Consider the following 57221-nt stretch of genomic DNA (forward strand, 5'->3'; position numbering starts at 1 on the left):
CCAGGTCAAGGCCCTGCCCGCCGCCAAGTGTCCTTCCTGGCCGGATGTACGTTACAACCCGGTGACCCAGGCCGACGGCACCACGCTGGTGGTCACCGGCAAGCTGGCCGAAGGCTGCAGCGCGCAAAGCTACCTGGCTCTGCTCGACCACCCGGGCTACGCGGCAGGCGCCGTGCGCGCCATCTGGCAGGAGCTGGGTGGCAGCATCCTGGGCAAGGACCGCCTCGGCGATGTGCCAAAAAGCGCGAAACTGCTGGCCCGCACCTTCTCGCCGGACCTCTCCGAGGTGATCCGCGACATCAACAAGTACAGCAACAACACCATGGCCCGGCAGCTGTTCCTCAGCCTAGGGGAGAACTTCCGCAGCAGCGCCGACGCCGATGACGCCAAGGCCGCGCAACGGGTTATCCGCGCCTGGCTGGCGAAGAAAGGCATCACCGCGCCACGTCTGGTGATCGAAAACGGCTCCGGGCTGTCCCGCGCCGAACGAGTCAGCGCCCGAGAAATGGCCGGCATGCTGCAGGCGGCCTGGCACAGCCCCTATGCGGCAGAGTTCATTTCCTCGATGCCGCTGGTGGGCATGGACGGCACCATGCGCAAACGTCTGAAGAACACGGGAATGCAAGGTGAGGGGCATATCAAGACCGGCACCCTCAACAATGTACGGGCCATCGCCGGCTTCACCCGCACGGCCAAGGGCAAGAACTGGGTCGTCGTGGCGATTCTCAACGATCCCCGGCCCTGGGGCGCCTCGGCCATCCTCGATCAGGTGTTGCTGGATATCTATCGGCGCTGAGATTGCCACGTCGCATAGGCGACAAGAACGCACCTACCCCGTATAGAAAAACGCCGCGACTCTGTAGAGAACTCGCGGCGTTTTCTTGAGGTGGGAACGCTTTACGCCAACGGGCAGGCGCGTCCTGAAGCCGGCCTCAGCCCTTGGCGGTCAGGCGCCAGACTCGATGGATCTTCGGGTTGCGGGCGAAGTCCTGATCCAGCGTCGTGGCACTGATCTCTTCCACCGCATAACGCTCGGCCAGGTCGGCATCGAACTGGAACTTGCGGAAGTTGTTGGAGAAGTACAGCACGCCGCCGTGCGCCAGGCGGGCCATGGCCAGGTCGAGCAGGCGGCCGTGGTCGCGCTGCACGTCGAACACGCCTTCCATGCGCTTGGAGTTGGAGAAGGTCGGCGGGTCGATGAAGATCAGGTCGTACTCGCCGCGATCGGCCTCCAGCCAGGCCATCACATCGCCCTGCTCCAGGCGCTGCTTGTCGGAATAGCCGTTGAGCGCCAGGTTGCGCCGCGCCCAGTCCAGGTAGGTTTTCGACAAATCGACGCTGGTGGTGCTGCGCGCGCCGCCCTTGGCCGCGTGCACGGTGGCGGTGGCGGTGTAGCAGAACAGGTTGAGGAAGCGCTTGCCGGCCGCCTCCTGCTGGATGCGCAGGCGCAGCGGGCGGTGGTCAAGGAACAGCCCGGTGTCCAGGTAGTCGGTAAGGTTGACCAGCAGGCGCACGCCGCCCTCGGTAACTTCCATGAATTGCCCCTGGGTCGCCTGGCGCTCGTACTGTTTGGTGCCGCTCTGGCGCTCACGACGCTTGATCACCACCTTGTCGGGCGAGATACCCAGCGCCACCGGGATGGCCGCCAGGGCGTCGAGCAGGCGCGCCAGGGCCTTCTCCGGGTCGATGGAGCGCGGCGGCGCGTATTCCTGCACATGCACCCAGTCGCGGTACAGGTCGATGGCCAGGGCGTACTCCGGCATATCGGCGTCGTACAGGCGATAGCATTCGATGCCGGCCTTCTTCGCCCACTTGCCCAGGCTCTTGAGGTTCTTCTGTAGGCGATTGGCGAACATCTGCCCGCCTTCGGACAGGCGCGCCGGCTCGGCGGCCACGGACGGCGACTGTGCCGCTCGTTCCTCACCCGCCGCCTGGCGTCGTTCGCCAGTCACGAACTGCTCGGGCAGCACCTTGAACAGCAGCAGCTTGCACGGCAGTGCGCCGTTCCAGAAGGCGTACTGCTTGTGGCTACGCAGGCCCATGCGTTTGCCCAGTTCCGGCGCCCCGGTGAACACCGCAGCCTCCCAGTTCAGGCAACTCTGGCGCAGGCGCTCGCCAAGGTTCTGGTAGAGATAGAGCAGGCTAGCCTCATCACCCAGGCGCTCGCCATAGGGTGGGTTGCTGATGATCAGGCCGGTCTGGTTCTTGTCCGGACGCGGCTCGAAGGTGGCCAGTTCGCCCTGGTACAGCTTGACCCACTCGCCCAGGCCGGCCCGCTCGATGTTGTTGCGCGCCGGCTGGATCAGGCGCGGATCGGCCTCGTAGCCGCGAATCCACAGCGGTGGCTTGGCCAGGCCCTCGGCGGCGCGTTGCTCGGCCTCGGCATGCAGCTTCTTCCACAACGCCGGCACATGACCCAGCCAGTTGCTGAAGCCCCAGCGTTCGCGACGCAGGTTCGGCGCCTGGTCGGCGGCCATCATCGCCGCCTCCACCAGGAAAGTACCGACACCGCACATGGGGTCGGCCAGGGCCCCGCCCTCGGCGGCGATGCGCGCCCAGCCGGCGCGGATCAGGATGGCCGCAGCCAGGTTCTCCTTCAGCGGCGCCGCGCCCTGCTGCAGGCGGTAGCCACGCTGGTGCAGGCTGTGCCCGGAGAGGTCCAGCGACAGCACCGCTTCGCCACGGTCCAGGCGCAGGTGGATGCGCAGATCAGGGTCGACCTTGTCGATCGACGGGCGGGTACCGGCCGGCGTACGCAACTTGTCGACGACGGCGTCCTTGACCTTGAGCGCACCGAAGTGGGTGTTGTCGATCCCGCTGCCGTGGCCGCTGAACTCAACCGCCAGGGTACCGGCCGGGTCCAGATGCTCGGCCCAGTCGACCGCCAGCACACCCTGGTAGAGGTCTTCGGCATTGGCCACCGGGAAGCGCCGCAGCACCAGCAGCACACGGTTGGCCAGGCGCGACCAGAGGCACAGACGGTAGCCCACCTCGATAGGCGCGAAGCCACGCACGGCGGCGGTCTGTTCGCGCACCTCCTCCAGGCCGAGGTTGGCGGCCTCCTCGGCCAGCAGGCTTTCAAGGCTCTTGGGGCAGGTCAGGATCAGTTCGTAGCGATCGGACATGGGGCTTCCATCTGTAACGGTGGCTTATCGGCCACCCGGTGCGACGCAGTGCCGCAAGGCGACCCTTCGTCGGAATAAACGGGGCTCGCAGACGCGAGCCATTCGCAATGAGATAGGGACGAGGCCCTGCACCAGCGCTGGGCCGCAGCCCGTTAGGGCCTACCCATCAACACTAGCTTATGGCTCCTGCCCTATTCGCGTTACGCCCTTATGACAAAACGATCATTCACAGGGTGTAACGCATTCGTTAGAAATCAACTCAGGCCGGCACCGCAATGGTGCTGGCAGGTGGCCCGCCACGCCGGCAGCGGGCCCCACTGGCAGAGGCTTTTCTGCCCGGCCCCGGCAAGGGGCCAACGGGACATAACAGTCAACAGTGAGGGCAACACCCGATGAGAAGACTTAAGCGTGATCCGTTGGAACGAGCTTTTCTACGCGGTTATCAGCACGGCATTCATGGCAAATCCCGCGACATGTGTCCTTTCACCCACCCGTCCGTACGGCAAGCCTGGATCAATGGCTGGCGCGAAGGGCGCGGCGACAACTGGGACGGACTGACCGGCACCGCTGGCATCCACAGACTCAACGAACTTCACGCTGTCGGCTGAGCCGACCACAGACTTCACCAGACCGTCCCATCCGGGCGGTGGGCGAGAGCCCGAGGGCCCCTCAGGGGCCCTTTTTATTGCCTAGGCCTTGGGCAGCGCGGCGATGGCGTCCACCGCCTCGCGAATCAGCGCCGGCCCCTTGTAGATAAAACCCGAATAGATCTGCACCAGGCTGGCTCCTGCGGCGATCTTCTCAGCCGCATGCGCACCTTCGGTGATGCCGCCCACCGCGATGATCGGCAGACGACCCTGCAGCTCGCTGGCCAATACGCGCACGGTGTGGGTGCTCTTGTCGCGTACCGGCGCACCGGACAGGCCACCCGCCTCATTGCCGAACGGCAGGTTCTCCACGCCCTCGCGGCCCAGAGTGGTGTTGGTGGCGATGACCGCATCCATGCCCGTCTCGACCAGCGCCTGAGCCACCTGCACGGTTTCCTCATCGCTCATGTCCGGGGCGATCTTGATCGCCAGCGGCACGCGCTTGCCATGTTGCTCGGTCAGGTCTTCCTGGCGCTGGCGCAGCGCTTCCAGCAACTGCTTGAGCTGGTCGCCGAACTGCAGGCTGCGTAGCCCCGGAGTGTTGGGCGAGCTGACGTTGACGGTGACATAGCTGGCGTGGGCATAGACCTTGTCCAGGCCGATGAGGTAGTCGTCCACCGCCCGCTCGACCGGGGTGTCGAAGTTCTTGCCGATATTGATGCCCAGCACACCCTTGTATTTAGCTGCGGCAACCCGCGCCAACAGATGGTCGACGCCATGGTTGTTGAAACCCATGCGGTTGATGATGGCGCTGGCTTCCGGCAGACGGAACAGGCGTGGCTTGGGGTTGCCCGGCTGCGGGCGCGGGGTGACGGTGCCAATCTCAACGAAGCCGAAGCCGAGCTGGGCAAAGCCGTCGATGGCGTCGCCATTCTTGTCCAGGCCGGCGGCCAGGCCTACGGGGTTGTCGAACTGCAGCCCCATCACCTGTACCGGCAGACTGACCGGAGCCTTGCACAGCAGGCCGTTGAGGCCCAGACGACCGCCAGCGCCGATTAGGTCGATGGACAGTTCGTGGGACGTTTCAGGAGCGAGGCGGAACAGCAGCGCGCGGGCCAGGTCGTACATGGGCGGGTCGGCTCGGATAGGGTGACAGTGGTAAACAGGGCGCGATTATAGCCGCCAGCACTAGCCGACGGCGAGGCAAGGGAGTAATAAGGGAGCCGTTTGCGCAATCATTGCAGCTGACGCAGGTCGAGCAGTTCTCCGGCCGTGCTGAATTCGAGCTCGAACACGCCATGTATGCCGTCGTGGCGCAGGAAAGGACGCAGATGATGAGCCGGCAAGCTGACCTTGCGGCCATCGCGGCTATATAACAGAACCCGATTGGCGCGCCCTTGGTAAACCGCCAGGAAACGTTCCGCAGACAGCGCGATATCCAGCACCAGGCTGAGCATGGAGGCACCCTCGACAATGAATGGCAACATTTTGCCACAGACTACGACACGGACGCCCAGGCGCGTGCCGGCAACCTGCCCGCTGAGCAGTGCGAGGTGGCGACAGCTCTGCCACACTGACGCGGTAGTACCGGGAGTATCCTGCGGGTCATGAGTCTTTCCGAATCCCCTTCCAGTCTGGCATCACGCCTCTCGGCCCTGGCCCAGCGCCTGGGGCTGAGCGGTCGCGTCGCACGGCTGGTGTTCGAGCGCGCGCGCAATCTGCGCCTGCCGTTCAGGGTGTTGCCGGAACCAGTAGCAAGCGTCTGGTGGCAGGCGGGCCCGCCCCTGCAGCGCCTGGTCGATCTGCCGCGCGATGCCCTCTCCGGCCCGGTACAGGAAGACAAGGCCGCGGCCCGTGCGGTGCTGATGGGCGTGGTCGAACGCGAATGCCTGCATGTGGACGATTTCGACCTGCGCCGGATCGACGGCTTGTGCAGCCCGCCGCCGAGCCTGGACAGCACCCTGGCCAGCTTCGAGGAAGTAGCCGCCTGCCCTCTCGGGCGCAGCGTGCGCATCATCAGTTACAAGGACTTTCTCAAGACCATCAGCCAGGCCATGCCGCGCTTTCTCGCCGCCGAAGCGGTCGAGTTGCGTCAGGCCAGCTGGTATGGCGAGCGCCTGTTCTGGGCCGGCGAGCAACAGGGCGAAGCCTTTGCCTGCGCCATTGCCTACGCACGCCTGCGCGGCCTGGAAGTCACCCTGCCCGCCGAGCTGATACGTTACCGTCTGAGTGCCAGCGGCCTGGCCGAATTGCGCCAGCGCTACCATATGCTGGCCATGCCCGTGCAGGCCTGGAGCGAACCAGCGTTCATGGGCCTGCTGCTCGATCACGGTCTGCCCTATGCCCGCCTGTCACTGCTGCGCTACCCAGATGCCCCGGAGTTCCTCCTGCTACCCAAAGATTCCCCGGAAGCCAATGCACTGGGCGAAGGCTTGCGCCTGGCCGGTGCGCCGGACGTGACCGCCTACCTCGAAGCGCTGCAGCAGCGCACCGAAACCTGATCCGAAGGGAATTTGGCCGACCAATCCGAAGATTGGCCGGCGTCTGCAACGCTCAGGGAGCGCTCGCCAACTGCGCCCCCAGGCGTACTTCCTGAGTCACCCCCCAGCCGTCCAGCACACCGCCGAGCGGCCCTACCAGGGCTTCCAGATCCTGCTCGAAACTGCCGATACCCACATAGGTGGCATACATCACCTTGCTCACCTGCAGGTGCCAGGCACCATCGTCACGCACACTTACCTGAGCATTCAGCGATTCACCTCGGAACTGCCCAGCTGCCGCTCTGGCCCGGGCCTCATCCGGGAAGATGGCGTAGAACTCGATAGGATGGACACGGGCGAAATCGAAACCGCCCTCTTTCATGCGGCGCAGAACATTACTGCTGACATCATCTTGGAAGGCTGTGCTCATGTTGCGACCTCCTCTCAGGCGATGGATCGACCGCGGTCGCCGATACGTGACGACCTCGCGACACCTTGCGGTGCCGCCCGAGAACCAGGCAGGTGCTGCCTGGTCTGTCATGAACGGGCTTGGCCCGTCGGCAGCCGGCCCGCGAATGCCGAGCCGAAACTGCCGCCTCTTCAGGGTAGCGGTTGATTCGCCAGCCTGCTGGCACTCTGACCACCGGCGGCGGCTGTGGCGACGGGCGGCCAGGCTTGCCTGGGCAACGGGCAGCTGTGAACCGCACCTAGTCGCGGCTGATCCAGCCCATCAGCAGCCGGCTCAGCGCCGGTGGCGAAACCTGGCCGGACCAGTACATCAGCTTGAACAGCCAATGGATCGGCCGATGCACCTTGGCGTGCTGCGCCTGTTGCCAGACGGCGGCGGCAATATCCTCGGCAGCCAGTTTGACGCCCATACGACGCAACGCCGGAGGCTCGAAACTCTGCTGGGCGACCATGGGCGTGCGCACGAATGGCGGCATCAGGTCGCCAACGCGGATGCCATGGCGCTGCCACTCCAACTCCAGGGCCTCGGTCAGGCCACGCACGGCGAACTTCGAGGCCGAGTAGCTGGCCATGTGCGGCGTGCCGTACAACCCGGAAGCCGAACCCATGTTGATCACCTGGGCGCCCGGCGTGCCCTTGAGGTAAGGAAATGCCGCGTGGGTCATCTGCAGCAGGCCGAGCACGTTGATCTGCAGGATGCGCGCGTGCTCATCCAGCGCGATGTCCTCGAAGTGGCCGAAACGCAGAATCCCGGCGCAGTTGAACAGCAGGCGCAGGCGCCCGCCGTGCAGGCTGCAGAAGTCCTGCAGCGCCTCGCGCACCGCGCCGGCATCGCCCACATCCAGCTCCGCGTGCCAGACCCCGCCCAGCTCGGCAGCCAGCTCGGCCAGCGCCAGGTGATTGATATCCAGCAGACCGACTTGCCAGCCGCGCGCATGGAACAGCCGCGCCGTGGCCGCGCCGATACCGGAAGCCGCCCCCGTGATCAGAATGGTGTTCATGGACAACCTCGTTGGCGAATAAACTCGACGACCCGCTGCAACGCCAGATCGGCGCTGGCCAACAGACCGCAATTGATCTGGAACACATGCCACTGCCGGCGATACAGCTCCAGGCGGCAATCCACGCCCGCAGCCCGCGCCCGCTCGGCCAGCAACTGGCTCTGGCGCAGCAGGACTTCGTCCTCGCCGACCTGCACCAGCAAGGGCGGCAAGCCGTGCAGCTCGGCATACTGCGGCGAAACCTCAGGAGCCCGCCAATCCTGGCCTGGCGGACAGTAGGCCCGCGCACCCTGGCGCAGCCATGCGGGTTGAATCAGCGGATCGCCGCCAGGCGGCTGATGCAGGTTGTCACCACTGAGATCGGTGAACGGCGAGAAGCACACCAGCGCAACCGGCAGCGGCAGGCCCAGTTCACGCAAGCGCAATGCACAGGCCAGAGTCAGGTTGCCGCCGGCCGAATCGCCGGCGATAACGATGCGATCGGCCGCCAGGCCTTGCGCCAGCAAGGCACGGTAGGCCGCCAGGGCATCGTCGCGAGCGGCCGGGAATGGCTGCTCCGGGGCCAGGCGGTAATCCAGCGCACACAGGCTCACACCCGCCGCGCGGGCCAGGTGACTGGTCAGGCTGCGGTGGGTCTGCGGCGAGCCGGCGATGAACGCCCCGCCGTGCAGGTACAGCAGCACCCAGCCGTTGTCCGCGGCCGGCCGCAGCCATTCACACGGCACCCCGCCCAGTACGCCGGGCTCGACCCGCACTCCGCCGGCCACCTTGCCCAGCCGCGTGCCCAGCCACAGCAGGCGACGCTGGGCCCTGACGTTGACGCCAGGGCGCAGCCCGCCCCGCGCCAGCAGCCACACTGCCCCGCGCAGCACTCCGCTGAGCAGGCGCTGCCCAAGCCCAGAAGGCGCAGAGAGTTCAACGGACCAGGTCATAGGCGCTCCAGTCCGGCTGCCGGGTATGCCGACGGTAGCTGAAGGTGAAGCCAGACCAGTTGTTGGTGTGCTTGCCGGCGGCGTTCTTGTACCAGCTGCTGCAGCCCTGCTCCCACACCGAGTGCTCGATGGCGTGCTGCACCCGCTGGTTCCAGGCGTCCTGCACCGGCTTGCGCACATCCAGGTAGCGCACCCCCTGGTCGAGCTTGTCCAGGCAGGCCAGCACGTAGGGGAACTGGCTTTCCAGCATGTAGATGATCGAGTTGTGCCCCAGGTTGGTGTTCGGCCCATAGAGGATGAACAAGTTGGGGAAGCCGTTGACGCTGATGCCCTTGTAGGCCTCGGCGCCGTCCTTCCAGGCCTGGTTCAGGTCCAGCCCGCCGAGCCCGCGAATCTGCATCGGCGCCAGGAAGTCGCTGGCGGCGAAGCCGGTGCCGTAGATCAGCACGTCGGCAGCGTGTTCGCGACCGTCGGCAGTGATCACCCCGTGCTCGCTGACTTCGCGAATGGCCTCGTTGACCACCGCCACCTGCGGCTGCGCCAGCGCCGGGTAGTAGTCGTTGCTGATCAGGATGCGCTTGCAGCCCATCGGATAGTCCGGGGTCAGTTTGGCGCGCAAACCAGCATCGTCGACCTGGCGTGCGAGATGGCGCAGAAAACTGCCGCGCATCAGCTTCATCAATCCTGGTAGCACGAAGAAGGCCACGCCACGGGCCTCGTGATAGAGGTATTGCAGGCCACGGTCGAGCTTCTGCGTCCACGGCCAGCGCTGCATCAACGCCAGTTCGAAACGGCTGTAGGCGCGATCCGGCTTGGCCAGCACATAGGCCGGCGTGCGCTGGAACAGGGTCAGCTGTTTGACCTTCGGCACGATTTGCGGCACGAACTGAATGGCGCTGGCGCCAGTGCCGATTACCGCCACGCGCTTGCCGCTCAGGTCGAGGTCATGGTGCCAACGCGCCGAGTGGAAGCTTTCCCCGGCGAAGCGTTCCACGCCAGGAATCTGCGGATACAGCGGCCGGTTGAGTTGGCCGCAGGCACTGACCAGGGCCCGCGCACTGAAGCTGGCACCATCGGTGGTAGTCACCCGCCACAGCGCGGCCAGCTCATCGAACCTGGCCTGGGCCACTTCACTGTTAACGCGAATCTTCGGCTGCAACCCGTAGTTGTCGATGCACTGCCGCACATAGGCGAAGATTTCCGCCTGCGGGGCGTAGCGCCGGGTCCAATCGGTCTTAGGCTCGAAGGAGAAGGAATACAGGTGCGACGGCACATCGCAGGCAGCGCCGGGATAGCTGTTGTCGCGCCAGGTGCCACCGGGTTCGCTGCCCTTCTCGAGGATCAGGAAGTCATCCACGCCCTGCTGGCGTAGACGCATGGCCAGGCCCAGCCCGGCAAAGCCGGCGCCGATGATCAGCACGCGCAGGGGTGCCGTTTCAGGAGTCTTGTTAGGCATTGTTATCTCCGTGTACCGCGAGTATCGCGAATGCACGGATGCTAAGCACTCTTGCGGCAGAGGTTTATGGCATAGTCGGTCAATAAATTGTGACTTTCGGACAAACCCTCATGCCAGGCACGACCCGCAATCCGGTACGACGCAGCGCCATCAGCGTGCAGCTACTGACCCAGTTCGGCCTTGACCAGGGGCTTGCTCTGGATGCCTGCCTGGACGCCACCGGGCTGGACTGGCAGGTGCTCGGCGAACCCGGCGCCGAAGTGAGCGCTGAGCAGGAGCTGCAACTGTTGCGCAACCTGGTTCGGCACCTGGGCCAGCGGGCGGGCATCGGCCTCCTGGCTGGGCGCCGCTACCAACTCAACGTCTATGGCATCTGGGGCTTCGCCCTGCTCAGTAGTCCGAACGGGCGCGAGGCCGCGCGCCTGGGTCTGCGCTATCTGGACCTGACCTACGCCTTCCACGGCATGCACCTGGAGGAACACGGAGACGAAACCCACCTGCTGTTCGACGACAGCGCCGTGCCCGACGACTTGCGTGCTTTCCTGCTGGAACGCGACCTGGCCGGCATGCTCTGCGTGCAACGCGCCCTCACCGACCAACAGCACATACTCAAACGCATCGACCTGCGCCTGGCAGAGCCGACCGACACCAGCCTGTACCTGCAGGAACTGGGCGTGGTCCCGCGCTTCGGCCAGGTGGAAAACCGCCTGGTGGTCGACAACCAGTGGCTAGACCGGCCCTTGCCCGGAGCCAATGCGCAGGTGGTCAGCCTGTGCGAGACACAATGCCAGCAACTACTGGACAAGCGCCGCCAGCGCGATGGGCTGGCCGGCCAGATACGCAACCAGCTGCTGAGCCGCCCCGGATATCTGCCGGACATGGAACAGATGGCTACCAGCCTGCACATGAGCTCGCGCACCCTGCGCCGACGCCTGGAAGCGGAAGGCAGCAACTTCCGCCTGCTGCTCGAGGAAGTGCGCCAGACCCTGGCCGAGGAGCTGCTGGGCACCGGCGGCCTGAGCCTGGAGGAAATTGCCGAGCGCCTGGGTTATGGCGAAGTGTCCAACTTCATCCATGCCTTCAAGCGCTGGAAAGGCGTGGCGCCGCGGCAGTACCAGCGGCGCTGACACTAGCAGGCTGCTACTGCTCGGCCTGCACTAGGTTACGGGCACTGGAGGCATGGTCGGCCACCCCCGCGGTGTTCTGCAGCAGGCTCTGGGTGGCGACCTGCAGGAAGGCTTCCAGGCGCTGCTGCAACGCCGGCTGGGCCGGATCGTTGCCCAGCACCTCGACCTTGGCGCCGGCGCCCAGCTGGTAGCGATAGAGCTTGGCCTTCTGGTCCTTGGGCTGCACCAGGATCTTGTCGCCGTTGACCACGGCCACGGTCTGGTCGCTGCCCGAGGGCTTAATCACGCCGATGCCCTGATCGCCTTGCGGCAGACTCAGCAGGTCGCGGCCCCAGCACTGATGGCAGACCTCGCCCCCGAGGCGGCCCATGATGGTCGGCACCACGTCGATCTGCGTGCCCACGGTGTCGCGCCGCGCGCCGAACTTCTCCTGAATCCCCGGCGCGATCAGCAGCAGCGGCACGTTGAAGCGGAACAGGTCCATCTCGGTCAGTTGCTCAGGACTGCCGAAGCCATGGTCCCCCAGCACCACGAACAGCGTGTCCTTGTAATAAGGCTCCTTCTTGGCCTTCTCGAAGAACTGTCCCAGTGCCCAGTCGGCATAACGCATGGCCGTCAGGTGTTCGTTGTAGGAGCCCTGGTCGGTGACCGGGGCCACCGGCAGATTCTCCGGCAGGGCGTAGGGCGTATGGTTGGACAGGGTCTGCAGCAGCGCATAGAAGGGTTTGTGCGGGTCCAGCTTGGCCAGCTCGGCCGCGCCCCGGTCGAACATGTCCTGATCGGAAACACCCCAGGTCGGGTCCATGAACACCGGGTCGACGAAATCCTCACGACCAATGAAGCGACGCATACCCTGGTTGCTGAAGAACCCGGACTGGTTGTCCCACTGGAAGTTGCCGTTGTAGACGTACAGGTCATCGTAGCCGCGGGCGCTGAGCAGCTGCGGCAAGCCGGAGAACTGGTGACTGCCTTCCGGGGTACGCATCAGGTACTCGAAACCCGGCAGGTTGGGAAAGCAGGCCATGGTGGCGAACATGCCCTGGTGGGTATGGGTGCCGTTGGAGAAGAAACGGGTGAACAGCAGGCCTTCCTGGCTCAGGCGGTCGAAGTTCGGGGTGATCCCGGCATCGCTACCCAAGGCCCCCACCCAGCGCCCAGCGAAGCTTTCCATCAGGATCACCACCACGTTGCGCACCGGCAGGGTTTCCGCCGCCGGCGGGGTGAAGTCGCGACGCACTGCGGCGCTATTCGCGTCGACCAGCTGATCGTGCTCGCCCAGCAGCATCTGCCGTACCGTCTGCACCGCTTCGGCTTGCGGCAAGGTCGCTTTCCAGGCGTTGTCGCGATGCTCGGAGAAGCTGTTCTTCGCCGCATCGGCCAGGGTCAGGATGCCGTTCAGGCCCAGGTGGTTGGCGAACATCGACTCGGTGGTGAAGGCATCACCCCAGCGCAGCGGCGGGCCCTGCTTGAGCGTGCCGCGCGCGGCGACCACCGCCAGCAGCAGGCAGACGAAGAACACGCTGAAGCGGCCGTACCAGGCCAGAGGCGTCACCGCCTGGCTTGGCCGGGTCAGCTTGTCGATCCAGTGGAACAGGCCGACCAGCGCCAAGGTCGCCAGGCCCCAGGCCAGCAGATAGCGCCCAACCGGGAAGCCGTTCCAGAGCATGCTCGATACGGTGCCCAGGTCCTCCTGCAGGTACTGGAACACCAGGCTGTTGAGGCGCTGATGAAACTCGCGATAGAAATCCAGTTCAGCCACGCCAAGCAGCAAGGTCAGGCTGGCCGCGAGAACCAGCCAGCCCAGCAGCACCCGCCGCGCGACCATCGCCCGCGTGCTGAGCAGCGCCAACAACATGGGCGCGCAGATATAGACCACCACCCGCAGATCGAAACGCAGACCGTTGCCGAACGCTTCGAGCAGATCGCCCGTGCTGGCATCGCCAATCTGCTCGCTGTTGTGGTACAGCAAGGCCAGGCGCAGCAGCGAATACATCAGCATCAGTGCCAGGGCGCTGAGCAGGGTAAACGCCAGATGACTGGCCACACCCGGTTGCAGGCGGGTGACAGGGGCTGTCGAGGACGAGCGGGGAACCATGGAGGGCATGACGGATGAAGTCCAACGCGGTTACAAGGTATGAAGCCGCGAATTGTTCTGCGCACCAGGTGAAAATTTTGTCGAAGTGCAAGCGCCTGCAAGGCCAGGAACGGAACAACAACCCAGAAGGAGTCAGCACATGCACCAGCACCACGGCATCAACTATCTGGAAATCCCCTGTCGCGAGCTCGACGCGAGCAAGGCCTTCTTCAGCCAGGTATTCGGCTGGACCTTCACCGACTACGGCCCGGACTACAGCTGCTTTCTCGGCACCGGCATCGACGGCGGCTTCTATCGCTCGCCACTGGATTTCGAGTGCGACCGCGGCAGCCCGCTGATCGTGCTGTACAGCGCCGACCTCAACGCCAGCCTGAATGCCGTGCGCGATGCCGGCGGGCGCATCGTTAAACCGGTGTTCGCCTTTCCAGGTGGCCGCCGCTTCCATTTCGCCGACCCCAGCGGCAACGAGTACGCGGCCTGGTCCGAATGACGGCCAGGCTTTCTCGCCATTGTCGCCGCCAGATCGGCCACTTGTTGCTACAAGCCCCGTTCTAGAGGAGCTGACCTTGAGCGTTTCGTCGTCAACGGATCGCCGCCGAGCTTTTGACTGGGTAAGCTCGGCGCAGGCCACTGGCCATCATTCGTGTCGACTACTCCAGTGCCAATAGCCAGGGCGCTGCACAAGAAACGGAACCCACCGTCATGCAACAAGGCCTTCTTGCCACTTTCATGCCCCAGACCGAGCAGCACCACAGCGACCAGTTGCTCAGTCGCATGCTCGCCTTCTTCAGCCTGTGCGGCCTGGCCATCGGCCTGTACAGCGGTATCAAGTGGGGGCGCCTGGGCAACACTGCGCTGGTGCAGGGCTCGTTCCTGCTGATCATCGGCATGCCCCTGGTCTTGCTGATCCTGCGCAATGCCTGGTTACCAGCGCGCGGCGTGGCCAACCTGTCGATGGCCCTGATCAGCAGCTACGCGATGATCCTCATCTACCACCTGGGCGGTCTGCATTCTGCGCATATCTTCTGGCCGCTGGTGGTGATCGGCTTCGCCTACCTGCTGGTGGGCGGACGCAGCGCGGCCTTCTGGGCGCTGCTGCAGCTGTGCTTCGTATTCTGGCTGATCCGCCTGGACCGCTCCGGTGCTGCCCTGCCCGCCTTCGAGCTGAGCCCACGCGACGCCATGCTCAACCAGTACTCGGGCTACCTGCTGCCGGTGCTCACCGTGTGGCTGGCGCAGTGGTACAGCTCGCGGGTACGCCAGCAGGCGCTGGACGATGCCCAGCAACACCTGCAGGAAGCCGAGCGGGTCAACCAGGCCGCTACTGCCAGCAGCCGACAGCTGGCCGACCTGCTCGACGAAGTGCGCCATAGCGCCAGCGACCTGCGTCAGCTCTCGCAGCAGCTGTACCGCACGCTGGACAACATGCGCCAGCGCTGCCAGGGCATCGACAGCGATCTGCAGCAGCAGGCCGATGCCATGCACCAGCTCGACCTGGCGGTACATGAGGTGCTCGACAGCCTGGCGCAGAGCACCGCACACATGCAGCAGCTGAGCCAGGACACCCAGCACAGCAGCGGCCAGGTCAACGCCTGCGCCACCCGCATGCAACAGGCCCAGAGCAGCATGCAGGCGATCCAGGCGAGCAACCTGCGCATAGCCGAATCCATGCAGATGATCAGCGCCATCGCCCAGCAGACCAACCTGCTGGCGCTCAACGCGGCTATCGAGGCGGCCCGCGCCGGCCAGCACGGACGCGGTTTCGCCGTGGTCGCCGATGAAGTACGCAACCTGTCGCAGCGCAGCAACCAGACCGCCGACACGGTGCAGAACGTACTCGGCCAATCCGAACAGATCGTCAATACCGGTGCCGAGCAGGTCAGCGACGTGGGCGAAGCCCTGGCCGAGAACGCCGCCCTGACGGCCAACCTGTCCGGCGCCATCCTCGAACACAGCCAGGCCCTCGATCAGGCCCATCGCCAACTGGCCCAGGTACGTGAACACAGCGGCGCGCAACGCGAGGCCAGCCAACGTCAGCGCGTGGCCAGCGCCGAACTGCTCAGTGCACAGGAGTCGCTGGTGGATCTGGGCGAGCGCCTGGAGCAACTGTCGCAGCAGTTGCACCAGCGGGTGGCCTCACAGCAGTAAGGCAAACAGCGGTGGCGGGCCGCTTCGTTCAGGGCGGAGGCTGGCGCAGATAGCGACGAGCCAGATCCGCGCCGAGCTGCTCGCGTTGCTCGGCCACGGCGCGCCAGAGCCCCTCGGCCAACTCGGGGTGGGCGATGTAGAAGCGGTGCGAAAGTGGCAGATACCAGTCGGCATTCAGCAGTGGCTGGGGCAGAAACATCAGCTGCCCCTGCAGTTGCAGGCGCTCGATCAACCCCAGGGCAATTTCGCGCTCCAGCACATAACCATCCAGACGCCCCGCCGCTACCAGCTTGAGCGCCGCAGCCTGCCCCAAGGATTCGCTGGCCAGCACGCCGAGCTCACGCAGACGCTGACTAGTGGCATAGCCCAGCGGCGCGCCAACCCCATAACGGATACCGGTGAAACGCTCACCGTCCCACTGCAGTGCGCCGCCTGGACGCACGATAATCGGATACTCGACGCGCCACAGACGCTGGTTCGCATCGACCGGCCTCTGCTGCTGCGGATCACGGCCCGGATAGCGCCCCCAGCTATCGCGATCGAGCTGCCAGACGGCAATGAACAGGCCATCGCTGACACCGTTCTGCACTTCGTGCACGCAGCGTTTCCAAGGCTGCTGATGCAGATCCAGGCGCAGTTTGGTGCGGTACGCGGCCTGTTGGATCAGTTCGATGATCAACCCCGGTTGCTCCGTCGGCGCCTGCTCCGGCGGACCGGTATAGGGCGGCAAGCCACCCAGCTCATAGCAGAGCCTGAGTCGCGGCCAATTCTCCTCCGCGGCAGCGGCTGCGAAGGACAGGCTGCCCAGCACCAGCAGAAACAACACGCGCAGGCTCGACATGGCGATCCCTTCTTGAGCACCTTGCTCAAGCATGGTGGGCCAAACAGCCCTCGTCCAGAAATGCCGCGCGCTTCCTTCAGTCCACGTTGATGGTGCTCAGTCGTTGTTCACGGCGACTGGGCAGAACTCCGGGTTGCGCTGCGACAAACTTCAGAGTCGGACATTGCCACGCGGCCCGGCCAGGGCCCAGATGATCAGTCCCAACACCGGCAGGAACAGGATCAGCAGCACCCAGAGGATCTTGATCCCCATGTCCGCGCCACTTTTGATCACATTGATGATTGCCCAGATATCCAAGGCGAGGATGACCAGGCCGACAAGGCCGCTGAGGGTAGAGCCCATGGGGAACACTCCTGTGTGATGGGACCGCACTTGTAGGATAGGAGCATTGGCCGTTCGTTCAATCACGAGGAGAAACCCTGAAAAAACGGTGGCATGCGACATATTCCTATGTTTTTACGACAACGTGTGACTCCAAGGTCAGGTTTTGACATCCATTGTTCACAGGCCACGGCAATAGGTGCTTTCGCTGGCCAGATCGCACATTGGGCACTCTTGGAGAAACAGACCCATGAACACCTCGCTCCGCGTCAACGAAGCTCTGCTTATCGCCGGCCGCGCCTTTCAACCTTTCCAGTGCGTCGCCTGGCAGCCTCAGGATGGCACCGGTTCGCTCACCCTGACCGTGATCGACCGCACCAACAAGCGCCTGGGCCAGACCCAGCTGGATATCCGCACCTACGCCGACCCGGCGCAGCTGGCCGATGTACTGGCTCAGTCGCGCGAGCAGATCAGCCGCCAGGGCTACGCCCTCGAGCCGTGGAGCATGCCCTGATCCTTTTTCCCCGGCCTGCCGCCTACCGAACCCCCTCTGCCGCAAGGCGAGGGGGTTTTGCTTTTATGGGCCGGCATTGTCCATATCTGTGGGGTTATTGTCCTTGTTGCCAAACGGGCATGGGCGCAGACTTTCTCCAGTTCTTGGAGACTGCCCATGCGAACCATTGCCTGTCTGATCTACCCCGATGTGATGAGCCTGGACGTCACCGGCCCGCTGCAGGTGTTCGCCTCGGCCAATGTCGAGTGCCAGCGCCAGGGCCGGGCAGCGGCCTATCGCCTGCAGATACTGGCGGAGCAGACCGGGCCGGTGGCCACTTCCGCCGGCTTTCAGCTGGTCGCCGAGCAGGCCTGGCGTGAGTGCGCTCCCGCAACACTGGACACCCTGCTGGTGCCCGGCGGCCTGGGCGAAACCGCCCAGTGCGCCAACCAGCCGCTACTGGACTGGCTGCGCGCTGCCGAGCCGCAGGTGCGCCGCCTCGGCTCGGTCTGCTCCGGCGCGCTGATCCTGGCCGCCGCCGGCCTGCTCGACGGCCGACGCGCCACCACCCATTGGGCCGACGTACCGGCCCTGCGCCGACATGAAGGCATCGAGGTAGAGGGCGACCGCCTGCACACCTACGACCCGGAAGGCCGCGACGGTGACGCCCATGTATTCACTTCGGCGGGAGTCACCGCCGGCATCGACCTGGCCCTGGCCCTGGTCGAGGCCGATCTCGGACGGCCGCTGGCCCTGGCCGTGGCCCGGCGCCTGGTGATGTTCCTGCGCCGCCCCGGCGGCCAGGCGCAGTTCAGCGCCCTGCTCGCCCCGGATGTCAGTCGCACGCCGCGCCTGCTCGGCCTGCTGGAGTGGATGGCGCAGAACCTGGCCGCCGATCTGTCGCTGGAAACGCTGGCCCAGCGCGCCAACCTGTCCAGCCGCAGCCTGTCACGGTTGTTCGTCCAGGAGCTGGGCATGGGCCCGGGTCGTTATGTCGAACAGCTGCGCCTGGAGGCCGCCCGCGGCCTGCTGCAGGACAGCGGCGCCTCGATCGGCACGGTGGCGCGCCTGACCGGCTTCCGCCACCCGGAAAACCTGCGCCGCACCTTTCACAAGCATCTGTCGGTAAGTCCTCAGGACTACGCCGAGCGCTTCGCCTGACTCGCCAAGGAGAATCACCATGCTGCAACTGCGCCCCGGCTGCGAATGCTGCGACCGCGACCTGCCGCCCGACTCGACGGAGGCGCTGATCTGCTCCTTCGAATGCACCTTCTGTCGCGATTGTGCGGAGCAGAAACTGCACGGCCTGTGCCCAAACTGCGGCGGTGAGCTGGTACGTCGCCCCAGCCGCCCGGACACGGCGCTGACTCGCTATCCCGCCTCCTGCGAGCGCATCTACAAACCGGCCGGCTGCGCCTGAGGAGATCATCATGCTATTGCTGAACAACCCCACGCTGCTGCGCCTGTTCCTGGCCCAGGCCCTGTACTGGAGCTGCACCCTGATCGGCGTGACCCTGACTTCTCTGGTCGGCCTGCAGCTGGCGCCGCTCAATATCCTCGCCACCTTGCCCCTCGCCCTGCTGGTACTCGGCTATCTGCTGTCCACCCAGCCGCTGTCGGCCTTCATGCAACGCCGTGGGCGCCGTGCGGGGCTGTTGCTCGGCGCCATCGCCGGCATGCTCGGCGGCCTGCTCAGCGCGCTTGGCGTGTGGCTGGCGGACTTCTGGCTGTTCTGCTTGGGTGCCCTGCCCATCGGCGTCTATCAGGCCTCTGCCATGTACTATCGCTTCGCCGCGCTGGAAGCGGTGGACGAGGCGCACAAAGGCCGCGCCACGGCCTGGGTCATCGGTGGCGGCCTGCTGGCCGCGCTGCTGGCGCCGGAACTTACCCTGTGGGCGCGCGATGCCCTGGCCACGCCCTTCGTCGGCGCCTACCTGGCCCTGGCCGCGCTCGCCGCCCTGGCCTTGCCGCTGCTCGCTGGTCTGCGCCAGGGCGCCCTGCCCGCGGCCAACGGTGGCGCACTGGCCGCCATGCGTAGCCTGCTGTCCCGTCCTGTGGTGCGAGCGGCCATCGCCACCACCGCGATTGGCCACGGCCTGATGATCCTGGTGATGAATGCCACGCCGCTAGCCATGAGCTTCTGCGGGCTGCCCCTGGAGGCCGGTGCCGAAGTGATCCGCTGGCACATGGTCGGCATGTTCCTGCCGGCCTTCGTCGCCGGGCCGCTGGTGGACCGCCTGGGCGCTCGCCGTGTGGCACTGCTCGGTATCGCCCTGCTGGTAGCCAGCGCCGCCATCGCGCTGGGAGGCCAGGCACAGGCGTACTTCCTGGTGTCGTCGCTGTTGCTCGGCATGGGCTGGAACCTGATGCTGGTCGCCGGCACCACGCTACTCGGCGAGGGCCATGCTCCGGAAGAGCGCGGACAGGCTCAGGGCCTGATGGAGCTGGGCAACGGCGCCGTGGCGACTGGCGCCTCGTTCGCCTCCGGCGCGCTGATCAGCGGCCTGGGCTGGAACCCGGTGAACCTGGCCATGCTGCCACTACTTGCAGTGGCCCTACTCGCCCTGAGCCAGAGCAGAAGGCAATTACTGCCGGCCGCAACAGGGCGCTAGCGCTTGCATAAAGCGAGTGGGAGCGGCTGGGCGGCACTCTGCTTTAGCCGCGATGCAGGCAACAACTGCAGTTGCCCCTATCGCGGCTAAAGCCGCTCCCAGAAAGCACCTGTGCCATACAAAAAAGGCGCCCGAAGGCGCCTTTTTCATGGACCGCACGCAACTCAGTAGTACGCGTTCTCGCGATTGCTGTGGTCGGTCACATCGCGCACGCCCTTCAGTTCGGGGATGCGCTCCAGCAGGGTCTTCTCGATGCCTTCCTTGAGCGTCAGGTCGGCCTGACCGCAACCCTGGCAGCCACCACCGAAACGCAGCACGGCGATGCCTTCGTCGACCACATCGACCAGGGACACCTGGCCGCCATGGCTGGCCAGACCCGGATTGATCTCGGTCTGCAGGTAATAGTTGATGCGCTCGGTGACCGGGCTGTCCTCGTTGACCATCGGCACCTTGGCATTCGGTGCCTTGATGGTCAGCTGGCCGCCCATACGGTCGGTGGCGTAGTCGACCACGGCGTCTTCCAGGAACGGCTCGCTGACGGCGTCGATCCAGGCCGTGAAGCTGGCCAGGCCCAGGGCGGTGTCTTCCGGCTTCTGCTCACCCGGCTTGCAGTAGGCGATGCAGGTTTCCGCATAGGGCGTGCCGGGCTGGGTGATGAAGACGCGAATACCAATGCCCGGCGTGCTCTGCTTGCTCAGCAGATCGGCCAGGTAATCGTGGGCGGCTTCGGTGATGGTGATGGCGCTCATGGCAACTCCTCGCAAACGTGACGCCAGTGTACGCCAATCGACGGGGCGGGATAAAGTCCTAGCATTTTAGTAGGAATAATTCCCGTCAACCTGACAAGCACCTCCGTTGCAGCCGTAGATCGCAGTCTCCGAGGCTGGCAGCAAAACCGGTCTCAGAGATTCTGGTAGCGATTCATATCCAGCACCCCGGCCTCGTTCGGCTCGGTTTCGCGGATATAGGCCGACAGATCGTGGAAATAGCGCCAGAACTCCGGGTGGCTGCGGCGAATGCCCCAGCGCAACACCAGCTGCTCGAACGCCGCCTGATCGCGCACCGCCTCCAGCGCACCGACAAACTCGGGAACCTCGCTGGCCGGCAGGCTGAACATGAAGTTCGGGTAGCTGCTCAGCACGCCCGGATAAACGGTGAGGGTATCCAGCTCCGGCTGGTAGCGCAGGGATTCGCCGCTCATGAAGGCCACGTTGCTGTGGGCACGGTTGCGCAGCAGGCTGTAGACCTCGCGCCTGCCGTCGACGAGTTCCACACGCAGCAGGGTCGCCTCGGGCAACTGGTCGATCACCTTGAGCCCACCGGCAGGTCGGCTGGTCAGTCGGCTCAGCGCTTGCTCGGCATCCTCCAGCTCCGCCGACAGCCCAGGGCGATGACAGACCGCCGTGCGACAGCGATTGATCGGGTCGGGACGGGCATTGAGCGTGCCGTAACGCTGCAGCAGCACCTTGGCAAAAGCCCCCTTCGCCCCCTCCTCCGGCAAGCCAAGCGCGCTCGGGGTGTCGTGATCGACCGCCGTGTAGTCCAGCCACATCTTCAGCTTGCCGCTGTTCTGGTACCAGTCGTCCAGGTAGGCCTGGCGCGATTCGGGCGGCAGCAGGCGGAGGAAGTTCAGCTCGGCGCCATTGCGGATCAGGTCGAAGTACAGGCGCGTCTGCGCCTGGTGAGAGACATTGCCGAACACGTCGAAATTGACCACCAGCTGGTAGTAGGTGCGCTCCAGCAACGGGTAGTCCATCAGCCACAGCGTCTGCGGCACCTCGCCGATCAGGCCCTTGCGCACCATGGCGCTGTCGTGGTGGCGGAAGATGCTCAGCAGCGCATTGTCATTACCGGCCCAGAGTTGCGACCAGCCCGGCGCAGGAGCGTCGGCGTAGGTTTCGCGGCGTAGGTCCTCGTACTCGTTGCGCTTGTCCCGATAGCTGCGCCAGAGGCCGAGCAGATCGCCGATCTCATCGAACTGGCCAGGCATCGCCAGCAGCGGCGTGGCGCGCTCGCGGTATTCGGCATCGGTAATGTAGAGGTCATGCTCGGGGGCCTGGAACAGCGCCCAGAAATTGTCGCGGATCACGTCGGTGGCGATCTGCCCGCGGCAGACCGGACCACGAATGAAGGTACGCACGAAATACTCGGCGTTATCCAGCATGAACTGGTAGCGCGCCTGCGCGGGAATCGCGGCGAAGGTCTCGAACGGGTTGGCCCGGCGCTGGGCGCCGTAACCGGGAACTGCATCGAGGCTCCAGTCAGAGGCAAAGAACAACGCCTGCACCCGATCCAGTTTCTTCGCACTGAGCGGATAGGTGATGTGCGTCTTGTGCACGATCACGCCCTGGATCGGCCACAGGCGGTAGTAGAACTCGCTGCCTGGGTCATCGTTGGGCCGACGGGTGGCGATCATGTCGATCGGCTGGCCACTGGGTGTGCGTGAACGCACCAACTGGAAGAAATGTCCCGCCTCGCCACCTTCGAAATACAGGTGAGCGAGGAACAGATGCTCGTACAGCCAGCGACTGACCAGCCCTTGCCGCGCGCCTGGCGCATTGAACATGCGCTCCCACTGCGCAATCTGCTCAAGCTCAACCGCCCTAGGCTGCAGCGCCTGCTCGTCCACCGGCGCGCCTTGCTGGAGCCACTGTTGCAGGGTGGCGTACTGCTCATCGCTGAGGCCCGCCACGGCGAACGGCATGCCGGCATGGGCATGCTTCTTTGCGTAGGCGGAGAATTCATCAGGCAGCGGGCACTGGTTTTCCCGCGAGATGGAGATATCCAGTTCATCCGGCAGCTTGGCATTGGCCGCTAGCGGCTTGCTGCGCGCCAGCTCCAGCATGCGCGCCAGCAAGGCAGCCTGGCCGTCGCGGGCATCCAGCACCGAGGCGAACCCTTTGCTGCGCCAGGCTGACTCACTGTGGGCATCGAGGAACAGCCGCGTAGTCGGCTGCGCCTTGGTGCGCGTACCGTTGTACACCGGCAGCTTGCTGGCACCGCGCAACACCCCCTCGCCACTGCCCAAATTGAGCTGGCAAGGCGAGTCATAGCAGGCATGGCAGGCCACGCATTTCTCGGTAAGGATGGGCTGGATGTCGCGGCTGTAGGACAGCGGCGCGCTCGCCGCGAATACGGCGGGCATGACAGCGCAAAGCAAGAGGGCAAGTCCCTGACGCAGCATGGTTCTATCCTTGGAAAGATTGGCGGGATTCTAACCTCATGACACCCTGCGAACATGAGCAATATTCATGGAAAGTCCATGACTGCGGAAATGCCATGCAGCTTTGCTATCATCGCCACCTTTGTTTCCGCACTCTCCAGGTAGTTCCCCATGTCCGACCGTAACGCCCGTCTCCAGGCTCTTCAGCAGGCCCTGAAAGAACGCATCCTGATCCTCGACGGCGGCATGGGCACCATGATCCAGAGCTACAAGCTGGAAGAGGCGGACTACCGCGGCGCGCGCTTTGCCGACTGGCCGAGCGATGTGAAGGGCAACAACGACCTGCTGCTGCTCAGCCGCCCGGACGTGATCCAGGCTATCGAAAAGGCCTACCTGGATGCCGGCGCCGACATCCTGGAAACCAACACCTTCAACGCCACCCAGGTATCCCAGGCCGACTACGGCATGGAAAGCCTGGTGTACGAGCTGAACGTCGAAGGCGCGCGCCTGGCCCGTGAAGTGGCCGATGCCAAGACCCTGGAAACCCCGGACAAGCCACGCTTCGTCGCCGGCGTGCTCGGCCCAACCAGCCGTACCTGCTCGATCTCCCCGGACGTCAACGACCCCGGCTACCGCAACGTCACCTTCGACGAGCTGGTGGAAAACTACGTCGAGGCCACCCGTGGACTGATCGAGGGCGGCGCCGACCTGATCCTGATCGAGACCATCTTCGACACCCTCAATGCCAAGGCGGCGATCTTCGCCGTGCAGGAAGTCTTCGAGCAGCAAGGCTTCGAACTGCCGATCATGATCTCCGGCACCATCACCGACGCCTCCGGCCGCACCCTGTCCGGGCAGACCACCGAGGCCTTCTGGAACTCGGTGCGCCACGCCAAGCCGATCTCCGTGGGACTGAACTGCGCCCTCGGCGCCAAGGACCTGCGCCCGTATTTGGAAGAGCTGTCGACCAAGGCCGACACCCATGTATCCGCGCACCCCAACGCCGGCCTGCCCAACGCTTTCGGTGAATACGACGAGACCCCGGCGGAAATGGCCGCGGTGGTGGAAGAATTCGCCGCCTCGGGCTTCCTCAACATCATCGGCGGCTGCTGCGGCACCACCCCGCCGCATATCCAGGCGATTGCCGAGGCCGTGGCCAAGTACAAGCCGCGCGCCATTCCCGAGATCCCCAAGGCCTGCCGCCTGTCCGGCCTGGAGCCGTTCACCATCGACCGGCAGTCGCTGTTCGTGAACGTCGGCGAGCGCACCAACATCACCGGTTCGGCCAAGTTCGCCCGGCTGATCCGCGAAGAGAACTACACCGAGGCCCTGGAAGTCGCCCTGCAGCAGGTCGAGGCCGGCGCCCAGGTGATCGACATCAACATGGATGAAGGGATGCTCGATTCCCAGGCGGCCATGGTCAAGTTCCTCAACCTGATCGCCGGCGAGCCGGACATCTCGCGTGTGCCGATCATGATCGACTCCTCCAAGTGGGAAGTGATCGAGGCTGGCCTGAAATGCATCCAGGGCAAGGGCATCGTCAACTCGATCTCCATGAAGGAAGGTGTCGAGCAGTTCAAACACCACGCCAAGCTGTGCAAACGCTACGGCGCCGCCGTGGTGGTGATGGCCTTCGACGAAGTCGGCCAGGCCGACACCGCCGCGCGCAAGCGCGAGATCTGCCAGCGCAGCTACGACATTCTGGTCAATGAAGTCGGCTTCCCGCCGGAAGACATCATCTTCGACCCGAACATCTTCGCCGTCGCCACCGGCATCGAGGAACACAACAACTACGCCGTGGACTTCATCGAAGCCTGCGCCTATATCCGCGACCACCTGCCCTACGCCCTGAGCTCGGGCGGCGTGTCCAACGTCTCGTTCTCCTTCCGCGGCAACAACCCGGTGCGCGAGGCGATCCACTCGGTGTTCCTCTACCACGCTATCCAGAACGGCCTGACCATGGGCATCGTCAACGCCGGCCAACTGGAGATCTATGACGAGATCCCGGCCGAGCTGCGCGACAAGGTCGAGGACGTCATTCTCAATCGCCACGAAGGCGGCACCGAGGCCCTGCTGGCCATCGCCGACAACTACCGTGGCGACGGCAGCGTCAAGGAAGTCGAAGACGAAGCCTGGCGCGCCCTGCCCGTCGACAAGCGTCTGGAACACGCGCTGGTCAAGGGCATCACCGCCTTCATCGTCGAAGACACCGAAGAGTGCCGCCAGCAGTGCGCGCGCCCCATCGAGGTGATCGAAGGCCCGCTGATGAGCGGGATGAACGTGGTTGGCGACCTGTTCGGCGCCGGCAAGATGTTCCTGCCCCAGGTGGTGAAATCCGCCCGGGTGATGAAGCAGGCCGTGGCCCACCTGATCCCCTTTATCGAGGCCGAGAAAGGCGACAAGCCGGAAGCCAAGGGCAAGATCCTCATGGCTACCGTGAAAGGCGACGTACACGACATCGGCAAGAATATCGTCGGCGTAGTGCTCGGCTGCAACGGCTATGACATCGTCGACCTGGGCGTGATGGTGCCGGCGGAGAAGATCTTGCAGACGGCCATCGCCGAGAAGTGCGACATCATCGGCCTGTCCGGCCTGATCACCCCGTCGCTGGACGAGATGGTGCATGTCGCCCGCGAGATGCAGCGCCAGGGCTTCAACCTGCCGCTGATGATCGGCGGCGCCACCACCTCGAAAGCCCACACGGCGGTGAAGATCGAGCCCAAGTACCAGAACGACGCGGTGATCTACGTCACCGACGCCTCGCGTGCCGTCGGCGTGGCCACCCAGCTGCTGTCCAAGGAGCTGAAAGCCGGTTTCGTCGAGAAGACCCGCGAAGAATACGTGGTAGTCCGCGAGCGCACCGCCGCACGCAGTTCGCGCACCGAGCGCCTGAGCTACGCCGCCGCCGTGGCCAACAAGCCGCAGTTCGACTGGAGCGCCTACCAGGCCAGCAAGCCAAGCTTCACCGGCGTGAAGGTATTGGACGATATCGACCTCAACGTACTGGCCGAGTACATCGACTGGACGCCGTTCTTCATCTCCTGGGATCTGGCAGGCAAGTACCCGCGCATCCTCACCGACGAGGTGGTGGGCGAAGCCGCTACCGCGCTGTTCGCCGACGCCCAGGCGCTGCTGAAGAAGCTGATCGACGAGAAGCTGATCAGCGCCCGCGCTATCTTCGGTTTCTGGCCGGCCAACCAGGTCGAGCATGACGACATCGAAGTCTACGGCGACGACGGCCAGCCGCTGGCCAAGCTGCACCACCTGCGCCAACAGACCATCAAGCCGGACGGCAAGCCGAACTTCTCCCTGGCCGACTTCGTTGCACCGAAGGACAGCGGCATCACCGACTATGTGGGCGGCTTTATCACCACCGCCGGCATCGGTGCCGAGGAAGTAGCCAAGGCCTACCAGGACGCCGGCGACGACTACAACTCGATCATGGTCAAGGCCCTGGCCGACCGCCTCGCCGAGGCCTGCGCCGAGTGGTTGCACGAACAGGTGCGCAAGCACTACTGGGGCTACGCCCAGGACGAGCAGCTCTCCAACGAGGAGCTGATCAAGGAAGCCTACAAGGGCATCCGCCCGGCCCCCGGCTACCCGGCCTGCCCGGACCACACCGAGAAGAAAACCCTGTTCACCCTGCTCGACCCCGAAGCCGAGTTCAACAAGGCCGGTCGTAGCGGCGTGTTCCTCACCGAGCACTACGCCATGTTCCCCGCCGCCGCCGTCAGCGGCTGGTACTTCGCCCACCCCGAGGCGCAGTACTTTGCCGTGGGCAAGGTCGACAAGGACCAGGTGGACAGCTACACGGCGCGCAAGAACCAGGAACTGGCGGTCAGCGAACGCTGGCTGGCGCCAAATCTCGGCTACGACGACTGACCGTATCGGGGCGCCAGGCGCCCCCTCTCCTCATGACGCCTCTCGAACTCATCGCCTCCGCCCTTGGCATCATCTCCGTCTGGTTGACCGTGCGGCAGAATCCGCTGTGCTGGCCCATCGGCCTGGTCATGGTGCTGCTCTACGCCTGGTTCTTCCTCGACGCACGCCTGTATTCGCTGGTGCTGCTGCACGGCGTGTTCGCCGCCATGCAGATCTTCGGCTGGTGGCAATGGCGCCAGGGGGTCGATGACAGCGGACGGCGGCCGGTCAGCACGGCCAGCCGCAACGAGGTACTGATCGGCCTGGGCGCGGCCCTGTTGCTCGGCTTGGCGCTTGGCCTGGCCATGAGTCGCCTCACCGAAGCCGTCTATCCCTGGCCGGACGCCCTCCTCACGGCTTTCAGCCTGCTCGCCCAGCTGTGGATGGCGCTCAAGCGCTGGCAGTGTTGGGTGCTGTGGATAGTGGTCGATGTGCTCTATGTCGGTTTCTTCGGTTTCCAGGGCTACTGGCTGACCGCCGCCCTGTATGCCGTGTTCACCGCACTGGCGCTGCTCGGTCTACGCGAATGGCGCGCAACCCGGCTGCAAACCGCATGAAAGTTGTGGTGTTCACCGGGCCCGAGTCGAGCGGCAAGACCTTTCTCGCCGAGCGCCTGCAGCGGCACTTTGGCGGCCTGGTGGTGGGCGAATACGTGCGCCACTTCATTGATCAGCAGCAGCGAGATACCTGCCTGGCGGATATCCCGAGCATCGCCCACGGCCAACTGGCCTGGGAGGACGCAGCCCGCGCGCAGAGCCCCGATCTGCTGATTCTCGACACCCACCTGCTGAGCAATATGCTCTGGAGCCACACCCTGTTCGGTGACTGCCCTGCATGGCTGGAGCGGGAGCTACTGGAGCGACACTACGACCTGCATCTGCTCTTGTCGCCCGAAGGCGTCGAGTGGCAGGACGATGGCCAGCGCTGCCAACCGAGCCTGACCGAGCGCGCGCACTTTCATCAGCAGTGCCGCGAGTGGCTGATTCGCCACGACCGCCCCTGGGTCGAGATCGGTGGAAACTGGAGCCAGCGCACAGCCCAGGCTTACGAGCGAGTGCACCAGCTGATCCGCAGCGGCGACCAGGACTGAAGGCGGTTCCCAGAAAGACCTACTGATTAGTTCGACACCTCGAAATCTCGTCCCCACAGGCGAATCGACTCCACCTTGGTACTCGTCCCTTCGAAAATGAACTTCTGCCGCACACCCGTCTTAGCCGGGATGGTCACATCGTCCGGATTGACCAGACCCGGAAGCGGTGCGCTGGAGTAACCCTCCTGATCGATGGCCAGCAAGGCGCCGGTCTGCCGCAGATTGATCAGCCGCAATGGCTTGTCGGTCGTGTTCTTGAAGCCCAGCAGCGCGCTCAGGCTGCCGTCCTCGACGCTCTCGACCTTGAGCAACTGCACGCTAACCTGACCATCGAGTTGCTCCAGGCTGGAAACGACGATCGAACCGTCGCTACCTTGAGCCGACTCGCGCCCTTCGGTGACCCCGTCGGCGACGCCACCCAACAGGTTCTTGCCCGCGGAGATTGCCGCAGAAACTGCAGCCTTGGCGGAGTCCTTGATGGTGCTTGGATCAGTAGCCACCTCATCTGCCAGAGCCGTCGAGGCGGACACCATCAATGCAGTCGCGGTGACGAGTAGTGAAATCCTGTTCATGGTATTGCTCCTGGGGTAATGCTAGCGGCAACGAGTTCTACACGGTTCCAGCCTTCCGCACGACCTGGTTCTAAGGCTGAAACCGATCGAAGCGTCAGGCAAGACAACTGAATCAGGCCTCGGGCCCATGGCTACGTGGCCTACTGCCAATCCTTGAGTGCTTGCTCGGCCACTGAGTTCATCGGCTTGGCCAGCAAGCCTGTCGGGCTCAGGCTAACCGCGAACACCGCGCCATCGGCAATTGGCAGGTAAGTGACTCGCGCCGCTTCGGGGTCGAACAGGAACATATCCCGCTGACTCAAGCGCAGCCAGCGCCACAGGTCTATACCGTAGGGGCTGTGCGCCAGTTCGACCCGTGCATGACGGGCAGTCTGTTGCTGCTCGATGGCGAGAAAGCGACCCGAGAGCTTTTCCAGTCGATATCCCGACTCCAGACCGATCAAGGCTGCCAGCCCCTTCCAGCCCAGCAAACGAGCATCGAGCTGCCACAAATCGCCCTCCAGCAATACGTCGCGCTCTTCGCCACCTTCCAGCAGATTGACCCGGTAGGCCTGATCGCCCTCGGCGCGGAAACTCAAGGTCACCAGAGGCTTGTCGGCGACCAGCGCATCGTAGCTGCGCAGATCGTAGGCAATCACGCCGATCAGCCCGGCCAGGGCAACGAAGGCAAACCCTACGGTGCCGCGCAACCAGGCCAGAAACCAGTTGGGAGCGAACAGGATGCGGGCGGCGATAAACAGCGCCAGCAAGGCCAGCAGGCCAGTGAACCAGGCCAGGCCGTCGTACTGCATGAGAGCGATTCCTTCTGCGTGAATTTGCCGGCATTATGCTCAGCAGCCGCGCTGTGGGCCAGCAACAGGCCCGCACAATTGAACCCACTTCGAGTTTTTTATGCCTTTCGTGCCTGAGCTGGGAATGGAACCCAGCGTGCTGTTGATTCTTGCCCTGGTTGCCTTTCTTGCCGGCTTCATCGACGCCATCGCTGGCGGCGGAGGTCTGCTGACCATCCCGGCCCTGCTGACCGCCGGTTTGCCACCGCACCTGGTGCTGGGCACCAACAAACTGTGCGCCACCTTCGGCTCGGCCACCGCCAGTTACACCTTCTACCGGCGCAAACTGTTTCGCCCGCGCGAGTGGCGCAATGCCCTGCTGGCTACCGCAATCGGCGCGTGCCTGGGCGCGATCATCGCCCACTGGCTACCGGCAGCCTGGCTCAACCAGATGCTGCCCGCGGTGGTCTTCGGTTGCGGCCTGTATCTGCTGTTTGGCAAGACGCCGGAAACCCACGGCCAGCAGGATGCGCCCATCGCCCAGAGGCGCCAGTGGCCGCAGGGGCTGGGCCTGGGCTTCTACGACGGCGTGGCCGGACCGGGAACCGGGGCATTCTGGACCGTCAGCACACTGCTGCTCTACCCCCTGGACCTACTGCGCGCCAGCGGCGTGGCCCGTAGCATGAACTTCGTCAGCAACGCCATGGCCCTGGTGGTCTTCATCGCTACTGGGCAGGTGGCCTGGCTTCTCGGCATCAGCATGGGCCTGGCTCTGATGGCTGGAGCCTTCCTCGGTGCGCGCACGGCCATCCACGGCGGCTCCCGGTTCATTCGCCCGGTATTCATCCTGGTGGTATTGGCCTTGACCGCGCGCCTGGCGTGGCAGCACTGGTTCTGAAAAGGAGTTGCGCCATGCGACTTGGCAACACCACCCCGATCCTGCGTATCTTCGACGAAGCCAAAGCCCGGGAATTCTACCTGGACTACCTGGGCTTCCGGTGCGACTGGGAACACCGCTTCGCGCCGGGTATGCCGCTGTACCTGCAGGTATCGCGCGACGGTTGCGTGCTGCACCTGTCCGAGCATCATGGCGATGCCTGCCCGGGCGCGGCACTGCGCATCGAGACCGATGCCCTCGACGCACTCCATCAGGAACTCGAGCGGAAAGATTACGCCTACGCACGCCCTGCGATCGAGGCCATGCCCTGGGGCAGTCGTGACATGAGTGTGCGCGATCCCTTCGGCAACCGCCTGACCTTCACCGACGCCATCAGCACCTGAAACTCAACGGTGCAGCTGCGGCTCCGGCAATCCGAGTCGGCGCGCCACATACAGGTCGATCAGATAACGGGCGATGGAGCGCTGCATCGGCAGTGGCGGCAGATTCTCGATGTGGAACCAGGCGGCATCCTCGATCTCGTCGGCCTGCGGCACTATCTCGCCGCCGGCGTACTCGGCATGAAAGCCCAACATCAGCGAGTGCGGGAATGGCCAGCCCTGACTGCCGAGATACTGCAGGTTGCGCACCTCGATACCAACCTCTTCGCGCACCTCGCGAGCTACGCATTCCTCTGCCGACTCGCCGGGCTCGACGAAACCGGCAAGCGTGCTGTAGACCCCGGCCACAAAACGCGGCGACCGAGCCAGCAGCACCTCGTCACCGCGCGTCACCAGCACGATCATGCTCGGCGAGATGCGCGCATAGCTGTCCAGGCCGCACGCGGGGCAGCGCATGCAGCGCTCGCCCGGCACTTGCTGGGTCGCACTGCCGCAACGACCGCAGAAGCGATGATTGGCTTGCCAGGTACCGACCTGGTCGGCGAAGGCCAGCATGCGGAAAGTCGGATAGTCGGCCTGTAGCATGAATTGCCGCAAGCTCTGCCAGAAGCAACCTTCCAGCTCGGCCGGCTGGTCCAGCACCAGCATCCAGACCGGCTCGCCATCGAACTGGCCGAGGCCGTGCTCGCCGCGGATCGACAGGTCCTGGCGCTTGAGCCATTCACGTGGAAACAGTACGCCATTGCCATCGGCCAGAAAGCCCTGAGGGCTGCGCACCAGTGCCCAGCCGCCTGGCAGGGCATTGTCCAGCAACGGGGTGGTCTGCCAGCCAGTACTCATCAGGCGGCTACCGACAGACCCAGGGCACGCACGCTCTCTTCGGCCAGGTCGAGCACGCTCGGGGTCGTTTCCGGACGCAGCACAGCACCCGCCTCGAGGTAGTACTCCAGGCTGCTGAGGGCATCGGCCAGGGTTTCCAGCATCTGCTCCGAGGGCATCTGCGGAACGTCGATCATCTGCTTCTGGATGTAATCGGCGCACAGACCGATCAGCTTGGCCGCCCGCTCCTGATTGAGGAACCACATGCCGCCACGCACCGCCTGCAGGCTGATAGGCACGTTGGCCAAGTGCATGCGATCGCCGCCCGATTCCAGGTAGGAGGTGATGGCGCGCTTGGCCAGGGCCAGACCGCCCTGGGCCTCGTCGATCACCACGATGCGCGCCTCGACCAGCTGATGCGCGGCGAAGGCCTCGCCCTCGTCCCCCGGCTGCACCGGAGCCGGGCGCGAGTTACGTTGTTCACCGCGCTCCAGACTGGCCACCATGCTTTCCACATAGAGCACCGCCTCGGCCAAGCGATGCAGCTCATCGGCCTGCGCAGGACTGTTCTCGCTCCAGCCACCGACCACCGGCAGCTGCACCTGCAGCGCGTTGGAGGCCGAGCTGAGGCCTACCATGCTGAGGGTCTTGGCCATCTTGCCGAGTAGGGCATGCAGGTTGCCGAAGCTGTCCGCCTGAGCCGTACCACGCTCAATCAGGTCGAGCAGATCCTTGGCTCCGGCCAACTCCTCGCGAATCGCCGAAGACAGCGAGCGCATGACGCCCTGCCCCGGCCCCGAAAGGCGCTGGTACTCCTCGTCGAGCAGATGATCGGTGAACGGCAACGGCGCCAGGCCGAACGCTTCATGCACCGCACTGGCATGCGGCCCGCGACTGTCGGCCAGAGCCACCAGATAGAGCAATTCCTTGAGCAGGCTGCGCGGGACTTCGTAACTGCCATTGCCGGCCAGAGCCTGCTTGATCTCGCGATCCAGACGGGAGAACAACTGCTTGCGCGCCTTGCGCGGCAGCAGCTGACCGTCCAGCTGCGACTCCAGCGCAGCCGCGCCAACCCAGTACAGGCGCCCCGCCGGCTTGTCGGCGAACAGGCTGTCCAGGCGCGCCAGGGCGCGCAGCATCAGTTTGAGGCCGGCCTGAGGATTGTCTTCGCGAATAAAACCGAGCAGCCCGACCTGATACATGTGGCGCAGACGGCGGGCAGCCTCGGCAGCGACTGGGGCGGCCGGCACGCCGGCCGGGCGCATATGGTCGAGGCGCACACTGAAGAAGAAGCTTTCCGGCAACGGTGGCTGGCCACCGGCCTGACGCAGTTCGTTGATCGCCGGCAGCAGCAGCTCCGGCATTTCCTGGCGGTGGGCGTCGACGTTTTCCAGATAGCGGCGCAATACATACAGGGCATTGCTCAGCGCGGTCAGCTGGCCATCGCGCTCCTCGCCGGCACCGGTAGGGATGTCGGTAGCCTGTTGCAGCACTTCCTGGGCCAGCATCTCAGCCCCGGCCAACTCGATCAGATTGAGGGTGCCGCGCACCTGCTGGAGGTTTTCCACGGCCTGCTGCAGCAGGCTGCCGTTGTTTCGTTCGGCAATGAAGTGTTCGAGACTCTGTTCGGTCTCTTCCATGGTGGTGAACAACTCATCACGCACCAGGCTCAGGGATGTCGCTCCAGTGACCATAGGTCTGCTGAACCTCTCTAGACTGCTATCAGTCGGCGAATTCCGGTTTCTGCTTGCTCATGTGCGCAGCCATGGCCACGCGCAGGTCGGCGGACTGCAACATGGCCGCGTTCCAGTTGGCCACATACTCCAGACCGTCATCGACGCGATGGTCACGCATGTAGCGAATCATGTGTTTGGTGCCGCGAATGGCGATGGGCGATTTCTCGGCAATCTCGCGGGCAATGGCGAACACGCCGGCCAGCAGTTCCTCCTGACTGGCGAAAGTGCGGTTGACCAGGTTGATACGCAGGGCCTCGGCGCCATCGATGGTGCGTCCGGTATAGGCCAGCTCACGCATCATGCCGTCGCCGATGATGCGCGGCAGGCGCTGCAGGGTACCGACATCGGCAGCCATGCCCATGTCGATCTCCTTGATGGAGAACTGCGCATCCTGCGTGCTGTAACGCATGTCACAGGCCGAGATCAGGTCAATGGCGCCGCCCAGGCAATAGCCCTGAATAGCGACGAGCACCGGCTTGCGGCAGTTGTCGACGGCGTTGAAGGAAGCTTGCAACTGAAGGATCTTGCGGCGCAGGGCCTCGGCGTTACGCCCGACATCCTTGCCCAACTGGCTGCCGGCCTGGGCCAGCAACATCAGGTCGATTCCGGAGGAGAAATGCTTGCCGGCACCGGAGAGCACGACTGCACGAACTTCGTCGGTATCGTCGACCCAGCGGAAGATCTCGATGATTTCTTCCCAGAAATCGACGTTCATCGCATTGATCTTGTCGGGGCGATTGATCTGCACATGGGCGATCTTGTCGAGTAACTCGACGCGGAAAGCTTTGTAGTCGGGCACGCAGATCATCCTCGCGAGCAAGGCGCACCAGAGTGCGCATAGATGTATTGTTTTGGAATAGATCGGCCCACTATAACAAGCACGCGATAAAAGTCGATGCCGGCCACTGTGACGCAGGACACGCTAGCAAAGCTAAGAAGAATTTTGACTATATCCGTTAAACGCTTGATCTTTTTGGAACTGAGCTGGGATGCTCGGCGTTTTACCTGGGGGAAACAGAGATGCAGAGATCACTCGCCAGCGCACTGATGCACAACTTCCTGGGCAACTCGCCGCACTGGTACAAGCTGACCATCATCCTGTTTCTGATCGCCAATCCCATGGTGTTATGGAGCCTCGGCCCGGCCGTCACCGGCTGGCTGCTGGTCGGCGAATTCATCTTCACCCTGGCCATGGCCCTCAAGTGCTACCCACTGCAGCCCGGCGGTCTGCTGGTCCTGCAGGCCCTGCTACTGCAACTGACCACACCGCAAACGCTGTATGAAGAACTGGCGCATAACTTCCCGGTATTGCTGCTGCTGATGTTCATGGTTGCCGGCATCTATTTCATGAAGGACCTGCTGCTCTTCATCTTCTCCCGACTGCTCCTGGGCGTGCGCTCCAAGGCCCTGCTGTCGCTGCTGTTCTGCCTGTTTTCGGCGTTTCTCTCGGCCTTTCTCGACGCGCTCACGGTGACCGCCGTGATCATCAGCGTCGGCGTCGGATTCTTCTCGGTCTACCATCGGGTCGCCTCTGGCAAGAATCCGCGCGAAGAAAGTGGAGTACAGAGTGATAGTGATGTTGTGGAACTGCACCGCGAAGACCTGGAACAGTTTCGCGCCTTCCTGCGCAGCCTGCTCATGCATGGCGCCGTCGGCACCGCACTGGGAGGCGTATGCACTCTGGTGGGCGAGCCGCAGAACCTGCTGATCGGCCATGAAGCCGGCTGGCACTTCGGCGAGTTCTTCGGCCGTATGGCTCCCGTGTCCATGCCGGTCCTGGCCGCCGGCCTGATAACCTGCGTGCTGCTGGAGCAGTTGCGTTGGTTCGGCTATGGCACACGCCTGCCCGCCGCAGTGCGCCAGGTGCTGGCGGATCACTCCCGCGAAGACGACAGCCATCGCACCCACAGTCAGCGCGCGGCCCTGGTGGTTCAAGCCGTGGCGGCATTTATCCTGATCCTCGGCCTGGCCTTCCATGTCGCCGAGGTCGGACTGATCGGCCTGCTGGTCATCGTGTTGATCACCGCCTTCAACGGCATTACCGACGAGCACCAGATCGGCCGAGCCTTCCAGGAAGCCCTGCCCTTCACCGCACTGCTGGTAGTGTTCTTCGCCGTGGTGGCGGTGATCCACGAACAACACCTGTTCAGCCCAATCATCGAAGCAGTACTGGCGATGCCCAGCGAACAGCAGCCAGGCATGCTGTTCATCGCCAACGGCCTGCTCTCGGCCATCAGCGACAACGTCTTCGTCGCCACCATCTACATCACTGAGGTCAAGCAGGCCTTCCTGGCCGGCGATATGACCCGCGAGCATTTCGATACCCTGGCGATCGCCATCAACACCGGCACCAACCTGCCCAGCGTGGCGACTCCCAATGGCCAGGCGGCCTTCCTGTTCCTGCTCACCTCGGCCATCGCCCCCCTGATCCGCCTGTCATACGGGCGCATGGTGTGGATGGCCCTGCCCTATACGGTCGTCATGGGCGGCCTGGGTTGGTGGGCGGTCAGCCACTGGCTCTGAAGCCACGGGCGCCCGCCCCGAGGCGGGTGCCTACTGCCGGATGCAGTCCAGGGTGTAGCGGTCACCCTCGCGCTGCAGCCCGTGTACGTCGGCATCAAACCCCGGGAACTGGCTGTCGAACGCGCGTGCGAACTGCAGGTAGTCGATGATCGAGCGGGTCTCGGGCGTGAAGCGCTCACCTGGCATGATCAGCGGGATACCCGGCGGATAAGGCACCAGCATCACCGCAGCGATACGCCCTTCCAGCTGCTCGATGGGCACCGCCTCGACCTCGCCACGCACCAGCTGGTTGTAGGCATCGGCCGGCTTGATCGCCACCTGCGGTAGCACCGTGTACATGCGTTTGAGCGCCTTGGCCGTGGCATTCTCTCGGTAGCAGCCGTGCAGCTGGTCGCACAGGTCACGCAGGCCCATGCCCGCATAGCGCTGCGCATGTTCGCGAGCAATGCTCGGCAGCGCGTCGAGCAACGGCACATTGGCGTCGTACAAGCGCTTGAACTCCAGCAGCTCGGTAAGCAACGTGCTCCACTTGCCCTTGGTGATACCCATGGAGAACAGCACCAGGAAGGAATAAAGGCCGGTCTTCTCCACCACCAGGCCACGCTCCCAGAGGAACTTGCTGACCACCGCCGCGGGAATGCCCGCCTCGGTCAGCTTGCCGTCGGCGGACAGCCCCGGCATCACCAGGGTGACCTTGATCGGGTCGAGCAGCACGTAGTCTTCGGCCACCTCGCCAAAGCCGTGCCACTCGGCATTCGGCTGCAGCAGCCAGTCGGCGGTACGCGCCGGCTCACCCACATCCGGCTGCGGCGGCTGCCAGATGCTGAACCACCAGTCGTCCGGCGCCAGGTTCTGCCGCAGGTTGGCCAGGGCGCGACGGAAACTCAGCGCCTCGTCGAAGGTTTCCTGGATCAGCGAGCGTCCGGCCGGGCCTTCCATCATCGCCGAAGCCACGTCCAGCGAGGCGATGATGCCGTACTGCGGCGAGGTGGAGATGTGCATCATGAAGGCTTCGTTGAAGCGGTCGCGATCCAGCTGGCGCGCGCCGCCATCCTGCACGTGGATCATCGAGGCCTGACTGAAGGCCGCCAGCAGCTTGTGCGTGGAGTGGGTGGAGAACACCAGTGGCGACTGCTCGTCGCATCGAGTTCCCATGCCGTAGCGACCGGCATAGAACTCGTGGAAGGCGGCGTAGGCGTACCAGGCCTCGTCGAAGTGCAGCACCTCTACCGAGTCGCCCAGGGCCTGCTTGACCATCTCGGCGTTGTAGCAGAGGCCGTCGTAGGTGGAATTGGTCACCACCGCCAGCTTGACCTTGGGCGCGCGGCCCTTGGCCAGCGGGCTGGCATCGATCTTGGCCTGGATCGATTCCTTGCTGAACTCGGAGAGCGGAATCGGCCCGATGATGCCCAGCTCGTTGCGCTCCGGGCACAGGTACAGCGGGATGGCGCCGGTCATGATGATCGAGTGCAGGATCGACTTGTGGCAGTTGCGATCCACCAGCACCAAGTCGTCGCGACCGACCATGGAATGCCAGACGATCTTGTTCGCGGTCGAGGTGCCGTTGATCACGAAGAAGGTGTGGTCGGCGCCGAAGTTGCGCGCCGCACGGGCCTCGGCCTCGGCCAGCGGACCGGTATGGTCGAGCAGCGAGCCCAGCTCGGGCACCGACACCGAGAGGTCGGAGCGCAAGGTGTTCTCGCCGAAGAATTGGTGGAAGGCCTGCCCCACCGGGCTCTTGCGATAGGCCACGCCACCGCCGTGGCCCGGCGTATGCCAGGAATAGTTGGACTGCGCGGTGTGCTGCACCAGCGCCTTGAAGAACGGTGGCAGCAGACCATCCAGGTAGTTGTGTGCGGCGCGCGCCACCTGCCGGGCGAGGAAGGACACGGTGTCTTCGTACAGATAAAGAATGCCGCGCAGATGGTTGAGGTCGGCCATGGCCTCGGCCGGTGCGTTCTCGATGGTGACCTGTTCACCCAGAGCAAAGATCGGCAACTGCGGCGCACGCATCCGCGCCACGCGAATCAACTCGACCATGTCCTGCAGCAAGCGCTGGTTCTCGCCGGCCCCCTCGGCGGCGACCAGGATGCAGGCCAGACCGTGGTGGGTGGAGGCAACGATGCGCCCCTCGACCGAGTTGGCGGTGGACAGGATGGTGAAGCCATCCTTGCCGAGTTCCTCGGCGATGGAGCGCACGCGTTCGCCGGCAACGGTATCGGCCTTGATGTCGCGGTGAACGATAAGAATGGGGAAGTTCAGGTCTTTATACATTGTGGGGTCCTGAGAGTAGGCGCTCTGCGACGCCTGATCCTCTCAGGTTAGAAGTTCGCCTCGAACGGCGGAACCCCCCACAGCGGCAAGCTATAAGAAAAGGTCGCATTGGCCATACGACCCGCTCTGGTCAGGACTCCTGCGGCGCCTCCATCTGCGCCCACAGCGACGGGCCGCCAGCAGACTTCTCGATCACCGCCAGGCGTGCGGCATGGGCCGCCAACTCGGCTTCGCTGGCGCGGATCACCCGGGTCAGGGCGCGGTTGGCGTCCAGCCGACGGATCGGGCTGGGAACGGCACGGCCGCTGCCGTCGCCACCCTCGCCGGCCAGCGACAGGTGAGTCTGGCCGCCGGTCATGGTCAGGTAGACGTCGGCAAGGATCTCGGCGTCGAGCAAGGCGCCGTGCAGATCACGCCCGGAGTTGTCGACACCATAGCGCTTGCACAGGGCGTCGAGGTTATTGCGCTGCCCCGGGTGACGCTCGCGAGCCATCAGCAGGGTATCGAGGATCGAACAGTGTTCGGCGACATCGCTACGTTCGCTCTGCCCCAGCAACGCGAATTCGTTGTTGATGAAGCCAACGTCGAACGCCGCGTTGTGGATGATCAGCTGCGCACCGGTGATGAACTCGAAGAACTCGTCGGCCACATCCTTGAAACGCGGCTTGTCGGCAACGAACTCGTTGGTGATGCCGTGAACGGCGATGGCACCCTCGTCGATCTCGCGATCGGGATTGAGGTAGACATGGAAGTGCCGCCCGGTCAGGCGCCGGCCTTCCAGCTCGACGCAGCCGATCTCGATGATGCGGTGTCCATCGGTGACCGGCATGCCGGTGGTTTCGGTATCGAGTACGACACTACGCATGCTTCATTGCCCTCACTTCGTCGACGCCACGGTTGGCCAGCTGATCGGCCTTCTCGTTGCCCGGGTGGCCGGTATGCCCGCGCACCCAGCGCCACTCGACCTGGTGGCGATTGACCTGCTCGTCCAGCGCCTGCCACAGGTCGGCGTTCTTCACCGGTTCCTTGCTGGCCGTCTTCCAGCCGCGCTTCTTCCAGTTCGGCATCCACTCCTGGATGCCCTTCATCACGTACTGCGAGTCGGTCACCAGACGCACCGAACAGGGCCGGGTCAGGGCGATCAGCGCACAGATCGCCGCCATCAGCTCCATGCGGTTGTTGGTGGTGTTGGGCTCGCCACCCCACAACTCCTTCTCGGCGCCTTTGAATACCAGCAAAGCCCCCCAGCCGCCGGGGCCAGGATTACCCTTGCAGGCACCATCGGTGTAAATCTCGACTATTTCTTCGCTCATTCGCTTCTTTCTTGCCAATTCTTCGAGTCGCGCCGGCTGACCTTGGCCACCGGCAGCGGCAGTAACTTGCCCATGCTGGCACGCTGCACCGGTCGCAGTGGCCGCAGACCGACCACCAGCTTGCGTGCCACCAGCAGGTAGAAGCCACCACCTGGCGCCTTGAGGCGGTCGCCCCAGCGCTCCAGGCCGGCCAGGCGTGCCTGCCAGGTCGGCGCGGAAAGCGGCGGACGATAGCACCCGAAGCGGCGTTTCTCCAGCGCGAAGCCCAGCAGGTTGAGCCAGTCGGTCAGACGACTGGAGGAGATACAGCGGGCCTGCCGCAGACCATCGCGAGCGAAATAATGGCGCAGCCCCCAGGTGCTCCAGGGATTGATCCCGGTGATCAGCAGGTAACCGCCGGGGCGCACGCTACGCGCCGCCTCGCGCAGCAGGCCGTGGGGCGACAGGCTGAAGTCCAGCCCGTGCTGCAGCACCACCACATCGGCCGCGTGCTCGCCCAGCGGCCAGGCCTGTTCCTCGCAGGCGATCTGCACCCCGGCCAACGGCGCGCCGAGACGCACGTTGCAGCGAATCTGCGGCGCCTTCGGTGGCTCGGCCAGGGCCGGGCCGTAGTGCACCAGATAACCGCCGAAGTAGCGGGCCAGCTCCTCGTCCAGCGCCTCGCGCTGTTCGGCCAGCAGCAGCTCGCCCAGCGGCGAAGCCAGCCAGGCGCGCGCATCCTGAGTCAGGCGGAGCCAGTCGGCATCGGCCTGGGCGAAAGGTTGCTCGCTCATCACACCTCCAATCACACAAGAAGGGTCATGCCGCTTAAGATGCGCCAATGATCCCTGCTTGGCGACCCGCAAAATGTTTCAGATCGACGCTCTTCCCGCCTTCAGCGACAACTACCTGTGGTTGCTGCAAGACCCCGCCACCCAGCGCTGTGCCGTGGTCGACCCCGGCGACGCCGCGCCCGTGCTGGCCTGGCTGGCGGCCCACCCTGGCTGGCAGCTCAGCGACATCCTGATCACCCACCATCACCCGGACCACGTCGGCGGTGTGGCCCAGCTCAAGGCCGCGACCGGCGCCAGAGTCTGCGGCCCCGCACGGGAAACGATTCCGGCCCGCGACCTGGCCCTGGACGAAGGTGACCGGGTCAATGTGCTCGGCCTCGACTTCCTTATATATGCAGTGCCCGGCCATACCCTGGGACACATTGCCTACCATCAGGCCGAGCATGCCTGGCTGTTCTGCGGCGATACCCTGTTCGCCGCCGGCTGCGGCCGACTGTTCGAAGGCACGCCGGCGCAGATGCACGATTCGCTGAGCCGCCTGGCAGCCCTGCCGGACGCTACCCTGGTCTACTGCACCCACGAATACACCCTGAGCAACCTGCACTTCGCCCGCGCAGTCGAGCCTGCAAATCCGGCGGTTGCCGCACGCTTTACCGAAGTCAGCGCCTGGCGTGCTGCCGGGCGCATCAGCCTGCCGTCGACGATTGCCCTGGAGAAGGCCAGCAACCCTTTCCTGCGCTGCCAGGAAACATCCGTTAAAGAAATAGTCGACGAACGGGAAGGAACCCTTCAACGCCAGCCAGTGGAGGTATTTGCCGCACTGAGACGCTGGAAGGATGTCTTCAAGATCGCCTGATCCGGCCCCTCGGACTGGTGAAAACTTGACCACCCCCTGGTGCATTCCTAGAATCCCGGAACTTTTTTGCGCCGGCAGTAACTAGCGACCAATGTTTTTATTACCTTTTGGAACCCTTGATTCAACGGCATTGGCACGAGCGACAAGGGCTCTGGCGGTGATGATGTGCATGGTAGTCGCGGGCTGCCAGAGCATGGGCGGCGCTGATGAGGATGGTAACGACACCGATCGTGCCGTGAGTCTGCAGCAGGAGCCCGAGTGGCTTGATGCGTCTACCCAGCAAGCACCCGCCGACATCTGGGAACGCATGCGCGAGGGTTTCGCGCTGCAAGACGAGATAGGCGTCAACCCGCGCATCGAGAACCAGCGCCTGTGGTTCGTCGGCAATCCCAGGTTCCTCGAACGTGCCAGCCAGCGTGGCAGCCGCTACATCCACTACGTGGTCGAGCGCCTGGACGAGCGCAACATGCCGATGGAACTGGCGCTGTTGCCGATGATCGAGAGCGCCTACAACCCCTATGCCTACTCGCGCAGCCATGCCGTGGGTATCTGGCAGTTCATTCCGTCCACCGGCCGCTACTTCAATCTGCGCCAAACCAACTGGTACGACGGGCGCCGCGACATCACCGCCTCCACCAACGCCGCCCTGAACTACCTGAGCCGCCTGCACGATATGTTCAACGGCGACTGGCTGCTGGCACTGGCCGCCTACAACGCCGGCGAAGGCACGGTGAGCCGGGCCATGGAGCGCAATCAGAAGCTCGGCCTGCCCACCGACTACTGGAATCTGCCGCTGCCCAAGGAAACCCAGGACTACGTGCCCAAGCTGCTGGCACTGTCGCAGATCGTGCTGGCCCCCGAGGCCTACGGCATCAGCCTCAACCCCATCGCCAACGAACCCTATTTCGAACAGGTGCCCAGCAAGCCGGGGCTCGACCTGGCCAGAGTCGCGGCCATGGTCGACATGGAAGAAGACGAGCTGGAAAGCCTCAACCCCGCCTTCAAGAAAGGCATCACCATGGATGGCCCGCTGCACCTGCTGGTGCCGACCGACAAGGCCGAGCTGTTCAATGCCAACCTGGCCATGATGAAACCGCAGGAACTGGTGAACTGGCAGGAATACCGGGTGCGTTCCGGCGACAACCTGCACAGCATCGCCAACCGCCATCATCTGACGGTCAGCACCCTCAAGGACATCAACAAGCTCACCAGCAATCACCTGCGTGTTGGCCAGATACTGAACATTCCTGGCCAAGGCAGCGCAGCAGAGCCTGGTACCGCCCTGCACCAGCAAGTGGCCAAGGCCACCACCGGCAAGCCGCAGCGCTATCGGGTGAAGAGCGGCGACACACTCTGGCAGATCGCCAATGCCCATCAGGTGCAGCTCAAGGACCTGCAGCGCTGGAACAAGCTGGATGGCCGCAGCAAGTTGCGCCTGGGGCAAATACTGGAAATCCATGGTGGCGCCGGCGGCACCGGTAACTCGGTAGCGGCAGCCAAGAGCGCCCCGCGACAGAACATCACCTATTACCGGGTCAAGCAGGGCGACTCGCTGTACCTGATCGCCCAGCGTTTCAAGGTCGATGTCAAACGCCTGCAGAGCTGGAACCCGCGCAGTGACAGCCGTCTACTCAAGCCCGGCCAGACCCTCACGCTGTACCTCGACTGATGCCAAGCAGAAAGGCCGCCCTAGGGCGGCCTTTCCAATACTTACGCTCTATCGCCAGGGCAGCTACCGCCGCACCCCTAGCCCTATGCAGCGACTTGCCAAGGACTGATCAGCGCTTGCTCAGTGCCTCCAGGCAACGCCCGGTCAACTGGGTGAAACGCTGGAAGGCCACGAACTGCTCATGCTTGAGCGCCCGCCCGGACACGCGACTGTCGGCGTAGAGCACACCAATTTCACGCGTACCCGCCAACAGCGGCGCGATGAAGAACATGCCCTGCCCCAGCATCTGGCGCATCGGCAAGGTCACCAGCTCGGCCAGGTTGTAGCTGGCCGGCACGCCCATCCACAAGGCCTCGCGGTTACGCAGTGCGTAGCTGAAGATATGCGGCTGCTCGGCCTGCTGCGCCGGCAACTGGAAGTCCGCCAGCCAGTGCTCGGTACCCTCGCCCACCACCCGCTTGGCGCGGAAGCGACTCTGCCCGTCGGCCAGCACGGCCAGCATCACCCGCTCCAGTCCGGCGCCCTGGTGCAGACCCTTGAGCAGGGTATCGAGAATCAGCCCGACGTCGCCCTTCTGACTAACCATCATGCCCAGGTCCTGCAACGCCTGTTGCAACACCAGCAAATCTGGCTGCAACAGGCGAACCTTGCGCTCCTGCTGCTGCAGCTTGATTTGCTCCGGGTCGGTATTGGGAATCAGCTTGCACAGCTGACTGGCACCGAAGGTGGCCGCCACCTCGACAGCCTCTTGCGCACTTTCCAGCACCTGCGTGAGCGCATCCTCGGCGCTGACCCCGGTGAACTCCGCCAATTGCGCCACCAGCTTCTCCATCTCTGGCGAATCCCAGCCCTCCAAAGCCGCCTCGCTGATTTTCACGCCTAGATTGATAGCGCGCACAGCAGGGTCGTGCTGGTTGCCACTGCCATGCGCGAAGGTCGCCAGCTCACCCAGATTCCAGCTTTTCACCAAACCAAGAGTGAGCTGGCGGAAGCTAAGGCCCAGAACCTGGCGAGTCGCCTCCTCCACATCCACACCAGGCTGCTCCAGAGCGTCGGCCAGCTCATCGGCCTGGTCGCCTCCGCAAGCCCAGAAGGCCAGTTCGCCCACGGTATGCAGCAAGGCGGCGATGAACACCTCTTCCTGATTCTTGGTCAGGACATAGCCGGCAATGTTGCGTGCCTGTACCGCCGCGTGAAATGAACGCGCCAGTAGCATCTGCAGCTGTTCGCGCGGCACCTTGGTCAACAGGCTGTCGATCAGGCTGACCGACGTACCGATCAGGCGAACATTGTCGAAACCGATCAGCACGATGGCCCGTGAAATGGTGCGAATGCTTTCCTGGGAAGGGTTGTAATAGACGCTGTTGCCGACACGCAGCACCTTGGAAGTCAGCGAGGCATCACGCAACAGCACATCCGCCAGCTGCTGTACCGAGGCATGGTCAGCCTGCGACAGGCGATGCAGGTCGTGCACCACGGCAGCCAGGGCAGGCAATTCGGCCTGATTCAAACGATCTATCCATGCCTGTAAACCGATACTGCGTTCCACCAGAACAAACACCTCTTTCAATTTGTTTCAGTGTAATCAAAATGCCAGCAACTGCTCTGGCAAGCACTCTTTTTCCTGCGGATACAAGCTGTTACTGTACCGGCAAACCAACGCACGGTAGGCCAGGTCTACCGTCAGAAAGCCCCATGGACTGGACCCTGCACCCGATGCGTCCTCTGCTCTCGCTGATTCTCGGCCTGGCCATGAGCTTTCCCGCTTTCGCGGCCGTTGTCGAAAGCCATGGCTACGCACAGTTCGGGACACTCAAGTACCCGGCCAGCTTCACCCATTTCGACTGGGTCAACCCCGATGCGCCCAAGGGCGGCACCCTGCGGGTCATGGCCTATGGCACCTTCGACACCCTCAACCCCTACAGTTTCAAGGGCAGCAGCCCGTCTGCCGCGCCCAATTTCCTGCAATACGGGGTCAGCGAGTTCAATGAGCCGCTGATGGTCGGCACCGGCGCTTACGACCCATCCGGCGACGAGCCTGCCTCCAGCTATGGACTGATTGCCAAGAGCGTGGAGTACAGCGAGGACCGCAGCTGGGTGGTGTTCAACCTGCGCGAGGAAGCGCGCTTCCACGACGGTCAGCCGATTACCGCCTTCGATGTCGCCTTTTCCTATCGCACCCTGGTCAAGGACGGTCACCCGCAATATCGCACCTCCCTGCAGGAAGTGAAGCGGGTCGACATCCTCAACCGCCATCGCATCCGCTTCGTGCTCAAGCGGGCCAACAATCCGCTGCTGATTCTGCGTCTGGGCGAGCTGCCGGTGCTGCCCCAGCATTACTGGAAGAACCGCGACTTCAAGGCCACCAGTTTCGAGGTGCCGCTGGGCAGCGGCCCTTATCGCATCAGCAAGGTAGAACCCGGCCGCAGCCTGGTATTCGAGCGGGTCAAGAACTGGTGGGGCGAGAAACTGCCGGTCAATCGCGGCAAGTACAACTTCGACCGGGTCGAGGTGGAGTTCTATCGCGACAGCAGTGTCGCCTTCGAGGCCTTCAAGGCTGGCGAGTTCGACTTCTATATCGAGCACCAGGCGAAGAACTGGGCCAATGCCTACCGTTTTCCCGCCATCGCCCGTGGCGAGGTGATCCGTGCCGAGATTCCCCACCAGATTCCCACCCAGACCCAGGCGTTGTTCATGAACACCCGCCGGGCGACCTTTGCCGACCGCAAGGTGCGCGAGGCACTGGGGCTGATGTTCGATTTCGAGTGGACCAATCGGGCCCTGTTCAACAGCGCCTACAAACGCAGTAACAGCTACTACCCCAACAGCGAGTTCGCCGCCACCGACAAGCCCGAGGGCGCCGAATGGCTGCTGCTTTCACCCTACCGCAAGCAGCTGCCGGCAAAACTGTTCAGCGAACCGTTCACCCTGCCCTACACCGATGGCCGCGGCATTCCCCGGGAAACCCTGCGTAAAGCCCTGGGCCTGCTGGCAGAGGCCGGCTGGAAACCCTCCGGACAACATCTGGTCAACGCCAAGGGCGAACGGTTCCGCTTCGAGATACTGCTGGTCAATCCCAACCTGGAACGCATCCTCCAGCCCTACACCGAGAACCTCGCCAGCATCGGCATCGAGGCCGAACTGCGCACCGTCGACCGCGCCCAGTACAAACAGCGCCTGGACCACTTCGATTACGACATGGTCCTCATGACCCTGGCGCAGAGCCTCAGCCCCGGCCTGGAGCAGTGGCTGTACTTCCACTCCAGCCAGGCCGATGTGAAAGGCGGCAAGAACTACGCCGGCGTGCGTCACCCGGTCGTCGACGCCATGCTCGACAAACTGCTGGCCGCGCAGACCCGCGAGCAGCAGATCGCCGCGACCCGCGCGCTGGACCGCATCCTGCTCTGGCAGCACTACAGCATTCCCAACTGGTACATCAACCACCATCGTCTGGCGTACCGCAATCGGTTCGCCTTCGTCACCACCCCGCCCTACACCCTGGGTTTGCGGGCCTGGTGGCTGAAGCCCACGGAGATCGCTCGATGACCCCTGCCCTGCGCACCCTTGGCGCCGCCCTGCTGCTACTGGCCGGCACCGCACAGGCCGAACCACGCCACGCGCTGACCCTCTACGGAGAGCCGCCCAAGTACCCCGCCAACTTCCAGCACTTCGACTACGTCAACCCGGACGCCCCCAAGGGTGGCGTGCTACGCCAGCAGGAAGTCGGCGGCTTCGACAGCTTCAACCCCTTCATCGCCAAGGGTAATCCGGCCAGCGTCGGCCTGATCTATGACAGCCTGACTTACCACTCGCCGGACGAACCCTTCACCGAGTACGGCCTGCTTGCCGAGAAGATCGACCAGGCGCCAGACAACAGCTACGTGCGCTTCATCCTCAATCCCAAGGCCCGTTTCCACGACGGCACGCCGGTCACCGCCGAGGATGTGATCTTCACCTTCAATACCCTGGTCGAGAAAGGCCACCCTATGTATCGCCACTACTACGCCGATGTGGCCCAGGTAGTGGCCGAAGACAAACTGCGCGTGCGCTTCGACTTCAAACACAAGGAAAACCGCGAGCTGCCCCTGATCCTCGGCCAGCTTCAGGTGCTGCCCAAGCACTGGTGGACCGAACTGGACGAAAGCCAGGCAGACACTGCCACTTCCCTCGGCGAGCTGGCCGAGATCAGCGTGAATGAGACCCAGCCCGAGCGTGTGTTGATTCACAGCAAGGACGCCGAGCAGCCGCTATCGCAAGACCTGATCAGGCTGAACTACCAGCGCCTGGCGGCCAGTGACGCCAACCTGCCCGGTACTGAGCACCTGCAGGCCAGCGACGACAACCTGCAACTGACCTTCCCCGCCGCCGTGCAACCAGAGCAACTGGAGGCTCTGACGAACCTGCGCCTGCTGCCAACCAAGCACGACTTCTCCAGCGGCGACCTCGACGTGCCGCTGGGCAGCGGCCCCTACCGTATCGGCAAGGTTTCCCCAGGCAGCTCCGTGCACTTCGAGCGGGTCAAGGACTGGTGGGCCAAAGACCTGCCCGTGAGCCGCGGCCTGTATAACTTCGACAGTATCCGCGTCGACTCCTACCGTGACAGCCAGGTGGCTCTGGAGGCCTTCAAGGCCGGCCAGTTCGATATCAATCTGGAGTACTCGGCCAAGGACTGGAACACCGGCTACGACTCGCCCGCCCTGCGCGCCGGCAAGTTCGTCCAGGTAGCCATCCCCAACCACAACCCCGCCGGCATGCAGGGCTATGTGTTCAACCTGCGCCGACCGGTCTTCCAGGACCGCCGTGTACGCGAGGCAATCACCCTGCTGTTCGACTTTGAGTGGGCCAACAAGCAGCTGTTCTATGGCGCCTACATACGCACCAACAGCTACTTCGCCAACTCCGAGCTGGCCGCCAGCGGCTTGCCGGACGAGGCCGAGCTGAAACTGCTGGAACCCCTGCGAGACAAACTGCCACCGGAAGTCTTCAGCCAGGAGTTCAAACTGCCGGTGAGTGACGGCAGCGGCATCATTCGCGAGCAGAACCGTCGCGCCTACCAACTCCTGACCGAGGCCGGATACCGCATCGACAATGACAAGATGACCGGCCCGGGCGGCAAGCCGCTGGTCTTCGAATTCCTCAACTACCAGCCCAATCTCGAACGTGTGATCCTGCCGTTCAAACGCAACCTGGCGAGCCTGGGGATCGACTTGCAGATTCGCCGTGTCGACGCCTCCCAGTACATCAACCGTCTGCGCTCGCGAGACTACGACATGACCTCGGCGATCTGGCCGCAGTCCAGCTCGCCAGGTAACGAGCAACGTGAGTTCTGGCACTCCAGCAGTGCCGACAACCCCGGCAGCCGCAATTACATCGGCCTGCGCGACCCGGCCATCGATGCCCTGGTGGAAGGCCTGATCCGCGCCGACTCGCGGCAATCGCTGATCACCCATGCCCGCGCCCTGGATCGCGCCCTGCTCTGGGGCCACTATGTGGTGCCCAACTACTACGTGGATACTTGGCGCGTGGCCTACTGGAAGCGCTTCGGCCGCCCCGAAACGACCCCGCTGTATGACTACGGCCTGATGACCTGGTGGGAAGAAACACCGTACGACGCCCCGCAAACGGCCCCTGAAACACCCACAGCCCCCGGGCAGGACGCCAACTGATGCTGGCTTATATCGTCCGCCGCCTGCTGCTGATCATTCCCACGCTGTTGGGCATCCTGCTGATCAACTTCATCATCGTCCAGGCAGCCCCCGGCGGCCCGGTGGAGCAGATGATCGCCAAACTGGAGGGCTTCGACGCCGCCTCTGGCGGTGCTACCGCTCGAGTCTCCGGCGGTGGCGGCGAAGTGGCCGTGGCCGGGTCCAGTTATCGTGGATCCCAGGGCCTGGACCCCAAGCTGGTGGAAGAAATCGAGAAGATGTACGGCTTCGACAAGTCCGCTCCCGAGCGCTTCTGGCTGATGATCAGCAGCTATGCGCAACTGGACTTCGGCAAGAGCTTCTTCCGTGACGCCAGTGTCATCGACCTGATTCTGGAGAAGATGCCGGTCTCCATTTCCCTCGGGCTGTGGAGCACCTTGATCACCTACCTGGTCTCCATCCCGATGGGCATCGCCAAGGCCACCCGCCACGGCAGTGCCTTCGACGTCTGGACCAGCTCGGCGATCATCGTCGGCTACGCCATCCCCGCCTTCCTCTTCGCCATCCTGCTGATCGTGCTATTTGCCGGCGGCAGCTATTGGGACTGGTTCCCCTTGCGCGGGCTCACCTCCAGCAACTTCGACGACCTCAGCCTGGGCGGCAAGATTGCCGACTACTTCTGGCACCTGGCCTTGCCGGTGACGGCCCTGGTGATCGGCAACTTCGCCACCCTCACCTTGCTGACCAAGAACAGCTTCCTCGACGAAATCGGCAAGCAATACGTTGTGACCGCCCGCGCCAAGGGCCTTACCGACCGCCGCGTGCTCTACGGCCACGTATTCCGTAATGCCATGCTGATCGTGGTCGCCGGCTTTCCTAGCGCCTTCCTCGGCATCTTCTTCGCCGGCTCCATGCTCATCGAGGTGATCTTCTCCCTAGACGGCCTCGGCCTGCTGGGCTTCGAATCCATCGTCAACCGCGACTACCCGGTGGTGTTCGGCACCCTGTTCATCTTTTCCCTGTTCGGCCTGGTGGCCAAGCTGCTGAGCGATCTGATGTACACCCTGATCGACCCACGCATCGACTTCGAAACCCGGGAGAACTGATGATGCAGCTCTCTCCTATCAATCAACGCCGCCTCGCCCTGTTCAAAGCGCACAAACGCGGCTGGTGGTCGCTGTGGTTGTTCCTCGGCCTGTTCGTGCTGAGCCTGGGTGCCGAACTGATCGCCAACGACAAGCCGTTGGCGGTGCGCTACGACGGCGACTGGTACTTTCCGGTGGTCAAACGCTATGCGGAAACCACCTTCGGTGGTGAGTTCCCCCTGCAGGCCAACTACAAGAGCCCCTATATCCAGGAGCTGATTGCCAAAAAGGATGGCTGGATACTCTGGCCACCGATTCCGTTCAGCTACTCCAGCATCAATTACGAACTGCAGGTACCGGCTCCCGCCCCACCCTCGGCACAGAACTGGCTAGGCACCGACGACCAGGGGCGCGACGTGCTGGCACGCGTCATCTATGGCTTCCGTGTTTCGGTACTGTTCGCCCTGGCACTGACCATTCTCAGTTCACTGATCGGCGTTCTGGCTGGCGCCCTGCAGGGCTTCTACGGTGGCTGGGTCGACCTGGCCGGCCAACGCTTCCTGGAGGTCTGGTCGGGGCTGCCAGTGCTTTACCTGCTGATCATCCTGGCCAGTTTCGTCCAGCCCAACTTCTGGTGGCTGCTGGGCATCATGCTGCTGTTTTCCTGGATGAGCCTGGTCGATGTAGTGCGCGCCGAGTTCCTCCGTGGCCGCAACCTGGAATACGTACGTGCTGCCCGCGCGCTGGGCATGGGCAATCGCGGCATCATGTTCCACCACATCCTGCCCAACGCCATGGTCTCGACCATGACCTTCATGCCCTTCATCCTCACCGGCGCCATTGGCACCCTGACCTCACTGGACTTCCTCGGCTTCGGCCTGCCGGCAGGCGAGCCCTCGCTGGGTGAACTGGTGGCCCAGGGCAAGGCCAACCTGCAGGCACCCTGGCTGGGCATCAGCGCCTTCGCCGTGCTGGCCCTGATGCTCAGCCTGTTGGTGTTCATCGGCGAGGCCGCCCGCGATGCCTTCGACCCGAGGAAATAAGATGACCGACCCGAACAACCTCATCGAAGTACGCGACCTGGCCGTCGAGTTCGTCATCGGCAATCGGGCCCAACGAGTGATCGAAGGCGTCAACTTCGAAATCCGCAAGGGCGAGACCCTGGCGCTGGTTGGCGAAAGTGGCTCCGGCAAATCGGTCACCGCCCATTCCATCCTGCGCCTGCTGCCCTATCCGCTGGCCCGCCATCCGGCCGGCAGCATCCACTATGACGGCCAGGACCTGCTGCAGCTGTCACCGGAAAAACTGCGCGCCATCCGCGGTAACCGCATCGCCATGGTGTTCCAGGAGCCCATGACCTCGCTCAATCCGCTACACAGCATTGGCAAGCAGATCGGCGAGATTCTGGCCTGGCACAAGGGCCTTACCGGTAAAGCCGCCACCGCGCGGATCATCGAGTTACTGGAGCTGGTCGGCATTCCCGAACCGCAAAAGCGGCTGAAGGCCTACCCCCACGAACTGTCTGGCGGCCAGCGCCAGCGGGTGATGATCGCCATGGCCCTGGCCAATGAGCCGGAGCTGCTGATCGCCGACGAGCCGACCACGGCGCTGGACGTTACCGTACAGCTGAAGATCCTCGATCTGCTCAAGGATCTGCAGGCACGCCTGGGCATGGCCATGCTGCTGATTACCCACGATCTCAACCTGGTGCGACGAATCGCCCACCGCGTATGTGTCATGCAGCGCGGTTGCATCGTCGAACAGGCGTCGTGTGACGAATTGTTCCGCGCTCCGCAGCATCCCTATACCCGGGAACTGCTCGGCGCCGAGCCCAGCGGCGAGCCTGCGGCCAACCCCGCCGGCCCGCCGCTATTGGAAGTGGACGACCTGCGCGTGTGGTTCCCGATCAAGAAAGGGTTGCTGCGGCGCACGGTCGACCATGTCAAGGCAGTGGACGGTATCGACTTCAGCCTGCCCCAGGGCCAGACCCTGGGCATAGTCGGCGAAAGCGGCTCCGGTAAATCCACCCTCGGCATGGCGATCCTGCGGCTGCTCAGCAGCCAAGGAGCTATTCGCTTCCAGGGCCAGACGCTGGACGGGTTGTCGCAGCAGGCCGTGAGGCCCCTGCGCCGGCAGATGCAGGTGGTCTTCCAGGACCCCTTCGGCAGTCTCAGCCCACGCATGTGCGTGAGCCAGATTGTCGGCGAAGGTCTGCGTATCCATGGCATGGGCAGTGCTGAGGAGCAGGAACAGGCGGTCATCGACGCGCTCAAGGAGGTAGGACTGGATCCGGAAACCCGGCATCGCTACCCCCACGAGTTTTCTGGCGGGCAACGGCAGCGGATTGCCATTGCCCGGGCACTGGTGCTGAAGCCGGCGCTGATCCTGCTCGACGAGCCCACTTCGGCGCTCGACCGCACGGTACAGCGCCAAGTGGTGGAACTCCTGCGCTCGTTGCAGGCCAAGTACAACCTGACGTACCTGTTCATCAGCCATGATCTGGCGGTGGTCAGGGCTCTGAGCCACCAGCTGATGGTGGTCAAACAGGGCAAGGTGGTTGAGCAGGGGCCGGCCGAGGCGGTATTCGCCGCGCCACAGCACCCCTATACCCGGCAGTTGCTGGAAGCCGCATTCATGGCCCCGGCAACCGTTGATTAACTAGAAGAGGAACAACGCACATGGGTTTTCTCGCCGGTAAGCGCGTACTGATCGTTGGCGTGGCCAGCAAACTGTCGATTGCCTCGGGCATCGCCGCTGCCATGCATCGCGAAGGCGCCGAGCTCGCCTTCACCTACCAGAACGACAAGCTCAAGGGCCGCGTCGAAGAGTTCGCCTCTGGCTGGGGCTCCAATCCCGAACTGTGCTTCCCCTGCGATGTAGCCAATGACGAGGAGATCGCGGCCGTATTCGAAGCGCTGAGCAAGAAGTGGGACGGCCTCGACTGCATTGTCCACTCCGTTGGTTTCGCCCCAGGCGACCAGCTGGACGGTGACTTCACCGAAGTCACCACCCGCGAAGGCTTCAAGATCGCCCACGACATCAGCGCCTACAGCCTGGTCGCCCTGGCCAAGGCCGGCCGCCCGCTGATGCAGGGCCGCAACGGCAGCATTCTCACCCTCTCCTACCTGGGTGCCGAGCGCACCATGCCCAACTACAACGTCATGGGCATGGCCAAGGCCAGCCTCGAGGCTGGCGTGCGCTACCTGGCCGGCAGCCTCGGCCCGGAAGGCACTCGCGTCAACGCCATCTCCGCTGGCCCGATCCGCACCCTGGCCGCCAGTGGCATCAAGAGCTTCCGCAAGATGCTCGCCGCCAACGAGAAACAAACCCCGCTGCGCCGCAACGTGACCATCGAGGAAGTCGGCAACGCCGGCGCCTTCCTCTGTTCCGACCTGGCATCCGGTATCAGTGGCGAGATCATGTACGTGGACGGCGGCTTCAACACCACCGCCATGGGCAACATCGAAGACTGATTCCTTGCCCGGAAATGAAAAAGGCCGCTCTCGCGGCCTTTTTCATGGGTAACGGATAGCGATCAGAAACGCTCGATATCCGCTTTTTCCTTCAGTTGCTCGCGATAGGCAGCAAAGTCCTGCTGGCCGCTGCGCGAGGCGAGGAAGCGACGGTAGCTGACCTTCTCTTCATCGCTCAACTCAGCCTTGGCCTGCCCTACACCTTCCAGGCGCAGAACCACGAAGTCGCCATTGTTCAAACTGACACCGGCATAACTCGGCTGGCCGTCGACCGGTTTGGCCATACGGAACAACGCCTGCAGCACCAGTGGGTCGACACCTTCCCGGCTACGATTGGCAGCTTCGACCTTGACCCAGCCATCCCCCGCGCTTTCGCCTTTCTCCAGGCTGGCCAGCAGAGCCTCGCCTTCGGACTTGGCGGCTTCACGGGACTTTTTCTGTGCCAGCGTCTGACGAATACCGGAGGCAACCTGCTCGAGCGGTAGCAGCTCAGGCTTCCGGTGCTCTTTCACACGCAGAACCAGAGTGGTGTCCGGATCGAGTTCGATAGCATTGCTGTTACCGCCATCTTCCAGAACCTCGGGAGCGTAGGCCGCTTGCACGACCTGGCGATTGGCAGTCACACCCTCGCCACCCTCACGCCCGAAAGGCGCACTGGTCTGCACCTGCAGCCCCAGTTCCTGAGCAGGCTGAGCCAGATCGGAAGCCTCGAAGCTGGCTTCTTCCAGCTCCTTGGCCGCCTCGACAAAGCGCTGCTCGACCCGCTGCGCCTTGACCTCATGCTCCAGCTTGTCTTTCAGGCTGGCAAAGCTCGGCACCTCAGGCGCCTGCACGTCCAACAGCTTGATCAGGTGCCAGCCAAATTCGCTACGCACCGGCGCCGAAACCTCACCCGCCTTCAGGGCATACAGGCTCTGTTCGAAGGCCGGATCATAGACACCCGGACCGGCGAAACCCAGGTCGCCGCCATTACTGGCCGAGCCAGGGTCCTGAGAAACCTCCTTGGCCAGCGCAGCAAAATCCTCGCCCTTGTCCAGGCGTTGCTTGACCTCTTCAAGCTTGGCCTTGGCCTGCTCGTCAGTGAGTTTATCGTTCACTTCCAGCAGGATGTGCGCGGCATGGCGCTGCTCGGCCAGGTTGGCGATTTCTTTCTGGTACAGCGCCTGCAACTCTTCGTCACTGGCCTCAACCTGATCAAAGAAAGCTTCCTTCTTCAGCTCCACATAGTCGATCACGACCTGCTCAGCGCTCATGTACTGATCGGGATGCTCGTCGTAGTAGGCCTTGACCTCGTCATCCTTGACCTCAACAGCCGAAGCATCAGTCTTCAGAGTGCGGCTGGAGAAGTCACGAGTCTGCTTGTCCAGCCGTACAAAGGCATCCACCTCGGCGTCAGTGACAAAGCTGCTGGCAACCAGGGCAGCCTGCAGCTGGCTGACCAGAATGTCCTGCTTCAGACGCTCGCGGAACTGCATACGCGTGAAGCCCTGCTGCTGCAGGATCTGGTCATAACGCGCGGCGTCAAACTTACCCTCTACTTGGAATACCGGCATCTGCAGGATCAGTTGATCGAGAGCCGCATCGGAAATCGCCATGCCGGCGTCCTTGGCGCCCTGCAGCAGCAAGGTACGATCGATCAGACCATCCAGCGCCGAGTTACGCAGCAACTTGTCATCCAGCAACGACGCGTCAAAGTCCTTGCCGAACTGCTGGATCAGCTGACGACGTTGCATGTCGACCGCAGTATTGAGGCTATTCAGGGTAATTTTTTCCCCATTGACCTCAGCAGCATTCCGGCTGTTACTGGTGGATTGGATGATGGCGTCGAAGCCGGTAAGGGCCAACAAGACGACGATCACACCAATGATGGTCTTGGCGATCCAGCCCTGGGAGTTGTCCCTGATATTCTGCAGCATGCTTCCCCCGAAACGCCTGCACTGGGCTAACGGCCGTGCAGCGTGGGTATTGGGATCCGGATAAAAGAAAGGCGCATCCAAGGATGCGCCTTCTCATAACTGATGGAGCGGATGGGACTCGCGCTCCGTATCCAGGCCGACCAGGTCAACCTGGATGGGCAAAGGCCAGAGAGACGCTTAGTTGACAGCGTCTTTCAGGGCTTTACCAGCTTTGAAACCTGGGATCTTGGCAGCAGCGATCTTGATCGGCTTGCCAGTCTGCGGGTTACGGCCGGTACGAGCAGCGCGCTCTTTGACGGCGAAAGTACCGAAGCCAACCAGCACCACCGAGTCACCGGCCTTCAGAGCGCCAGTAACGGATTCGATTACTGCGTCCAGCGCACGGCCAGCGACAGCTTTCGGGATATCAGCGGATGCGGCGATGGCATCAATCAGTTCCGACTTGTTCACTCTTAAGTCCCCTTATTTCCGTTGAGTTGTTTCTTAGTTGTTTGGTGTAAGCAAAGCGGGTGTCGAAAGGCCTGGCGACACATAAGAGCCGTTTTATAACAAGGGCTCGAAAATAGTGTCAAGGAAGCCTTCCGGCTAATGCGTGCTGATTCGCTCCTTGGAATCAGTCTCGCGAGACTCATCCTTTGCAACCATCTCGGGAGCCGCATCAGGCAAGGGCTCCGGGGCGTATTGCAGCGCAATTTGCAGGACCTCGTCAATCCATTTAACCGGCTTAATGGTCAGGTCTTGCTTAATATTTTCCGGAATTTCCTTGAGATCCCGCACATTCTCTTCCGGAATGATCACAGTCTTGATTCCACCGCGATGGGCGGCCAGGAGTTTTTCCTTGAGCCCACCAATTGCCAGTACCTGACCACGCAAAGTGATCTCGCCGGTCATCGCCACATCGGCACGCACCGGAATCTGCGTCAGAGAAGACACCAATGCAGTGCACAGACCGATACCTGCACTTGGACCATCCTTGGGAGTCGCACCTTCCGGCATGTGGATGTGTACATCACGCTTCTCGTGGAAATCCGGAGCGATACCCAGGCTCTTGGCCCGGCTGCGCACCACAGTCAGAGCGGCGGTCATCGACTCGGCCATCACATCGCCGAGCGAGCCCGTCTTGATCAACTGACCTTTCCCCGGAACCACAGCCGTCTCAATGGTCAGCAGCTCGCCACCGACCTGAGTCCAGGCCAGACCGGTGACCTGGCCAATCTGATCCTGCTGTTCCGCCAAACCATGGCGATAGCGATGCACGCCGAGATAATGCTCAAGCGAGTCTGACGTAACCACAGCCTTGAATCGGCGCTCTTTGGCATGTTCCTTGACGGCCTTGCGGCACACCTTGGCGATTTGCCGTTCCAAGCTCCGAACGCCCGCCTCACGGGTGTAGTAACGGATAGTGTCGCGAATGGCCGTCTCTTCGAACTCCAGCTCACCCTTTTTCAGGCCGTTCGCCTGGATCTGCTTGGGCGCCAGGTACTTGACGGCAATATTGACCTTCTCCTCCTCGGTGTAGCCGGGAAGACGAATTACCTCCATGCGGTCCAGCAGAGGGCCCGGAATATTCATGGAGTTGGCAGTACAGATGAACATCACATCGGACAGGTCGTAGTCGACTTCCAGATAGTGATCGTTGAAGTTGTGATTCTGCTCCGGATCAAGCACCTCCAGCAGCGCCGAAGCCGGATCACCACGCATGTCGCTGCCCATTTTGTCGATCTCGTCGAGCAGGAACAGCGGATTGCGCACGCCAACCTTGGTCAGTTTCTGGATCAACCGCCCCGGCATCGAACCGATATAGGTGCGGCGATGGCCGCGGATTTCCGCCTCGTCACGCACACCACCCAGAGCCATGCGCACGAACTTGCGATTGGTGGCTCGAGCGATGGATTCGGCCAGCGAGGTCTTGCCCACACCAGGCGGTCCAACCAGGCAGAGCACAGGGCCCTTGAGCTTCTTCACACGCTTCTGTACGGCGAGATACTCAAGAATGCGTTCCTTCACCTCCTCCAGGCCGAAATGGTCGGCCTCGAGGATATCCTCTGCCCTGGACAGATCCAGGCGCACCTTGCTTTCGGCCTTCCACGGCACATTGGTCAGCCAATCGATGTAAGAACGCACGACAGTGGCCTCGGCAGACATCGGCGACATCTGCTTGAGCTTGTTCAGCTCGGCCGTGGCCTTGGCATGCGCCTCTTTGGTCAGGCCAGCGTTTTCGATGCGCTTCTTCAGCTCATCGACTTCGTTATGCCCCTCATCGATGTCGCCCAGCTCCTTCTGAATGGCCTTCATCTGCTCATTCAGATAGTACTCACGCTGACTGCGCTCCATCTGTTTCTTGACGCGACCACGGATACGCTTCTCGACCTGCAGCAAATCGATCTCGGCATCCAGCAACGCCAGCACGTGCTCAACCCGCTCAGCCAGGCTGGTGATCTCAAGAATTTCCTGCTTCTGCTCGATCTTCAGCACCATATGCGCCGCCATGGTGTCGACCAGGCGCGCCGGCTCATCAATGCTATTCAGCGAAGAAAGCACTTCCGCAGGCACCTTCTTGCCCAGCTGCACGTACTGCTCGAACTGGCTGAGCAAGCTGCGAGTGAACACTTCGGACTCGCGCTCGGCCGCATCCTGCTCATCGACCAGCTGCACTTCG

At 63.6% G+C, this 57221-nt stretch carries 49 protein-coding genes (2 of these 49 running past the window's edge); 24 read left to right on the forward strand and 25 right to left on the reverse strand.

Annotation, left to right across the window (positions count from 1 at the left end; genetic code table 11):
- Positions 1-796 carry the 3' portion of a D-alanyl-D-alanine carboxypeptidase/D-alanyl-D-alanine endopeptidase gene (gene dacB, locus AYB31_RS04015; protein ID WP_068826033.1) on the forward strand. The gene continues 638 nt to the left of window position 1, outside the view, so 796 of the gene's 1434 nt are visible here — the last part of the coding sequence; the start codon falls outside the window, past its left edge; the stop codon is at positions 794-796.
- A 136-nt stretch (positions 797-932) separates the two neighbouring features.
- On the opposite strand, the gene rlmKL is transcribed toward dacB, so the two are convergent.
- Positions 933-3125, reverse strand: a complete 2193-nt coding sequence (gene rlmKL, locus AYB31_RS04020; RefSeq protein ID WP_068826035.1) for a bifunctional 23S rRNA (guanine(2069)-N(7))-methyltransferase RlmK/23S rRNA (guanine(2445)-N(2))-methyltransferase RlmL — start codon at positions 3123-3125, stop codon at positions 933-935.
- A 392-nt stretch (positions 3126-3517) separates the two neighbouring features.
- Between rlmKL and rmf the strand changes: the two genes are divergently transcribed.
- Positions 3518-3733 (forward strand): ribosome modulation factor, encoded by a 216-nt coding sequence (gene rmf / locus AYB31_RS21015; protein ID WP_082805191.1) that lies wholly within the window; start codon positions 3518-3520, stop codon positions 3731-3733.
- A gap of 81 nt (positions 3734-3814) precedes the next feature.
- Here the strand turns inward: rmf and AYB31_RS04025 are convergent, their stop codons facing one another.
- Positions 3815-4840, reverse strand: coding sequence for a quinone-dependent dihydroorotate dehydrogenase (locus AYB31_RS04025; RefSeq protein ID WP_068826036.1), 1026 nt, complete (start codon positions 4838-4840; stop codon positions 3815-3817).
- A gap of 107 nt (positions 4841-4947) precedes the next feature.
- Positions 4948-5169, reverse strand: coding sequence for a DUF2835 domain-containing protein (locus tag AYB31_RS04030; protein ID WP_068826798.1), 222 nt, complete (start codon positions 5167-5169; stop codon positions 4948-4950).
- Positions 5170-5319: 150 nt separating this feature from the next.
- Here AYB31_RS04030 and AYB31_RS04035 point away from each other — a divergent pair, with 150 nt between their 5' ends.
- Positions 5320-6213 (forward strand): DUF6685 family protein, encoded by an 894-nt coding sequence (locus tag AYB31_RS04035; RefSeq protein ID WP_068826038.1) that lies wholly within the window; start codon positions 5320-5322, stop codon positions 6211-6213.
- Positions 6214-6265: 52 nt separating this feature from the next.
- Here AYB31_RS04035 and AYB31_RS04040 read toward each other — a convergent pair whose 3' ends face one another.
- The 4 genes from AYB31_RS04040 to AYB31_RS04055 form a co-directional block, all read right to left on the reverse strand.
- The gene (locus AYB31_RS04040) at positions 6266-6622 is read right to left on the reverse strand and encodes a ribonuclease E inhibitor RraB (RefSeq protein ID WP_068826040.1); all 357 of its coding nucleotides are present in this window, start codon (positions 6620-6622) and stop codon (positions 6266-6268) included.
- Positions 6623-6899: 277 nt separating this feature from the next.
- Positions 6900-7661: an SDR family oxidoreductase gene (locus AYB31_RS04045; RefSeq protein WP_068826041.1), complete on the reverse strand. Its 762-nt coding sequence runs from the start codon at positions 7659-7661 to the stop codon at positions 6900-6902.
- Complete coding sequence (locus AYB31_RS04050; RefSeq protein WP_068826043.1) at positions 7658-8593, reverse strand: alpha/beta hydrolase; 936 nt, start codon at positions 8591-8593, stop codon at positions 7658-7660. The genes AYB31_RS04045 and AYB31_RS04050 overlap by 4 nt, the downstream gene beginning before the upstream one ends.
- On the reverse strand, positions 8577-10049 hold the full coding sequence (locus tag AYB31_RS04055; RefSeq protein WP_068826049.1) for a flavin-containing monooxygenase: 1473 nt from the start codon (positions 10047-10049) through the stop codon (positions 8577-8579). The genes AYB31_RS04050 and AYB31_RS04055 overlap by 17 nt, the downstream gene beginning before the upstream one ends.
- Before the next feature lie 110 nt (positions 10050-10159).
- On the opposite strand from AYB31_RS04055, the gene AYB31_RS04060 reads away from it, so the two are divergent.
- Entirely contained in the window at positions 10160-11176 is a 1017-nt protein-coding gene (locus AYB31_RS04060) for an AraC family transcriptional regulator (protein WP_068826051.1), read from the forward strand.
- A 13-nt stretch (positions 11177-11189) separates the two neighbouring features.
- On the opposite strand, the gene AYB31_RS04065 is transcribed toward AYB31_RS04060, so the two are convergent.
- Entirely contained in the window at positions 11190-13271 is a 2082-nt protein-coding gene (locus AYB31_RS04065; protein WP_153020648.1) for an LTA synthase family protein, read from the reverse strand.
- 139 nt (positions 13272-13410) lie between these two features.
- Between AYB31_RS04065 and AYB31_RS04070 the strand changes: the two genes are divergently transcribed.
- Complete coding sequence (locus AYB31_RS04070) at positions 13411-13761, forward strand: VOC family protein (protein ID WP_068826054.1); 351 nt, start codon at positions 13411-13413, stop codon at positions 13759-13761.
- 1115 nt (positions 13762-14876) lie between these two features.
- Positions 14877-15419, forward strand: a complete 543-nt coding sequence (locus AYB31_RS22225; protein ID WP_442961793.1) for a methyl-accepting chemotaxis protein — start codon at positions 14877-14879, stop codon at positions 15417-15419.
- Positions 15420-15447: 28 nt separating this feature from the next.
- On the opposite strand, the gene AYB31_RS04080 is transcribed toward AYB31_RS22225, so the two are convergent.
- Both AYB31_RS04080 and AYB31_RS04085 read right to left on the reverse strand, forming a co-directional pair.
- Positions 15448-16260 carry a substrate-binding periplasmic protein gene (locus AYB31_RS04080; RefSeq protein WP_068826058.1) on the reverse strand — a complete coding sequence of 271 codons (813 nt, stop codon included), beginning with the start codon at positions 16258-16260 and terminating at the stop codon, positions 15448-15450.
- A gap of 150 nt (positions 16261-16410) precedes the next feature.
- On the reverse strand, positions 16411-16602 hold the full coding sequence (locus AYB31_RS04085; RefSeq protein ID WP_068826060.1) for a PLDc N-terminal domain-containing protein: 192 nt from the start codon (positions 16600-16602) through the stop codon (positions 16411-16413).
- 229 nt (positions 16603-16831) lie between these two features.
- Between AYB31_RS04085 and AYB31_RS04090 the strand changes: the two genes are divergently transcribed.
- The 4 genes from AYB31_RS04090 to AYB31_RS04105 all read left to right on the forward strand — a co-directional run bounded on the left by AYB31_RS04090 (position 16832) and on the right by AYB31_RS04105 (position 19686).
- Entirely contained in the window at positions 16832-17095 is a 264-nt protein-coding gene (locus AYB31_RS04090) for a hypothetical protein (RefSeq protein WP_068826062.1), read from the forward strand.
- A gap of 156 nt (positions 17096-17251) precedes the next feature.
- Entirely contained in the window at positions 17252-18235 is a 984-nt protein-coding gene (locus tag AYB31_RS04095; RefSeq protein ID WP_177332272.1) for a GlxA family transcriptional regulator, read from the forward strand.
- A gap of 19 nt (positions 18236-18254) precedes the next feature.
- Positions 18255-18494, forward strand: coding sequence for a DUF1272 domain-containing protein (locus tag AYB31_RS04100; protein ID WP_068826064.1), 240 nt, complete (start codon positions 18255-18257; stop codon positions 18492-18494).
- Positions 18495-18504: 10 nt separating this feature from the next.
- Positions 18505-19686, forward strand: a complete 1182-nt coding sequence (locus AYB31_RS04105; RefSeq protein WP_068826066.1) for an MFS transporter — start codon at positions 18505-18507, stop codon at positions 19684-19686.
- Positions 19687-19850: 164 nt separating this feature from the next.
- Here the strand turns inward: AYB31_RS04105 and nfuA are convergent, their stop codons facing one another.
- Entirely contained in the window at positions 19851-20435 is a 585-nt protein-coding gene (nfuA, locus tag AYB31_RS04110) for a Fe-S biogenesis protein NfuA (protein WP_068826068.1), read from the reverse strand.
- A 152-nt stretch (positions 20436-20587) separates the two neighbouring features.
- Complete coding sequence (locus AYB31_RS04115; protein ID WP_442961790.1) at positions 20588-22831, reverse strand: fatty acid cis/trans isomerase; 2244 nt, start codon at positions 22829-22831, stop codon at positions 20588-20590.
- A gap of 189 nt (positions 22832-23020) precedes the next feature.
- On the opposite strand from AYB31_RS04115, the gene metH reads away from it, so the two are divergent.
- From metH to AYB31_RS04130, 3 genes are read left to right on the forward strand one after another with little or no spacing between them, the layout of a single operon-like run.
- A complete protein-coding gene (gene metH / locus AYB31_RS04120) occupies positions 23021-26731 on the forward strand; it encodes a methionine synthase (RefSeq protein ID WP_068826073.1) in 3711 nt (1236 codons plus the stop codon).
- 32 nt (positions 26732-26763) lie between these two features.
- A complete protein-coding gene (gene pnuC / locus AYB31_RS04125) occupies positions 26764-27327 on the forward strand; it encodes a nicotinamide riboside transporter PnuC (protein ID WP_068826075.1) in 564 nt (187 codons plus the stop codon).
- On the forward strand, positions 27324-27860 hold the full coding sequence (locus tag AYB31_RS04130; protein WP_068826077.1) for an AAA family ATPase: 537 nt from the start codon (positions 27324-27326) through the stop codon (positions 27858-27860). The genes pnuC and AYB31_RS04130 overlap by 4 nt, the downstream gene beginning before the upstream one ends.
- 26 nt (positions 27861-27886) lie before the next feature.
- Here the strand turns inward: AYB31_RS04130 and AYB31_RS04135 are convergent, their stop codons facing one another.
- Together AYB31_RS04135 and AYB31_RS04140 are read right to left on the reverse strand one after the other, a co-directional pair.
- Positions 27887-28432 carry a hypothetical protein gene (locus AYB31_RS04135; protein WP_068826079.1) on the reverse strand — a complete coding sequence of 182 codons (546 nt, stop codon included), beginning with the start codon at positions 28430-28432 and terminating at the stop codon, positions 27887-27889.
- A gap of 140 nt (positions 28433-28572) precedes the next feature.
- Entirely contained in the window at positions 28573-29223 is a 651-nt protein-coding gene (locus AYB31_RS04140; RefSeq protein WP_068826081.1) for a hypothetical protein, read from the reverse strand.
- A gap of 100 nt (positions 29224-29323) precedes the next feature.
- Between AYB31_RS04140 and AYB31_RS04145 the strand changes: the two genes are divergently transcribed.
- Together AYB31_RS04145 and AYB31_RS04150 are read left to right on the forward strand one after the other, a co-directional pair.
- Entirely contained in the window at positions 29324-30100 is a 777-nt protein-coding gene (locus AYB31_RS04145; RefSeq protein ID WP_068826083.1) for a TSUP family transporter, read from the forward strand.
- 14 nt (positions 30101-30114) lie between these two features.
- Positions 30115-30483: a glyoxalase superfamily protein gene (locus AYB31_RS04150; protein WP_068826085.1), complete on the forward strand. Its 369-nt coding sequence runs from the start codon at positions 30115-30117 to the stop codon at positions 30481-30483.
- Positions 30484-30486: 3 nt separating this feature from the next.
- Here AYB31_RS04150 and nudC read toward each other — a convergent pair whose 3' ends face one another.
- From nudC to AYB31_RS04165, 3 genes are read right to left on the reverse strand one after another with little or no spacing between them, the layout of a single operon-like run.
- Entirely contained in the window at positions 30487-31320 is an 834-nt protein-coding gene (nudC, locus tag AYB31_RS04155; protein WP_068826087.1) for an NAD(+) diphosphatase, read from the reverse strand.
- Positions 31320-32993, reverse strand: coding sequence for a ferrous iron transporter B (locus AYB31_RS04160; protein ID WP_068826089.1), 1674 nt, complete (start codon positions 32991-32993; stop codon positions 31320-31322). The genes nudC and AYB31_RS04160 overlap by 1 nt, the downstream gene beginning before the upstream one ends.
- Before the next feature lie 28 nt (positions 32994-33021).
- The gene (locus AYB31_RS04165; RefSeq protein WP_068826091.1) at positions 33022-33834 is read right to left on the reverse strand and encodes a crotonase/enoyl-CoA hydratase family protein; all 813 of its coding nucleotides are present in this window, start codon (positions 33832-33834) and stop codon (positions 33022-33024) included.
- 221 nt (positions 33835-34055) lie between these two features.
- Between AYB31_RS04165 and nhaB the strand changes: the two genes are divergently transcribed.
- Positions 34056-35558: a sodium/proton antiporter NhaB gene (gene nhaB / locus AYB31_RS04170; protein ID WP_068826093.1), complete on the forward strand. Its 1503-nt coding sequence runs from the start codon at positions 34056-34058 to the stop codon at positions 35556-35558.
- Between the two features lie 30 nt (positions 35559-35588).
- Here nhaB and AYB31_RS04175 read toward each other — a convergent pair whose 3' ends face one another.
- From AYB31_RS04175 to AYB31_RS04190, 4 genes are all read right to left on the reverse strand, one after another.
- The gene (locus tag AYB31_RS04175; protein ID WP_068826095.1) at positions 35589-37832 is read right to left on the reverse strand and encodes an Orn/Lys/Arg decarboxylase N-terminal domain-containing protein; all 2244 of its coding nucleotides are present in this window, start codon (positions 37830-37832) and stop codon (positions 35589-35591) included.
- Between the two features lie 130 nt (positions 37833-37962).
- A complete protein-coding gene (gene dnaQ, locus AYB31_RS04180; protein ID WP_068826097.1) occupies positions 37963-38697 on the reverse strand; it encodes a DNA polymerase III subunit epsilon in 735 nt (244 codons plus the stop codon).
- A complete protein-coding gene (rnhA, locus tag AYB31_RS04185; protein ID WP_068826099.1) occupies positions 38690-39145 on the reverse strand; it encodes a ribonuclease HI in 456 nt (151 codons plus the stop codon). Before rnhA ends, dnaQ begins: the two co-directional genes overlap by 8 nt.
- Entirely contained in the window at positions 39142-39918 is a 777-nt protein-coding gene (locus AYB31_RS04190; RefSeq protein WP_068826101.1) for a class I SAM-dependent methyltransferase, read from the reverse strand. Before AYB31_RS04190 ends, rnhA begins: the two co-directional genes overlap by 4 nt.
- 73 nt (positions 39919-39991) lie before the next feature.
- Between AYB31_RS04190 and gloB the strand changes: the two genes are divergently transcribed.
- On the forward strand, positions 39992-40774 hold the full coding sequence (gene gloB / locus AYB31_RS04195; protein WP_068826802.1) for a hydroxyacylglutathione hydrolase: 783 nt from the start codon (positions 39992-39994) through the stop codon (positions 40772-40774).
- 91 nt (positions 40775-40865) lie between these two features.
- Entirely contained in the window at positions 40866-42443 is a 1578-nt protein-coding gene (locus AYB31_RS04200; RefSeq protein ID WP_068826103.1) for a LysM peptidoglycan-binding domain-containing protein, read from the forward strand.
- A 109-nt stretch (positions 42444-42552) separates the two neighbouring features.
- Here the strand turns inward: AYB31_RS04200 and AYB31_RS04205 are convergent, their stop codons facing one another.
- Positions 42553-43995 (reverse strand): HDOD domain-containing protein, encoded by a 1443-nt coding sequence (locus AYB31_RS04205; RefSeq protein ID WP_068826806.1) that lies wholly within the window; start codon positions 43993-43995, stop codon positions 42553-42555.
- 164 nt (positions 43996-44159) lie between these two features.
- Between AYB31_RS04205 and AYB31_RS04210 the strand changes: the two genes are divergently transcribed.
- Genes AYB31_RS04210 through fabI form a run of 6 tightly spaced genes read left to right on the forward strand, consistent with a single transcriptional unit; the run spans position 44160 to position 52646 of the window.
- Positions 44160-45989 carry an extracellular solute-binding protein gene (locus tag AYB31_RS04210; protein WP_068826804.1) on the forward strand — a complete coding sequence of 610 codons (1830 nt, stop codon included), beginning with the start codon at positions 44160-44162 and terminating at the stop codon, positions 45987-45989.
- On the forward strand, positions 45986-48109 hold the full coding sequence (locus AYB31_RS21020; RefSeq protein WP_082805192.1) for an extracellular solute-binding protein: 2124 nt from the start codon (positions 45986-45988) through the stop codon (positions 48107-48109). Before AYB31_RS04210 ends, AYB31_RS21020 begins: the two co-directional genes overlap by 4 nt.
- Positions 48109-49194 (forward strand): microcin C ABC transporter permease YejB, encoded by a 1086-nt coding sequence (locus AYB31_RS04225; RefSeq protein ID WP_068826105.1) that lies wholly within the window; start codon positions 48109-48111, stop codon positions 49192-49194. The genes AYB31_RS21020 and AYB31_RS04225 overlap by 1 nt, the downstream gene beginning before the upstream one ends.
- A 2-nt stretch (positions 49195-49196) precedes the next feature.
- Positions 49197-50216, forward strand: coding sequence for an ABC transporter permease (locus AYB31_RS04230; protein WP_068826808.1), 1020 nt, complete (start codon positions 49197-49199; stop codon positions 50214-50216).
- Position 50217: 1 nt separating this feature from the next.
- Positions 50218-51831 (forward strand): ABC transporter ATP-binding protein, encoded by a 1614-nt coding sequence (locus AYB31_RS04235; protein WP_068826107.1) that lies wholly within the window; start codon positions 50218-50220, stop codon positions 51829-51831.
- 20 nt (positions 51832-51851) lie between these two features.
- Complete coding sequence (gene fabI, locus AYB31_RS04240) at positions 51852-52646, forward strand: enoyl-ACP reductase FabI (protein ID WP_068826109.1); 795 nt, start codon at positions 51852-51854, stop codon at positions 52644-52646.
- 62 nt (positions 52647-52708) lie between these two features.
- Here fabI and AYB31_RS04245 read toward each other — a convergent pair whose 3' ends face one another.
- The 3 genes from AYB31_RS04245 to lon form a co-directional block, all read right to left on the reverse strand.
- Positions 52709-54562, reverse strand: a complete 1854-nt coding sequence (locus tag AYB31_RS04245) for a SurA N-terminal domain-containing protein (RefSeq protein ID WP_068826111.1) — start codon at positions 54560-54562, stop codon at positions 52709-52711.
- 177 nt (positions 54563-54739) lie between these two features.
- Positions 54740-55012 (reverse strand): nucleoid-associated protein HU-beta, encoded by a 273-nt coding sequence (gene hupB / locus AYB31_RS04250; RefSeq protein ID WP_003087931.1) that lies wholly within the window; start codon positions 55010-55012, stop codon positions 54740-54742.
- Positions 55013-55147: 135 nt separating this feature from the next.
- On the reverse strand, positions 55148-57221 hold the 3' portion of the coding sequence (gene lon / locus AYB31_RS04255) for an endopeptidase La (RefSeq protein ID WP_068826113.1). Its footprint extends 323 nt past the window's final position; 2074 of the gene's 2397 nt are visible here — the last part of the coding sequence; its start codon lies beyond the right edge, outside the window; its stop codon occupies positions 55148-55150.

The organism is Pseudomonas sp. BMS12, assembly GCF_001592875.1.
GTDB lineage: Bacteria > Pseudomonadota > Gammaproteobacteria > Pseudomonadales > Pseudomonadaceae > Aquipseudomonas.

What these genes read in the sequence shown, in the direction of transcription:
- rlmKL (WP_068826035.1), bottom strand. Translation starts at nt 3,125, where the DNA reads ATGTCCGATCGCTACGAACTGATCCTGACCTGCCCCAAGAGCCTTGAA.
- rmf (WP_082805191.1), top strand. Translation starts at nt 3,518, where the DNA reads ATGAGAAGACTTAAGCGTGATCCGTTGGAACGAGCTTTTCTACGCGGT.
- AYB31_RS04025 (WP_068826036.1), bottom strand. Translation starts at nt 4,840, where the DNA reads ATGTACGACCTGGCCCGCGCGCTGCTGTTCCGCCTCGCTCCTGAAACG.
- AYB31_RS04030 (WP_068826798.1), bottom strand. Translation starts at nt 5,169, where the DNA reads ATGCTCAGCCTGGTGCTGGATATCGCGCTGTCTGCGGAACGTTTCCTG.
- AYB31_RS04035 (WP_068826038.1), top strand. Translation starts at nt 5,320, where the DNA reads ATGAGTCTTTCCGAATCCCCTTCCAGTCTGGCATCACGCCTCTCGGCC.
- AYB31_RS04040 (WP_068826040.1), bottom strand. Translation starts at nt 6,622, where the DNA reads ATGAGCACAGCCTTCCAAGATGATGTCAGCAGTAATGTTCTGCGCCGC.
- AYB31_RS04045 (WP_068826041.1), bottom strand. Translation starts at nt 7,661, where the DNA reads ATGAACACCATTCTGATCACGGGGGCGGCTTCCGGTATCGGCGCGGCC.
- AYB31_RS04050 (WP_068826043.1), bottom strand. Translation starts at nt 8,593, where the DNA reads ATGACCTGGTCCGTTGAACTCTCTGCGCCTTCTGGGCTTGGGCAGCGC.
- AYB31_RS04055 (WP_068826049.1), bottom strand. Translation starts at nt 10,049, where the DNA reads ATGCCTAACAAGACTCCTGAAACGGCACCCCTGCGCGTGCTGATCATC.
- AYB31_RS04060 (WP_068826051.1), top strand. Translation starts at nt 10,160, where the DNA reads ATGCCAGGCACGACCCGCAATCCGGTACGACGCAGCGCCATCAGCGTG.
- AYB31_RS04065 (WP_153020648.1), bottom strand. Translation starts at nt 13,271, where the DNA reads ATGGTTCCCCGCTCGTCCTCGACAGCCCCTGTCACCCGCCTGCAACCG.
- AYB31_RS04070 (WP_068826054.1), top strand. Translation starts at nt 13,411, where the DNA reads ATGCACCAGCACCACGGCATCAACTATCTGGAAATCCCCTGTCGCGAG.
- AYB31_RS22225 (WP_442961793.1), top strand. Translation starts at nt 14,877, where the DNA reads ATGCAACAGGCCCAGAGCAGCATGCAGGCGATCCAGGCGAGCAACCTG.
- AYB31_RS04080 (WP_068826058.1), bottom strand. Translation starts at nt 16,260, where the DNA reads ATGTCGAGCCTGCGCGTGTTGTTTCTGCTGGTGCTGGGCAGCCTGTCC.
- AYB31_RS04085 (WP_068826060.1), bottom strand. Translation starts at nt 16,602, where the DNA reads ATGGGCTCTACCCTCAGCGGCCTTGTCGGCCTGGTCATCCTCGCCTTG.
- AYB31_RS04090 (WP_068826062.1), top strand. Translation starts at nt 16,832, where the DNA reads ATGAACACCTCGCTCCGCGTCAACGAAGCTCTGCTTATCGCCGGCCGC.
- AYB31_RS04095 (WP_177332272.1), top strand. Translation starts at nt 17,252, where the DNA reads ATGCGAACCATTGCCTGTCTGATCTACCCCGATGTGATGAGCCTGGAC.
- AYB31_RS04100 (WP_068826064.1), top strand. Translation starts at nt 18,255, where the DNA reads ATGCTGCAACTGCGCCCCGGCTGCGAATGCTGCGACCGCGACCTGCCG.
- AYB31_RS04105 (WP_068826066.1), top strand. Translation starts at nt 18,505, where the DNA reads ATGCTATTGCTGAACAACCCCACGCTGCTGCGCCTGTTCCTGGCCCAG.
- nfuA (WP_068826068.1), bottom strand. Translation starts at nt 20,435, where the DNA reads ATGAGCGCCATCACCATCACCGAAGCCGCCCACGATTACCTGGCCGAT.
- AYB31_RS04115 (WP_442961790.1), bottom strand. Translation starts at nt 22,831, where the DNA reads ATGCCCGCCGTATTCGCGGCGAGCGCGCCGCTGTCCTACAGCCGCGAC.
- metH (WP_068826073.1), top strand. Translation starts at nt 23,021, where the DNA reads ATGTCCGACCGTAACGCCCGTCTCCAGGCTCTTCAGCAGGCCCTGAAA.
- pnuC (WP_068826075.1), top strand. Translation starts at nt 26,764, where the DNA reads ATGACGCCTCTCGAACTCATCGCCTCCGCCCTTGGCATCATCTCCGTC.
- AYB31_RS04130 (WP_068826077.1), top strand. Translation starts at nt 27,324, where the DNA reads ATGAAAGTTGTGGTGTTCACCGGGCCCGAGTCGAGCGGCAAGACCTTT.
- AYB31_RS04135 (WP_068826079.1), bottom strand. Translation starts at nt 28,432, where the DNA reads ATGAACAGGATTTCACTACTCGTCACCGCGACTGCATTGATGGTGTCC.
- AYB31_RS04140 (WP_068826081.1), bottom strand. Translation starts at nt 29,223, where the DNA reads ATGCAGTACGACGGCCTGGCCTGGTTCACTGGCCTGCTGGCCTTGCTG.
- AYB31_RS04145 (WP_068826083.1), top strand. Translation starts at nt 29,324, where the DNA reads ATGCCTTTCGTGCCTGAGCTGGGAATGGAACCCAGCGTGCTGTTGATT.
- AYB31_RS04150 (WP_068826085.1), top strand. Translation starts at nt 30,115, where the DNA reads ATGCGACTTGGCAACACCACCCCGATCCTGCGTATCTTCGACGAAGCC.
- nudC (WP_068826087.1), bottom strand. Translation starts at nt 31,320, where the DNA reads ATGAGTACTGGCTGGCAGACCACCCCGTTGCTGGACAATGCCCTGCCA.
- AYB31_RS04160 (WP_068826089.1), bottom strand. Translation starts at nt 32,993, where the DNA reads ATGGTCACTGGAGCGACATCCCTGAGCCTGGTGCGTGATGAGTTGTTC.
- nhaB (WP_068826093.1), top strand. Translation starts at nt 34,056, where the DNA reads ATGCAGAGATCACTCGCCAGCGCACTGATGCACAACTTCCTGGGCAAC.
- AYB31_RS04175 (WP_068826095.1), bottom strand. Translation starts at nt 37,832, where the DNA reads ATGTATAAAGACCTGAACTTCCCCATTCTTATCGTTCACCGCGACATC.
- dnaQ (WP_068826097.1), bottom strand. Translation starts at nt 38,697, where the DNA reads ATGCGTAGTGTCGTACTCGATACCGAAACCACCGGCATGCCGGTCACC.
- rnhA (WP_068826099.1), bottom strand. Translation starts at nt 39,145, where the DNA reads ATGAGCGAAGAAATAGTCGAGATTTACACCGATGGTGCCTGCAAGGGT.
- AYB31_RS04190 (WP_068826101.1), bottom strand. Translation starts at nt 39,918, where the DNA reads ATGAGCGAGCAACCTTTCGCCCAGGCCGATGCCGACTGGCTCCGCCTG.
- gloB (WP_068826802.1), top strand. Translation starts at nt 39,992, where the DNA reads ATGTTTCAGATCGACGCTCTTCCCGCCTTCAGCGACAACTACCTGTGG.
- AYB31_RS04200 (WP_068826103.1), top strand. Translation starts at nt 40,866, where the DNA reads ATGTTTTTATTACCTTTTGGAACCCTTGATTCAACGGCATTGGCACGA.
- AYB31_RS04210 (WP_068826804.1), top strand. Translation starts at nt 44,160, where the DNA reads ATGCGTCCTCTGCTCTCGCTGATTCTCGGCCTGGCCATGAGCTTTCCC.
- AYB31_RS21020 (WP_082805192.1), top strand. Translation starts at nt 45,986, where the DNA reads ATGACCCCTGCCCTGCGCACCCTTGGCGCCGCCCTGCTGCTACTGGCC.
- AYB31_RS04225 (WP_068826105.1), top strand. Translation starts at nt 48,109, where the DNA reads ATGCTGGCTTATATCGTCCGCCGCCTGCTGCTGATCATTCCCACGCTG.
- AYB31_RS04230 (WP_068826808.1), top strand. Translation starts at nt 49,197, where the DNA reads ATGCAGCTCTCTCCTATCAATCAACGCCGCCTCGCCCTGTTCAAAGCG.
- AYB31_RS04235 (WP_068826107.1), top strand. Translation starts at nt 50,218, where the DNA reads ATGACCGACCCGAACAACCTCATCGAAGTACGCGACCTGGCCGTCGAG.
- fabI (WP_068826109.1), top strand. Translation starts at nt 51,852, where the DNA reads ATGGGTTTTCTCGCCGGTAAGCGCGTACTGATCGTTGGCGTGGCCAGC.
- AYB31_RS04245 (WP_068826111.1), bottom strand. Translation starts at nt 54,562, where the DNA reads ATGCTGCAGAATATCAGGGACAACTCCCAGGGCTGGATCGCCAAGACC.